The organism is Anaeromyxobacter oryzae, from assembly GCF_023169945.1.
GTDB classification, from domain to species: Bacteria; Myxococcota; Myxococcia; order Myxococcales; family Anaeromyxobacteraceae; genus Anaeromyxobacter; species Anaeromyxobacter oryzae.
In genome coordinates this window covers 4,870,530-4,928,200 of sequence record NZ_AP025591.1, presented here as the reverse complement: position 1 = coordinate 4,928,200, position 57,671 = coordinate 4,870,530, and the positions used below count along the sequence as shown (strand labels likewise).

Annotated in this window: 38 protein-coding genes (2 of these 38 cut by a window edge); 8 read left to right on the top strand and 30 right to left on the bottom strand. The window is 72.7% G+C overall.

The window, feature by feature from the left end:
- Window positions 1-208: the 5' end (the start) of a PKD domain-containing protein gene (locus AMOR_RS29690; protein WP_263009828.1), read on the bottom strand. It extends 2,891 nt beyond the left edge of the window; 208 of the gene's 3,099 nt are visible here — the first part of the coding sequence; it begins with the start codon at window positions 206-208; its stop codon lies beyond the left edge, outside the window.
- 182 nt (window positions 209-390) lie between these two features.
- A complete protein-coding gene (locus AMOR_RS21470) occupies window positions 391-825 on the bottom strand; it encodes a DoxX family membrane protein (RefSeq protein ID WP_248353919.1) in 435 nt (144 codons plus the stop codon).
- A gap of 91 nt (window positions 826-916) precedes the next feature.
- Between AMOR_RS21470 and AMOR_RS21465 the strand changes: the two genes are divergently transcribed.
- Window positions 917-1,606, top strand: coding sequence for an RNA polymerase sigma factor (locus AMOR_RS21465; protein WP_248353917.1), 690 nt, complete (start codon window positions 917-919; stop codon window positions 1,604-1,606).
- Window positions 1,607-1,719: 113 nt separating this feature from the next.
- Here the strand turns inward: AMOR_RS21465 and AMOR_RS21460 are convergent, their stop codons facing one another.
- Window positions 1,720-2,616 carry a class I SAM-dependent methyltransferase gene (locus tag AMOR_RS21460; protein WP_248353914.1) on the bottom strand — a complete coding sequence of 299 codons (897 nt, stop codon included), beginning with the start codon at window positions 2,614-2,616 and terminating at the stop codon, window positions 1,720-1,722.
- A 424-nt stretch (window positions 2,617-3,040) separates the two neighbouring features.
- On the opposite strand from AMOR_RS21460, the gene AMOR_RS21455 reads away from it, so the two are divergent.
- Entirely contained in the window at window positions 3,041-4,963 is a 1,923-nt protein-coding gene (locus tag AMOR_RS21455; RefSeq protein ID WP_248353912.1) for a DUF4091 domain-containing protein, read from the top strand.
- Between the two features lie 77 nt (window positions 4,964-5,040).
- On the opposite strand, the gene AMOR_RS21450 is transcribed toward AMOR_RS21455, so the two are convergent.
- The gene (locus AMOR_RS21450) at window positions 5,041-6,384 is read right to left on the bottom strand and encodes a ligand-binding sensor domain-containing protein (RefSeq protein ID WP_248353910.1); all 1,344 of its coding nucleotides are present in this window, start codon (window positions 6,382-6,384) and stop codon (window positions 5,041-5,043) included.
- A gap of 612 nt (window positions 6,385-6,996) precedes the next feature.
- On the opposite strand from AMOR_RS21450, the gene AMOR_RS21445 reads away from it, so the two are divergent.
- A complete protein-coding gene (locus tag AMOR_RS21445; protein WP_248353908.1) occupies window positions 6,997-8,715 on the top strand; it encodes a DUF4091 domain-containing protein in 1,719 nt (572 codons plus the stop codon).
- Here the strand turns inward: AMOR_RS21445 and AMOR_RS21440 are convergent.
- Window positions 8,712-9,098: a hypothetical protein gene (locus AMOR_RS21440; protein WP_248353906.1), complete on the bottom strand. Its 387-nt coding sequence runs from the start codon at window positions 9,096-9,098 to the stop codon at window positions 8,712-8,714. The genes AMOR_RS21445 and AMOR_RS21440 overlap by 4 nt on opposite strands.
- A gap of 267 nt (window positions 9,099-9,365) precedes the next feature.
- Here AMOR_RS21440 and pulA point away from each other — a divergent pair, with 267 nt between their 5' ends.
- Both pulA and AMOR_RS21430 read left to right on the top strand, forming a co-directional pair.
- Window positions 9,366-12,743 carry a pullulanase-type alpha-1,6-glucosidase gene (gene pulA, locus AMOR_RS21435; RefSeq protein WP_248353905.1) on the top strand — a complete coding sequence of 1,126 codons (3,378 nt, stop codon included), beginning with the start codon at window positions 9,366-9,368 and terminating at the stop codon, window positions 12,741-12,743.
- A gap of 858 nt (window positions 12,744-13,601) precedes the next feature.
- Entirely contained in the window at window positions 13,602-15,785 is a 2,184-nt protein-coding gene (locus tag AMOR_RS21430) for a PKD domain-containing protein (protein WP_248353903.1), read from the top strand.
- A 58-nt stretch (window positions 15,786-15,843) separates the two neighbouring features.
- On the opposite strand, the gene AMOR_RS21425 is transcribed toward AMOR_RS21430, so the two are convergent.
- Window positions 15,844-16,386: a hypothetical protein gene (locus tag AMOR_RS21425; RefSeq protein WP_248353901.1), complete on the bottom strand. Its 543-nt coding sequence runs from the start codon at window positions 16,384-16,386 to the stop codon at window positions 15,844-15,846.
- A gap of 93 nt (window positions 16,387-16,479) precedes the next feature.
- Between AMOR_RS21425 and AMOR_RS21420 the strand changes: the two genes are divergently transcribed.
- Window positions 16,480-17,538 carry a glycosyltransferase gene (locus AMOR_RS21420; protein ID WP_248353899.1) on the top strand — a complete coding sequence of 353 codons (1,059 nt, stop codon included), beginning with the start codon at window positions 16,480-16,482 and terminating at the stop codon, window positions 17,536-17,538.
- 37 nt (window positions 17,539-17,575) lie between these two features.
- Here the strand turns inward: AMOR_RS21420 and AMOR_RS21415 are convergent, their stop codons facing one another.
- The 12 genes from AMOR_RS21415 to AMOR_RS21360 form a co-directional block, all read right to left on the bottom strand.
- Window positions 17,576-18,619: a cytochrome c3 family protein gene (locus tag AMOR_RS21415; RefSeq protein WP_248353897.1), complete on the bottom strand. Its 1,044-nt coding sequence runs from the start codon at window positions 18,617-18,619 to the stop codon at window positions 17,576-17,578.
- 73 nt (window positions 18,620-18,692) lie between these two features.
- Entirely contained in the window at window positions 18,693-19,583 is an 891-nt protein-coding gene (locus AMOR_RS21410; protein WP_248353896.1) for an NHL repeat-containing protein, read from the bottom strand.
- A gap of 5 nt (window positions 19,584-19,588) precedes the next feature.
- Window positions 19,589-20,938 (bottom strand): cytochrome c3 family protein, encoded by a 1,350-nt coding sequence (locus AMOR_RS21405; protein ID WP_248353894.1) that lies wholly within the window; start codon window positions 20,936-20,938, stop codon window positions 19,589-19,591.
- Window positions 20,939-20,951: 13 nt separating this feature from the next.
- Window positions 20,952-22,910: a cytochrome c3 family protein gene (locus AMOR_RS21400; RefSeq protein WP_248353892.1), complete on the bottom strand. Its 1,959-nt coding sequence runs from the start codon at window positions 22,908-22,910 to the stop codon at window positions 20,952-20,954.
- Window positions 22,911-22,934: 24 nt separating this feature from the next.
- The gene (locus AMOR_RS21395) at window positions 22,935-24,644 is read right to left on the bottom strand and encodes a peptidyl-prolyl cis-trans isomerase (protein WP_248353890.1); all 1,710 of its coding nucleotides are present in this window, start codon (window positions 24,642-24,644) and stop codon (window positions 22,935-22,937) included.
- 217 nt (window positions 24,645-24,861) lie between these two features.
- Entirely contained in the window at window positions 24,862-26,322 is a 1,461-nt protein-coding gene (locus AMOR_RS21390; RefSeq protein WP_248353888.1) for a hypothetical protein, read from the bottom strand.
- A complete protein-coding gene (locus tag AMOR_RS21385; RefSeq protein ID WP_248353886.1) occupies window positions 26,294-26,872 on the bottom strand; it encodes a GNA1162 family protein in 579 nt (192 codons plus the stop codon). The genes AMOR_RS21390 and AMOR_RS21385 overlap by 29 nt, the downstream gene beginning before the upstream one ends.
- A gap of 18 nt (window positions 26,873-26,890) precedes the next feature.
- Window positions 26,891-29,083: a hypothetical protein gene (locus tag AMOR_RS21380; protein ID WP_248353884.1), complete on the bottom strand. Its 2,193-nt coding sequence runs from the start codon at window positions 29,081-29,083 to the stop codon at window positions 26,891-26,893.
- An 8-nt stretch (window positions 29,084-29,091) separates the two neighbouring features.
- A complete protein-coding gene (locus AMOR_RS21375) occupies window positions 29,092-30,531 on the bottom strand; it encodes a beta-propeller fold lactonase family protein (protein ID WP_248353883.1) in 1,440 nt (479 codons plus the stop codon).
- An 80-nt stretch (window positions 30,532-30,611) separates the two neighbouring features.
- Complete coding sequence (locus AMOR_RS21370; RefSeq protein ID WP_318653821.1) at window positions 30,612-32,006, bottom strand: cytochrome C; 1,395 nt, start codon at window positions 32,004-32,006, stop codon at window positions 30,612-30,614.
- Between the two features lie 92 nt (window positions 32,007-32,098).
- Window positions 32,099-33,151: an NHL repeat-containing protein gene (locus AMOR_RS21365; RefSeq protein ID WP_248353881.1), complete on the bottom strand. Its 1,053-nt coding sequence runs from the start codon at window positions 33,149-33,151 to the stop codon at window positions 32,099-32,101.
- A 540-nt stretch (window positions 33,152-33,691) separates the two neighbouring features.
- Window positions 33,692-35,422, bottom strand: a complete 1,731-nt coding sequence (locus AMOR_RS21360; protein WP_248353879.1) for a fibronectin type III domain-containing protein — start codon at window positions 35,420-35,422, stop codon at window positions 33,692-33,694.
- 352 nt (window positions 35,423-35,774) lie between these two features.
- On the opposite strand from AMOR_RS21360, the gene AMOR_RS29685 reads away from it, so the two are divergent.
- Window positions 35,775-39,485, top strand: coding sequence for a hypothetical protein (locus tag AMOR_RS29685; RefSeq protein ID WP_263009827.1), 3,711 nt, complete (start codon window positions 35,775-35,777; stop codon window positions 39,483-39,485).
- A gap of 98 nt (window positions 39,486-39,583) precedes the next feature.
- Window positions 39,584-41,446 (top strand): hypothetical protein, encoded by a 1,863-nt coding sequence (locus AMOR_RS21350; RefSeq protein ID WP_248353877.1) that lies wholly within the window; start codon window positions 39,584-39,586, stop codon window positions 41,444-41,446.
- A 28-nt stretch (window positions 41,447-41,474) separates the two neighbouring features.
- On the opposite strand, the gene AMOR_RS21345 is transcribed toward AMOR_RS21350, so the two are convergent.
- The 12 genes from AMOR_RS21345 to AMOR_RS21290 form a co-directional block, all read right to left on the bottom strand.
- Window positions 41,475-43,205 carry a hypothetical protein gene (locus AMOR_RS21345; protein WP_248353875.1) on the bottom strand — a complete coding sequence of 577 codons (1,731 nt, stop codon included), beginning with the start codon at window positions 43,203-43,205 and terminating at the stop codon, window positions 41,475-41,477.
- A 103-nt stretch (window positions 43,206-43,308) separates the two neighbouring features.
- Window positions 43,309-43,770, bottom strand: a complete 462-nt coding sequence (locus AMOR_RS21340; RefSeq protein WP_248353874.1) for a hypothetical protein — start codon at window positions 43,768-43,770, stop codon at window positions 43,309-43,311.
- Window positions 43,771-44,059: 289 nt separating this feature from the next.
- On the bottom strand, window positions 44,060-46,384 hold the full coding sequence (locus tag AMOR_RS21335) for a hypothetical protein (protein WP_248353872.1): 2,325 nt from the start codon (window positions 46,382-46,384) through the stop codon (window positions 44,060-44,062).
- A 25-nt stretch (window positions 46,385-46,409) separates the two neighbouring features.
- The gene (locus tag AMOR_RS21330) at window positions 46,410-47,444 is read right to left on the bottom strand and encodes an NHL repeat-containing protein (RefSeq protein ID WP_248353870.1); all 1,035 of its coding nucleotides are present in this window, start codon (window positions 47,442-47,444) and stop codon (window positions 46,410-46,412) included.
- A 9-nt stretch (window positions 47,445-47,453) separates the two neighbouring features.
- On the bottom strand, window positions 47,454-48,359 hold the full coding sequence (locus AMOR_RS21325; RefSeq protein ID WP_248353868.1) for an NHL repeat-containing protein: 906 nt from the start codon (window positions 48,357-48,359) through the stop codon (window positions 47,454-47,456).
- Between the two features lie 5 nt (window positions 48,360-48,364).
- Complete coding sequence (locus AMOR_RS21320) at window positions 48,365-49,723, bottom strand: cytochrome c3 family protein (protein WP_248353866.1); 1,359 nt, start codon at window positions 49,721-49,723, stop codon at window positions 48,365-48,367.
- Entirely contained in the window at window positions 49,723-51,705 is a 1,983-nt protein-coding gene (locus AMOR_RS21315) for a cytochrome c3 family protein (protein ID WP_248353864.1), read from the bottom strand. The genes AMOR_RS21320 and AMOR_RS21315 overlap by 1 nt, the downstream gene beginning before the upstream one ends.
- A gap of 14 nt (window positions 51,706-51,719) precedes the next feature.
- Window positions 51,720-53,459, bottom strand: a complete 1,740-nt coding sequence (locus AMOR_RS21310; RefSeq protein ID WP_248353862.1) for a peptidyl-prolyl cis-trans isomerase — start codon at window positions 53,457-53,459, stop codon at window positions 51,720-51,722.
- A gap of 194 nt (window positions 53,460-53,653) precedes the next feature.
- On the bottom strand, window positions 53,654-54,778 hold the full coding sequence (locus AMOR_RS21305) for a penicillin-binding protein activator LpoB (RefSeq protein WP_248353860.1): 1,125 nt from the start codon (window positions 54,776-54,778) through the stop codon (window positions 53,654-53,656).
- Window positions 54,750-55,316 (bottom strand): GNA1162 family protein, encoded by a 567-nt coding sequence (locus tag AMOR_RS21300; protein WP_248353858.1) that lies wholly within the window; start codon window positions 55,314-55,316, stop codon window positions 54,750-54,752. Before AMOR_RS21300 ends, AMOR_RS21305 begins: the two co-directional genes overlap by 29 nt.
- Before the next feature lie 37 nt (window positions 55,317-55,353).
- Window positions 55,354-57,555 carry a hypothetical protein gene (locus tag AMOR_RS21295; protein WP_248353856.1) on the bottom strand — a complete coding sequence of 734 codons (2,202 nt, stop codon included), beginning with the start codon at window positions 57,553-57,555 and terminating at the stop codon, window positions 55,354-55,356.
- A gap of 59 nt (window positions 57,556-57,614) precedes the next feature.
- Window positions 57,615-57,671: the 3' portion of a YVTN family beta-propeller repeat protein gene (locus tag AMOR_RS21290; RefSeq protein ID WP_248353854.1), read on the bottom strand. It continues 1,350 nt past the right edge of the window; the window shows 57 of its 1,407 coding nt (coding positions 1,351-1,407); the start codon falls outside the window, past its right edge; it ends in the stop codon at window positions 57,615-57,617.

Genomic DNA, 57,671 nt, shown 5'->3' with positions numbered 1-57,671 from the left:
GGAACTGCCGCACGTGTCCCGAGTCGGTCTCGTGCGCCGCGCACCGGATGGACGTGACGGCCGTGGCGGGCACCGGATCCGTTCCGAACGAGACGGAGTCGACCACCGGGGCGCTGTTGCCGCCGAGCCCCATGCCGGCCTTCGCCGGCATCGCGAGCGCGCCAGCGAACACGGCCAGCGCGACGCGGAGGTGGCGTTGGAGGTCCACGCCACCTGCGGCTGCAAGCTGCGGGCCCCGCCCGCCGTTGCGACCGCCGTTCAAGGCCTCGTTTCGTCAGCGTTATCTCGTAGCCGACGGCGGTCCCCGCCCTGGCGAGTGGGCCAATTCTCGCATCCTCGACGGCGGGTCCGTGTCCCACGACCACGCAGACCCACCCACACGCCTCGCGGTCACGCCCGGGCCGGCGCGGCTCCGGGCGGCGGCACCGGCGCGCGCGCCGGCGTCCTCGCCGCGACCGCGTCCCGCGCCTCGGTGAGCCTCGCGAGCGAGAAGGCGCTCACGGCCATCACCAGGTCGCGCACCGCGATGTCGAGATGCCTCCCGGTCACGAGCTCGAGCGCGATCGCGACGAGCCAGATCGCCACGATGTACGCGCCGATCCGGGTGTATCGCGACAGCACGATGATCCCGGCGACGATCTCGATCACCCCGACGACCTTCATGAACAGGCCGGGGCTCACCGGCAGCAGCGATCGGGCGAGCGGCGACAGATACGCCTGCCAGTCGGCCAGGAACCCGACGAACTTGTCGAGCCCCGCCACGATCGGGACGACCCCGAAGACGATCTTCAGCAGCAACCACGTCGACTGCACGCGACGGTCCATTTCGCTACCTCCTCCATGAGTTGGATGCCCGGGCGGCCGGACGGTGACCGTCCGTCACCCCGGCCCACCTCGCGCATCGGACGGAGGAGACATGGAGCGGATCGCCGCCACCGAGCTCGCGCTGGACCCCCGGCTTCTCGACGAGGAGGTCGTGCGCCGCGTCCGCGCCGGCGAGACCGCCCTGTACGAGGTCCTGATGCGGCGTCACAACCGGGCCGTGTATCGAGCCGTGCGGGCCATCCTCCGCGACGAGGCGGAGGTCGAGGACGTGATGCAGCAGGCCTACCTCAGGGCGTACTCACGGCTCGATCAGTTCCGGGGCGAGGCGCGGTTCTCGACCTGGATGATCTCGATCGCGCTGAACGAGGCGCGCGGCCGCCTGCGGAGGCGCGCGACGGAGGCGACCCTGGACGACGGCACCGAAGGCGACGCGACGGCCCCCGGCTTCTCCGAGACCCTGCCCTCCGACCCCGAGCAGCAGGCGTCGGCGCTGGAGCTGGCCTCCATCACGGAGCGCGCCGTCGACCGGCTGCCCTCCGATCTGCGGACGGTCTTCATGCTCCGGACGATCGAGGGGCTCGACACGGCGGACGCCGCCGAGGCCCTCGGCGTCTCCGAGGACGTCGTGAAGACGCGCCTGCACCGGGCGCGCGCGCACCTCCGCGCGGCGCTCGCCGACGCGGTGGAGCAGTCCGCGCCCGTGGCGTTCCCGTTCCCGGCGCGGCGGTGCAACCGCGTCGTCGCCGCGGTGCTCGCGGCGATCGAGGCGACGCGGCACTGATGCACGGCAGCGTCATCCGTTCGCCCTGAGCCTGCCGAAGGGCGGCTCGCCGCGCCCGTTCGTGGCTCGACAGGCTCACCGCGAACGGTACTCGCGATGAGAGGCTTCGGGCCTCAGGCCTGCCGCCGGTCCGTCCGCCCCGTTCCGGACGCCGCCACGGGACCCGCCTTCACGAGCCGCCCCATGAGGTTGCCGAGCAGCTCCTCGCGGCCGACGACGGAGACGACCCGCTCGTACAGCCACGGGAACGCCTTGAGCGGACCCGGGAAGTAGGCGGCGAACTCGCCGAACCGCTCGCTGTACCGGAACTCGGCGTCCGCGAAGCCGACTTCGCGCGCGAGCGCCGAGATCTCGCTGGGGTGGTTCAGGAGGTAGACCGCCGGGTAGTGGTAGGCCTGCGCACCGGCGGGCGTCATCACGAGCCGGAGCACCCGCTCCTGCAGGTGCAGGTGCCCGAGGAGCCGCGAGATGGCGGCGAAGTAGTGCTGCCCGTTCGGCGTGATGAAGAAGAACGAGCCGCCCGGGCGGAGAGCGCGGTGGACCGCCTCGAGGAACGGCCGCGGCGCCTGGACGTGCTCGGCGACGTACACGCTGTAGATGCAGTCGAAGCTCTCGGGCGGGAGATCCGCCCGCTCCATCGTCGCCGGGTACCGGCGCGAGACGAACGGGTTGCGGATGAGCTTCCGCTCGTCGGGGTCGACGCCCGCCAGGAACCCGGCGTGCGCCGCGATGCGCCGCACCTGCGGGCAGAAGCTGCCGTCGTTCGCGCCGACGTCGAGGAACGCCCCGCCGCCCGGCGCGGTCTCGAGGATCCAGTCCACCAGGAGATCCGTCCGGTCTGCGTAGTCGTTGAGGCGCATCCCGGCGGGCCGGGAGGACGGGGCCGGCGCCGCGGCACCGAGCGAGGCGGCGGACGTTCGCGGCGGCACCGCGGTGTTGCGCGACGCCACGACGTTGCGGCGCGCCTCCGCGGGAGCGTGCGCGCCGGGCATCCCGAGTTCATCGAGCATGCCGCGAACGCTGCGCCGCGGACGCGGGAGCGGCCAGCCTCTCCGTGAGGCGGCGCTCCGCTCGGTCGAGGCGTGGGGCCTCGCGGGTCGACCGCCTTCTCGGGCGCGAGCCGTGGACGCGAGCCGATGCCGCGATCACGCCTGCGCTTCGTGATTTTTTCGATCGCCTCGTCGTCCGCTTGGCTGGCGTCCTCCAGGGCGCCTTGCGCGTCGTCGGGGATCCGTCCGGGCGGGCGAGGGCTCGCACGATGACGCCCCGCGCTAACAGTGAAAATTCGACCGGTTGCACTTCGTGTGGTCGGACGCGCCCCGGTGTGGGCCGCACGTCCACTGTGTAGACGAGCCGCTCCGCGCATGAGCGCGCGTCGGGTGGACGCGCATGCCGGCGTCCACCTACCCACCAGCCCTGGAGGAATTCGGTCGCTTGGCGCTCCGTTCCCCGAACGCGACCCTGGAGGGGGAGCACAGGAGCGACCTGGTGAAGAGCCTTCTTGCCGTGCTTGCGGCAATCGCCGCATTCCAGCCCATGGCCGCATCGGCGGTGGACGTCTGGGTGACCCACTCGACCGAGAAGATCAAGGCGAGCGCGACCGCGCGCACGACCGCGGCGGCGAAGATCTCCGCCGCTCGGAACGAGTTCGAGGCGTTCCAGGTGGTCGTCACCGGGAGTGCGTCGAACGTGAGCGCGACGGTGTCGGACCTGACCGGGCCGGGGAAGATCACCGGCGTGCGCCTCTACCGGGAGGCGCTCATGAACGTCACGACCCCCTCCGGCCTCGACGGGACCACCGGCCAGATCCCCGACGGCCTCGTCCCGGACGTGGACGAGATCTTCGGCGAGCACCGGAACGCGTTCCCGTTCACGGTCCCCGCCGGGGAGAGCCGCGCGGTCTGGGTCGAGGTGCTCGTCCCGCCGGACGCGACCCCGGGTGACTACAGCGGCACGGTCAACGTGACCTGGGACGGCGGCTCGAAGGCCGTCCCGGTGACGCTCACCGTGTGGCCGTTCACCCTCCCCTCCACCGCGTCGCTCAAGACCGCGTTCGGCTTCACCTGGGGCGCGCTCAACGTCGCGGACGGCGTCTCGTCCTCCGACGACGTCGCGGCGCTCCGGGCGATCTACGACCGCTTCGCCCTCGACCACCGCCTCACGCTCTCGCACATCGACGACGGCGCCGGGGACGACATGACGCACTTCGCGTCCTACTACGGCCCGTCCATCGACGGGACGGCGGCGACGCGCCTCCCGGGCGCGAAGATGACGGCCGTCGAGGCGATGGGGAACCTCGGGACGTGGTCGCCGTTCTTCGCGCAGAAGGGCTGGTCCGACCGCCTCTTCCAGTACACCTGTGACGAGCCGCCGCTCACCTGCGCGTGGTCCGACATCCCGACCCGTGCAGCGACCGCGCGCGCCGCGAGCCCCGCCGTCCGCACGCTCGTGACGACGACGATCGCGGAGGCGCAGAGCCAGGGCGTCCTCTCGTCCATCGACATCCTCGTCCCGGTGATCAACTACCTCGACGACAAGGCGGGCAGCGAGTTCACCGGCGAGCAGCGCGGCAACTACGACGCGTGGCTCGCGGGCTCGAGCAAGCGCGAGGTCTGGACGTACCAGAGCTGCATGAGCCACGGCTGCGGCGGAAGCGTGAACTTCGGCAACCCGAGCGCGTCGGACTACTACTACACGGGCTGGCCGAGCTACGCGATCGACGCGTCCGCCATCCGGAACCGCGCGATGGAGTGGCTGTCCTTCCGGTACCGCGTCTCCGGCGAGCTGTACTACGAGACCGTCGAGGCCTACCGCGCCGATCCGTGGAGCAACCAGTGGGGGTTCGGCGGGAACGGCGACGGCACCCTCTTCTACCCGGGCACGACGGCGCGCATCGGCGGCTCGCACGACGTCCCGGTCGCGTCCATCCGCCTCAAGATGCTCCGCGAGGGCATGGAGGACTACGAGTACCTGAAGCTCCTCTCCGACCTCGGCGACGAGGCGGACGCGCGCGCCATCGCGGCGAAGCTGTTCCCGCAGGCCTACCAGACCGAGCAGTCGGCCGACGATCTCTTCGCGGCGCGCGCGCAGCTCGCGTCCCTGATCGTGCAGCGCACCGGCGGCGCGGTTCCGCCGGTCGGCACGCCCGGCGGCGGGACCGGCCCTGGCGGCACGACGGGCGGCGGCACGACGGGAGGAGGGACCACCGGCGGCACGACGGACGGCGGCGTGACCGGCGGCGGCGCCGGGCTGCAGCAGGCGGGTGCGAGCGGGTGCGGCTCCGCGGGCGGGTTCGGCATCGCCGCCGCGCTCGGGCTGACCGGCGCGCTCCGGCTTCGCCGGCGGCGCCGGGGCTAGCTCGGAGCCCCTCGACGTCGAGGCAATGGAGGCCCCGGCCGCGCTCGCGGCCGGGGCCTTCGTTCGTCTGGCGCGCTCTACGGGAGGGCCCGGATCGCGGCCGCGCCGCCGTCCGTCGCGACGTGGAGCGTCGGCGGGCTCGCCATGCGATCCAGCTCCAGCGACTCGATCTGATCGCTCGGGATGAGCCCCCCGGACGCGCGCACCGGCGTCGACGTGTTCGTCGCCGGGTCCCACAGCACCAGGCCGCCGTAGAAGCTCGCGATCGCGAGCCGGCCGTCCTGGAGGCAGACGAGATCCTTCACGGCCGGATCCGGCAGCCCGAGCGCGGTCGCGAGGTAGTAGCTGAAGCCCTTCCCGTCCTCGTAGGACGCGATCGTGTACGGCACGCCGTCCGAGACGCCGAGGCTCCCGAACCAGACCTTGCCGTCGGGGCAGACGGACACCGCGGAGAGGAAGACGTCGTGCCCCTCCAGCGCGACCTCGAACACCGGCGGGTTGTTCGAGCCTGGGCCGCCGTAGGGATCGCCGAACGCGTGCTTGTACGCCTTGCCGGCGCGCTGCCACCAGGTCGTCGGATCCGCGGCCCACGTGATGAGGCCCGCGCTCCACTTCCCGGCGTGCCACATGTCGCCGTTCGCGTCGATGGCGAGTCCGCGCCACTCGCCCATGCGCTGGTTCGCGTCGGTGTTGTCGCATGGCTTCTCGAAGCAGACGCGCGCGTGCAGGTGATCGCCCATCCACTCGGAGTACGCCGTGTCCCACCACTCGCCGGGGTTCGGCATCCGGAACTTGTCCGGGAAGAGGATCGTCACGCCGTGCTCGTTCGCGGCGTAGAGCGTCTTCCCGTGCACGAGGTGGTCGTAGGCGAGCCGGTAGACGTACCGGTCGTGCCAGTACTGCCCGCCGTGCAGGTTCGCGACGAGGTCCATCCGGTCGACCTGGATGGTGCCGTCGGGGTTCAGCTTCACGCGGTCGATCTTGCCGGTGTGCTTGAGCGGGTCGCACCAGTCGGCGCCGTTGCCGTCGTTGTTGCAGTCGATGGGATCGGTGCGCGCGCCTGCGTAGCCGACGAAGACCTCGTCCTTCTCGCCCCCCGCGAGGGCGGTGATGCCGGGATCGACCGCGCCGCCCCACATCTCGTTCGCCGCGCACCGCTTGTCGACCGGGATCTGCCGGTCGTTGCAGTAGTGGGCCGGGTTGCCGACGACGTGGAGGCCGTCCTTCGCGTCGAACCGCTTGAACGTCGTGTCCCCCGGGCGGAGCAGGTACAGCGCGTCCGGGGTCGCGACCCAGCGGTTCTGCCCCTCGTCCGTGCTCATCGCGACGACGGGGGACTCGAGGATGCCGTCCTTCTGGCCGTAGATCACGTTGGCGACCGGCCAGGGTCCCTGCGTCCCGAACTTGAAGCCGGGGTCCACCGGAGGAGGTGGTGGTGGTGGCTGCGGCTGAGGTTGCGGCTGCGGCTGCGGTTGCGGTTGAGGCTGCGGCTGCGGCTGCGTCACCGGCGCCTTGCTCGAGCCGCTGCCGCACGCCGCGATCCCCGCCAGCCCGAGGACCGCCAGTAGCGCGACCCCCCAACAGCGTCGTCCGACCATCTCCCCTCCGCGCGCCCGCACGGATGGCGGGCGCAATCATCCGGGCTCCGCCGGATGCGAGCGCTGCGCCAGCGCACGCCGGCGCGACTTCCGGCGCGAACCGTGGAAGTGGAGCGGGACGGAGGTGGAAGTTCGTTCCGAAGGTGTGGCGCGCGGGCGAGCGCGGGGAGGCGGCCGAGCGGGCGGTGGCGCGTGCGCTCCGGCGGCTCGACGAGCCCCCTCACCCCGGCCCTTCCCCCGGTGGGGGAGAAGGAGGGAGATCCTTGCGGGGCCGAGCGCCGTATCGCGGGTCGCGGGATCGGCGCGGCGGCACGACCGTGGTTGCCGATGCGCGTTCGAGCTCTGGCCTGCGCCGCTGGGATCGCAGTCGCGTGCGTGGCCGCCGCGATCCCTGGACCTCCCTCCCCCCCCGCGGAGCGCGGGGAGACGGCCGGGGTGAGGGGGGCCGCCGACGCCCCCCGGCCGTCCCCGGTGGATCGCGAGGACCGCAGGCCCGGCGCGAGAGCCGCGTCGGTCGGCGTCACCCACGGCACCATCAAGATCCGCCCGGGCGCGCTGCCGCCCGCGGCGCGCACCATCGCCCTCGACGCCGCGCGGAACGAGTTCGAGCCGTTCCAGATCGTCGTCGCGGGGCGCCGCGGTCCCGTGCCCCGCGTGACCGCCCGCGTCCACGAGCTCGCCGGCCCCGGCCACGCGCGCATCGCCGCCTCGAACCTGCGGCTCTACGCCGAGCGGCTCTACGAGGTGAACTACCGGTCGAACGTCGAGGGCGCGCGCGGCCCGTGGCCCGACGCGCTCGTCCCGGAGGTGGACGCGTACGCGGGCGAGCGGCGCGCGGCGTTCCCCATCGACGTCCCCTCCGGCGAGGCGCGCGCGATCTGGGTGGACGTCTTCGTGCCGCCCGACACGCGCCCGGGCCCCTACCGCGGCACGGTCGACGTCCTGTCGGACGGCGAGCGCATCGCCGAGCTCGAGGTCCGGCTGAACGTCCGCCGCTTCGCGCTCCCGTCCACGGCGAGCCTCAAGACGTCGTTCGGCTTCTCCGTGGACGTCGCGTGCCGCGCGCACCTCGGCAAGCGCTTCTGCGACGACGAGGCCGACGCCGCGCCGCTCGTGCGGCTCTACACGCGGGCCGCCCTGCTCCACCGCGTGACGCTCATGAGCCCGTACTACACGATGCCCCAGGACGGCGGGTGGACGCGGTTCGACGAGACCGCCGGGCCGTTCCTCGCGGGCGACGGCGCCGGGCCGCTCGCCGGCGCGCGGCTCACCACCTTCCGGAGCGGCTACCGCCGGGACGGCGATCCGGGCTGGACGCGCACGCGGGCCATCGAGGCGCGGGCGCACTTCGAGGCGCGGCGCTGGCCGCAGACGGTGTTCGACTACGTCTTCGACGAGCCGCACGCCTGCGTCCCGCAGGTGAAGGGCCGCGCCGCCGCGGCTCACGCCGCCGGGCTCCGCACGCTCGTGACGACCGACCTCGATCGCGTCGAGGCCTGCGGGTGGAAGGACGACGTGGACATCCTCTGCCCCGTCGTGAACCAGCTCGAGCGGCGCGATCGCGGCGGCCTCGCGCGCGAGCGGGCGCGCTACGACGCGTTCCTCGCGCGACCGGGCAAGGAGCTCTGGTGGTACCAGTCGTGCATGTCGCACGGCTGCCGCCCCGAGGACGAGTGCAGCGCGGCGCAGGAGGCGGATACGGCGGCGGGCTGGCCGTCGTACGTGATCGACGCCTCGGCCGTGCAGAACCGCGCCATGGAGTGGCTCTCCTTCGCGTACGGCTTCCAGGGCGAGCTGTACTTCGAGTCGATCATGCACCTCGACCGCGCGTGGAGGCCGAGCGGCCTCTGCGCCTTCGGGGGCCAGGGCGACGGCGGTCTCTTCTACCCGGGGGACCCGGCGGTGATCGGCGGGCGGACCTGGGTGCCCGTCGAGTCGATCCGGCTGAAGCTCATCCGCGAGGGCATGGAGGACTACGAGTACCTGCACCTCCTCGCGGCGCTCGGTGACGCGCGAGGTGCGCGCGAGGAGGCGCGCCGCCTGTTCCCCGCCGCCGACCGGACGACCGAGACGTCGCCGGAGGCCCTCTATGCGGCGCGCCGGCGGATCGCGGATCGGATCGAGGCGCTGATGGCGAGGAAGGTGGAGCGCTAGCGGAACCGCGCAGCGGCCGCGTCCAGCCCCTCGCGTGCGCAGAGCTCCGCGAACCGCCGCGGCAGGTCCTCCGCCGACGCCCCGAGCTGGACCGCCTGCGCGACGACGTGCTCCGCCTCCTCGAGCGAGCCGGACAGGCAGTGCAGGAGCGCGAGCCGGATCGCCTCGCGCTCGGAGAACGGCACGGCGAGCCCGGCCTCGGCGAGCGCGGACACGCGGCCCCAGTCGCCCGCGAGCGCGGCCGCGTGCGCGTCCCACCAGCGGACCTCGCGGAGGAGCGCCTCCGGCGCGCCCGGCTCCCCGGCGCGCGCCCGCCACGCCGCCGCCGCTCCGGGGTCGGGGCGCCAGGCGGGGTCCCGCGAGAGCAGCAGGTCCGGGTTCACGTCGGGAAGGTAGCACGCCCCCGCCGACGTGCAGGATGGTCGCGCGGCAGCCGCGCACGGTGGCGGTTCCGCGCGAGATCAGGGCGTCCCGCCGCGCGCGCCCGACCGGCCCCCGGAAAGGCGGGTTCGCTCCTGGGTTCGACCCCGAGTGACCCTCCTCCCCGTTCCGGCGCCGGGCGTAAGAGGGGCCACCTGTCGTGCAGCCGAGTCCCTGCCTGCCCGGGCGATCCCGCCCGCGGACCTGGCGCACCGCGCCGAGGTGCCACCATGATCGAGCCGCTCCGTCCGAACCTCCGCATCCGCCGCGCCGTGCCGCTCGCCGCCGCGGCGCTCGTCGCGCTCGCCGCCTCGAGCGCGCGCGCACAGCCCGCGTCCGTCAACGTCCCCGGCAACTACCAGCACACGCAGACCGCAGGGGGGCAGACGTGCGGCGACTGGGACCCGGCCTGCCCGCTGACGTTCCTCGCGAACGTCGCCGGCAACGTCTGGAAGGCCACGTTCACGATCCCGGCGGGGAGCTACGAGTACAAGGCCGCCCTGGACGGCTCGTGGAACGTGAACTACGGGGCGAACGCGACCCAGAACGGCGCGAACATCCCCTTCACGCTCGCGGCCGACACCGCCGTCCGCTTCTACTACTCCGACGACACGCACTGGGTGACCTCGAGCGCGAACTCCACGATCGCGACGGTGCCCGGAGACTACCAGTCGGAGCTCGGCTGCCCCGGCGACTGGCAGCCGGATTGCCTCCTGTCGTGGCTCCAGGATCCCGACGGCGACGGCACGTACACGTTCTCCACCACGGCGCTCCCCGCCGGCAGCTACCAGGCGAAGGTCGCGATCGACGAGAGCTGGACCCTCAACTACGGCGCGGGGGGCGTCCAGAACGGCGACAACATCGCCTTCTCCGTGCCGGCGAACGGGGTCGAGGTGCTCTTCGGCTGGAACGCGTCGTCTCACGTCCTCACGATCACCGTCGGCGGGATCCGGGGGAACCTCGGCCTCGCCCGCGCCCACTGGGTGGCGCCCGACCTCATCGCGTGGGACCTCGTGCCGTCGTCCGGCGACGTCACCACCCTCCACGCCGATCCCGCCGCCGGCCTCACGCTGGCACAGGACGGCGTGCACGGCGGCGAGTCCTTCCCGCTCACCTGGGACCCCGACGGCCTGCCGCCGGAGGTGAAGGCGCGCTTCCCGCACCTCGCGGCCTACCAGGCGTACCGCCTGCCGGCGGAGGCGGTCGCCCGCGCGCCCGAGCTGCTGAAGGATCAGCTCGCCATCGCCTCCGTCCGGAGCGGGTTCGTGCAGGACGCGACGTCGCTGCAGCTGCCCGGCGTCCTCGACGCGCTGTTCGCCAACGACGCGCGCCTCGGCGTGACCTTCGACTCGAGCGGCCGTCCGACGCTCCGCGTCTGGGCGCCCACGGCGCGCCGGGTCGGCGTCCGCCTCTTCGCCGACTCGAGCGCCTCCACGACGGGCACGCTCGTCCCGATGACGGTCGACCCGGCCACCGGGAACTGGAGCCTCACCGGCGAGCGGTCCTGGTACGGGAAGTACTATCTGTACGAGGTCGAGGTCTACGCGCGCACGGTGAACCAGGTCGTGACGAACCTCGTGACCGACCCGTACTCGGTGAGCCTCGCCACGAACTCGACGCGGAGCCAGATCGTCTCGCTCGCGGATCCGGCGTTCGCGCCCGACGGCTGGCGCAACCTCGAGAAGCCGCCCCTCGCCGCGCCCACCGACATCGTGCTCTACGAGCTGCACGTCCGGGACTTCAGCGCGACGGATCCGACCGTCGCGGCGCCGCTCCGCGGAACGTACCTCGCCTTCGCGGCGGACGGGACGAACGGGACCGAGCACCTCGCGCAGCTCGCGCGCGCCGGCGTGACGCACGTCCATCTCCTCCCCGCCTTCGACTTCGCCACCGTGAACGAGGACCGGTCCACCTGGCAGCAGCCGGCGGGCGACCTCGCGAGCTTCGGCCCCGCCTCGCAGGAGCAGCAGGCCCGCACCACGGCGGTCGCCGGCCAGGACGGCTTCAACTGGGGCTATGACCCGCTCCACTACACGGTCCCGGAGGGCAGCTACGCCCTTCACCCGGACGGCGCCGCGCGCACGCGCGAGTTCCGGACCATGGTCCAGGCGCTCAACCGCCGCGGCCTCCGGGTCGTGATGGACGTCGTCTACAACCACACCAACGCGTCGGGACAGGCGGACCGCTCCGTGCTCGACCGGATCGTCCCCGGGTACTACCACCGCCTGAGCCTCGACGGGGCCGTCGAGACCTCCACCTGCTGCCAGAACACCGCCTCCGAGCACGCGATGATGGAGAAGCTCATGGTGGACTCGGTGGTCACCTGGGCGCGCGACTACAAGGTGGACGGCTTCCGCTTCGACCTCATGGGCCACCACATGAAGCGGAACATGCTGAAGGTGCGCGCCGCGCTCGACGCGCTCACGCCCGAGAAGGACGGCGTGGACGGGAAGCGCGTCTACGTCTACGGCGAGGGCTGGAATTTCGGCGAGGTCGCGAACGACGCGCGCGGCACGAACGCGACGCAGCTCAACATGGCCGGCACCGGGATCGGCACCTTCACCGACCGGCTCCGCGACGCGGTGCGCGGCGGCAGCCCGTTCAGCGCCCGCCGCGAGCAGGGGTTCGGGAGCGGCCTCTACCTCACGCCCAACGAGGTCTCCGCCGCCGGCCCCGGCGAGCGCGACCACCTCCTCGCCGACGCCGACATGATCCGCGTCGGCATGGCGGCGAACCTCGCCGGCATCGAGCTCGTGGACCGGAACGGCGCCTCCGTCACCGGGAGCCAGCTCGACTACAACGGCCAGCCGGCCGGTTACGCGAAGCGGCCGGACGACACGATCACGTACATCTCGGCCCACGACAACGAGACGTGGTTCGACGCGCTCAACGTGAAGCTGCCGGTGCCGGCGACCCTCGCGGAGCGCGAGCGCGCCCACGCGGTCGGCCTCGGCGTCGTCGCGTTGTCCCAGGGCGTGCCGTTCTTCCACGCGGGCGACGAGCTCATGCGGTCCAAGTCCTGCGACAAGAACAGCTACGACTCCGGCGACTGGTGGAACCGGATCGACTGGACCGGCGCCGAGAGCACCTGGGGCTCGGGGCTGCCGCCCGCGGGCTCGAACCAGGCCGACTGGCCCGTCCTCGAACCGCTCCTCGCGGACCCGAGCCTGAAGCCGACCGCGGTCGAGCTCGGCCGCGCGGAGCGGCACCTCGAGGAGTTCCTGCGGATCCGCCGCTCGAGCGCGTTGTTCCGGCTCCGGAGCGCCGACCAGATCCTCGCCTGGACCACGTACCCGCTGGCAGGGCCCGCCCAGCCGCCCGGCGTGGTGATGATGCGGGTCGCGGCACCGCAAGCCCTCGCGGGCGGGTGGGCGCAGGCGACGGTCGTCGTGAACGCGTCGCCGGACGATCAGACCCTCGCGCCGGAAGGGTTCGCCGGCCAGCGGTTCGAGCTGCACCCGCTGCAGCAGGCCTCGTTCGACCCCGTCGTCCGGAGCGCCAGCTACGACTGCGTCACGGGGACGTTCACGGTCCCGGCGCGCACGGTGGCGGTGTTCATGGCGAGGCTCGCGGCGAGCAACCCGGCGCAGGGATGCGGGAGGCGGTGAGCGGCTGGTCGAAGCGGTGAGGTCTGCATCGGGCGGTGACCGGCCCGTCGAAGCGGGTGAGGTCGAGACGGTCGCGCCATCGGTGCTCATGATGTTCTCCCTCTCCCCCCGCGCCAGCGGGGGGAGAGCAACCGTGTTGAACGTCAAGCCGCGACGGTGACCGGCGCGCCCTTCACCTCGGGTCAGGTTCGCATTCGCTTTCCCGTCAGCGATCTCGGTCCCATTCACTTTCGCGTCCGCCCGGCGACGGGTGCTGGGCGCTCCGGGGTACGGCGCCGCGCCCGCGTGGAGGCCCCCTCGTCCGTGCTCGCCGCGGACTCGCGACCCGGCGCTGTAGGTCGATCGGGCGCCGAAGCGCGCGGGGCCGCGGCACGCCCGGACGCGCCACGCTCGCGCCCGGGCGTGGCGTGCGTCGCGCGAGGCGAACGGTTCGGTGGGGCGCTCGCGTGTCACGTCGCGTGCACCGCGGCTGAAGTACTGTCGATCGGGTCCGTACGCAGCGACGCGGCTGCGCGCGGGCGAGGGGGCCTCCCCGACTGTATGGCGCGGCGCCTGTTGGCTTTCGCGATCCCGGCCTCGCTTTCGCCGCTCGCCGCTCGCCCTCGCCCTCGCCCGAGCTCCGACTCCGACTCCGACCTCGGCACACCAGATCCCCCCTCTCCCCCCGCGCAGCGCAGCGGAGCGGGGGGAGAGGGCCGGGGTGAGGGGGGCCGCACGCGTCACCCTCGGTGATGCACGTCGCACTCGCCCGCACTCCACGCAGGCTGTACGAGCAGAAACGACATCGAAGACTCTCCCCCGGGCGCGGTAGCCTCCGCGCGGGAACGCGCGACCCCTCGTCGCGCGCGGGAGATCCGGATGCGTCTTCTCTGCTCGGCAGCGGTGCTCGGCCTCCTCCTCTCAGGATGCGCGGGTGGCGGCACCTCCTCCACGCCGCCGGCCTGCAAGGGCGTCCTCTCGAAGTGCAGCACGAACGGGGACTGCTGCACGAACACCTGCTTCCAGGGCTACTGCATGGGCAGCGACGCGGGCGGCGCCTGCGCGACGACCCCCGACTGCGCCCCCGGACTCCTCTGCAAGTCGCGCGTCTGCAAGGCTGCCACCTGCCGCGACGACGGCGACGTGTGCAGCCTCGATGCCGAGTGCTGCGTCGGGAACTGCAGCCTCTCGCACCGGTGCGCCGCCAACGCCGCCCCGGTCGCCCGCGTCGGCGGAGATCGCAGCGCCACGAAGCGCGTGGCCATCGTCCTCGATGCCTCCGGCTCGACGGATCCCGACGGCGATCCGCTGACGTACGAGTGGTCGCTCGCGGCGCCGGCCGGGAGCGCCGCCGCGCTCTCGTCCACGGCGACGGCCACGACCGGCTTCACGACCGACGTCGTCGGCACCTACACCGCCACGGTGACCGTCCGCGACCCCACGCACGCCTCCACGGCGACCGTCCACGTCTCCGTCGCGAACACGCCGCCGGTCGCCGACGCGGGCGCGGCGCGGACGGTGTCGCGCAATCGCCCCGTCACCCTCGACGCGAGCGCGTCCTCGGACGTGGATCACGACCCGCTCACGTTCTCCTGGACGCTCGCGGGCCCGGCCGGCAGCTCCGCGACGCTGTCCGGCGCGAGCACGGCGAGCCCCACCTTCACGCCCGACCGCGAGGGTCCCTACACGGCGACGGTCACGGTCGGCGACGGGACCGCGACGACGCAGGCCTTCGTCGTCATCACCTCCGTGAACGCGGCGCCGGTCCCGGTGCTCGCTGCGCCGTACCAGGTGAACGCGGCCGATGCCGTCGGGCTCGACGCGTCCGGCTCCACGGACGACAACCTCGATCCGCTCACCTACGCGTGGACCCTCGAGCCGCCGGCCGGGAGCGGCGCGGCCCTCTCCGCCGCGACCGGCCCGGCGAGCGGGTTCACGACCGACGTCGAGGGGTCGTACCTCGTCCACCTGGACGTCTCGGACGGGATCGCCACGACGCGGCGCGACTGGACGGTGCACGCGCTGCGGCACGTCTGGAAGCTCCCGCACGACGTCGTGCATGCTGAGTACGACCGCGCGCACGATCGGATCGTGGCAGTGTCGGCGTCGCCGCGGTCCTCGCTCTGGATCCTCGATCCCGCGACCGAGACCGAGGTCGAGGTGGCGCTCCCCGGCAGCCCGCCGCGCGGCCTCGGTGTCGCGCCGGACGGCAACGCGGCGGTGGTGCCGCGGATGGGCGCGGCGACGCTCGTCGACCTCGCGACGCACGCGGTGACGACCGACTGCGCGACGACCTGGCTCGACGCCGGCGCGACCACCCGGGTCCCGTACGGCGGGGCCGGCGCGGCGCTCGGCGATCTCATCAACGTCGGCAAGGGCCAGGGCACGCCGACGCGCCTCGCCTGGCTGGCCCCGGGCTCCGGCTCGCCGGGGGACGCGATGTCGATCGACATGACCTCCTGCGCCCTCTCGCAGCTCACCTACCCCGGGCTGATGTCGCCCGGCGAGGTGCGCCTGCGCCCGAGCGGCAGCTCGGTCTACTTCGCGGACGCGTCCTACGGGAACGAGTTCGTCCTGTACTCCTCGACGAGCGCGACGCAGTGGCAGGCGACCTGCTCGGCGGACACCGTCTGGGAGTCGTTCTGGTTCTACGACGACGGGAGCCGGCTGCTCGAGGCGTCCGGCATCGTGTACGACGCGAACCCGGACACTACGTACGGCGCCGCGTTCGCGACGCTCAGCGCCGTCGGCTACGTCGGCTCGAGCTCCCGGCCGGACCGCGTGAACCTCGTCCACGCGGACGCGTCGACGGTGGCCGGCGTCATCGCCGCGATCCCGAAGACGCCGTGGGGCGAGGCGACGATCGACGACCAGCTCCGGACGTACGGGCTCGGGGACTTCCTCGAGCAGACGGCGAGCCGCATCACCCTGCCTGCCCTCACGGTGGGCGGCAGCGGCCAGCTCTCGCACGGTCGGTTCGTGTGGCACCGGAGCGACGCGGCGAAGCGGTTCGTGCTCCTGTACACCGACGGCGGCCGGTGGGGGCTCGCGACGTATCCGTAGCGGACACGACTGGATCCGGTCGCCCCGAGCGCGTCGAAGGGCGCCACGATGCCCGCGTTCAGTCGAACGCGTGGCACGCGAGGCAGAGCGGCGTCGGCGTGACCTCCGCGCCCGCCGCCGTCGCCGCAAACGTCGAGCTCGGGCGCGTGTACGTCTCCAGCCGCCGCGGGTCGACGGCGGGCCGCGCCACGGCGCCCGGCGGGATCGCCAGGTGGTTCTTCCAGGGGGAGCGCGGGTCGTGGCACGTCACGCACTCGATCCGGCCCTCCGGCAGGAACACGCCGCGCGAGACGACCTCGGCTGCCGCGCGGAGCATGCCGCGACGAGCGGTTGCGCCGGCAGGCGCGGCGGCGGCTTCGTAGGGGATCCCGACCGGATGCGAGCCACCGGCGGCGTGGGCGTCGCGCGCGTGGCAGGCGATGCAGTCCGCGGTCCGCGCCGCGGTCCGCGCTGCGTCGGCGCCGTGCGCGGGCGCTTGCGCGGTGAGCGCGCACCGGCCCTGCGCGCGGACGGCTGGAGCCTCGCTGGCCGGAGGCTCGCTCGCCCGGGCGGCGCTCCCGAGCACGGCGAAGGTAGGCAGCGCGAGCAGGAGGAGCCGCATGGAGGAAGTGTCGGCACGCGGCACGGAGCCGGGCCGCTCCCCGTCCGTGTGCGCTCTCGCGAGGGGACGCTGCCGTGCCAGAATGCGCGCCCGATGCTCGCCGCCTACGTCTCGGGCCACGGCTACGGCCACCTCACCCGCCTCTGCGAGGTCCTCCGCGCCGTCCGCACCCGGGCCCCCCGGCTGCCGATCACGATCGTCGGAACCGTCCCGGAGCCGCTCGTCCGCCGCGCCGTGCCCGGTGACCTGACGCTCCGGCGGGTCGCCTGCGACGTCGGCCTCGTCCAGCGCGACGCGCTCGTCATCGACGAGCCCGCGACGGCCGCGCGGTGCGCCGCGTTCGACGCGACATGGGACGCGCGCCTCGCGGACGAGGTGGCGTTCCTCCGCGAGAGCGGCACGCGGGCCGTGCTCGGCGATCTCCCTCCCCTCGCGTTCGCGGCGGCGCGCGCGGCCGGCGTCCCGGGCCTCGCCCTCGGGAACTTCTCCTGGGACTGGATCTACCGCCACCTCTCGGTGCGCGAGCCGTCGCTCGCCGCGCACGCGGACCGGGCCGCCCGTGCCTACGCCGGGACGGACCTGCTGCTCGAGCTCCCCTTCACCGGTGACGTCTCGGTCTTCCCGCGCCGCGAGCGCATCGGCCTCGTGGCGCGCCGGCCACGGGTCGAGCGCGCCGAGGCCCGGCGCCGGCTCGGCCTGGACGCGCGCCCGGCGGTGCTGGTCTCGTTCGGCGGCGTCGGGCTACCCGGCCTCGACCGGGCGCGGCTCGCGGAGGAGCGGGGGCTCTCCTGGATCCTGCCGGAGGACGTCCGGACCGGGCGGCTCGACGCGCTCGGGCTCGACTACCCCGACGTCATCGGCGCGGCGGACGCGGTCGTCACGAAGCCGGGTTACGGCATCGTCTCGGACTGCGTCGCGGCCGGGACGCCGCTCGTCTACACCGACCGCGGCGACTTCCCGGAGTACCCGGTGCTCGTGCGCGAGATGGTGCGCCTCCTGCCGTGCGTGCACGTGCCCGGCGACGACGTCCGGGCAGGCCGGATCGGGGACGCGGTGCGGCGGGTGCTCGCGGCGGGGCGGCCGGGGGCCGGGGCGATGGACCTCGGCGGAGCAGAGCGCGGCGCCGCGCGCGTGCTCGAGGCGGTGCGCTGACGCGGTGCCGCCGTCCGCTCCGCGATGGAGCCGCCCCTCACCGCAGGTTCAGGACGTCCAGGCCCACCGTCACGGCGCCCGACACGGTGAAGCTCCCGGCCTGCCGCGCCGTCGCGTCGTGCGGCTGCGACAGGTCCGCGAGCCCCGTCACGGACAGCCGGACCGACCGCCGGCCGCCGACCCACTCGACGCCGGCGCGCGCGCCGAGCGCCGGCACCATGTCCGCGAACGACGCCTCGCGCGCGTCGAAGCCGCCGACGAGCTCGAGGCTCGCGTCCGAGCTCCGGTTGACGGGGAGGAGGACGCCCCCCCCGAGGAGGCCGATCGTACGGCCGTGCCCGACGGTCGGGCCGGCCCACTCGATCGTCTGCGACGCGACGAACCCCTCGCCCCGGAGCGTGACGCCGACGAGCAAGCCGGGCGCGGGCTTGCTCACGCCCGGCGCCGACAGCACCGTCGTGCCCGCGTGCACCGAGCTGCGGATCGCGGCGAACGCGTCCGAGGCGCTCTCGTCCGGCGGAGCCGTCCGCCCGGGCTCGGGCAGCGGCGCCTTGATGGCGAGCGCGGCGGGCGACGCCGCGGCGTCGGCGCCCTCCGCGACGGTGGTCTCCACCGGCGCCGGCTTCGGCACGTGACAGCCCCGGCAGTCGGTCGGCCCCTTCGCGAGCTTCTCATGGCAACCGCGGCACGACTCGTGCGCGCGGGCCGGGGTCATCCGGCCGATCTTGTGGACCTGCCCCGGACCGTGACAGAGCACGCACGACGCGCGGCGCGCCAGGTGCGCGCGGTGATCCACCGTGACCGCGCCGTAGTAGCCCGGATCGAGCACGACCTTGTCCGGCGGCGGCGGGAGCGCCGCGAACATGGCGTCGCCGGGGGGCGTCGGGAGCGCGCCGAACGCGGCGTCGCCGGGCGGCGTCGGCAGCGCTCCGAGGAGCGTCTCCTGGACTCCGTCGCGCGGCGACGCGAACGCGAGCTGCTCGGGGCGCCGGTCCGCGACGGCCGGCTCGGACGGCCGCGCCGCGGACGCGAGCAGCAGCCCGGTCGCGGCCGTCACGGCGAAGATCAGGGGCGCTCGCACCCGCACACCTTACCGCATCGGTACGTGGTCATAACATCCCCCCCGGCCGCGGAGGACCGGGGGGAGCACCGCGTCACCGCGCGGTCGTGTAGCGATCCACCCGGTTGTTGTTGCGGTCCGCCACGAACGCGTCGCCGCGCTCGGTGAGGCAGATCTGGCCCGGGTACTGGAGGAGACCCTCCGCGGCGCCGTACGAGAGCTGCCGCCCCTGGAACGAGCCGTCCGTCCCGAGGACGACGACGCCGTGGCCCACCTGATCGACGAGGAGGAGCTTGCCCTTCGCCGCCAGGAGGAAGCCCGGGAAGCTCATCTCGTCCTTGAGGCTCTTCGAGAGGGGCTTGAGCGCGGTCGCGGCCTTGTCCGCCGACCAGACCATCCCCTGCACCGCGTCCACCGCGTACAACATCCCGCCGCCGTCGACGGCGAGATCGGTGAACATGCCGCCCTTCGGCAGGTCGAGGGTGCGGGTCACCTTGCCCGCGGGATCGAGGACCACGATCCGGCCGGCCCCGTCGAGCACCCACACGTTCTGATCCGCGTCGAGCTTGAACGACACCGGCGCGAACGTCCCGGGGAGATCGCCCTTCGGCTCGATGACGCCGGCGTACGCGCCCTTCGCATCGAGGCGGACGAGGCGGCTGCCCTTCCGATCCAGCACGACCATCCCGCCCTTCGGATCGAGCTGGACGCGGACCGGAGCGACGACCTGCGAGAGCTTGATCTCGGCGCCCGCCGTGACCCCGTCGTCCTTGACTGTGTACGGGACGAGCCGGGAGTTCCCGGTGTCGGCCACGATGAGCGTGCCGCCGTCGTTGCAGGCGACGCCCTCGGGCGAACGGAGCGGGGCCTCCTTGGAGTCGATGTAGACGGCGTCCGTGTACGTGAACACCACGGACTCGGCGCGGGCCAGGACGGGCCCGAGCACGGCCGCCGCGAGCGCGAGGAGCTTCGTCGAGCTGGACACGGTGATCACCTCCGGAACTTCTCGTGGCACTTCGTGCACAGGTTCGTCGTCGTCGCGTACGGGATGAGGTGCTTGAACTCGGTCCCGTGCGCGCGGTGACAGGAGACGCAGTTCAGCGTCAGGTTCCGGTTGCGCGGATCCTTGAACTTCTCGCCGACCGGGTGCGTCGAGTGCTTCTGCCAGTCGTGGCACTTCCCGCAGAGCTCGATGGTGTCCTTCGCGTTGAACATCAGCGCCGAGTTGGACGAGTGCGGGTCGTGGCACTTGCCGCAGTCCCCGTCCTTGATCGGCTTGTGCGGCGTCTCGGAGCGCGCCTGCCGGGCGATCGTCGCCCCGTGGCACGTGCCGCAGACGTTCACCATGTTGCCCTTGATGAGCTTCGGCTGGGCGGACGCGTGCGGCGTGTGGCAGTTCAGGCAGGAGTCGCCCTCGGTCACGGCGCGGTGCACGCGGCTCTTGTCGAGCATCGCGTTGACCACGTTGTTGTGGCACCCGCGGCAGAGGGCCATGCCGGCCTGGCGCGGCTTGAACTTGTTGGGCGAGCCGGGCGGCTCGTGGCACTTCGAGCACTGGCCGCCGGCAACCGGCGGGTGGACGTTGTTCCGCAGCATCGAGCGGACGTTCGAGCCGTGCGGATCGTGGCAGGTCGTGCACCGCGCGGTGCCGACCGGGTAGCCCTGGTGCTGCTGCGCGAAGATGGGCCGGTCGACCTTGTGGCAGTTGGTGCACAGGCCCGGGACGTCGGCCTTGAGCAGGGTCGGGCCGTTCGCGGAGCCGTGGACCTCGTGGCACGTCGTGCAGCCGCTGGAGATGACGGGCCGGTGCTTGGACTTCGCGTCGTTGGCCGCCTTGACGAGATCCGCGTGGCAGTTCGCGCAGAGGTCGTTCCCGGCCTTGACCAGGTTGAACTGCGCGTCGGAGGCGTGCGGATCGTGGCAATCGCGGCAGCGGCTCTCGGCGACCGGCTTGTGCGTGCTCTTGGCCTTGTCCGGAACCACGGAGTGGCAGTTCAGGCACACCGCCCCGCCCTCCGCCGCGAGGAGCTTCCCGTGCTCCGCCGCGTGCGGGCTGTGGCAGCCGGTGCAGTCCTTCGACCGGACCGGGGTGTGGACGAACTTCTTCTGGAACAGCTTCTGGAAGTCCGCGTGGCAGTCGAGGCAGACCTGCCCCGACGCGCCGGGCTTGAGCTTCAGCTTGGTCGCCGTCGGCACGGCCGGTGCGGCCGTGGCCTTGGCGGCCGCGGGCGCGGCTGCCGGAGCGGTGGTGGCGGGCTTCGCGGGGGCCGCCGCCTTCGGAGCGGCGGCGGGCTTCGCCGCGAGGGACAGCGCGAGGAGGATGCCGATTGCGGGGGTCATCGTGCGCGCCTCTCTACTTCGGTTCCACGATGTGGCAGCTGTCGCACTGCCGGGCCGCGAACGGCGCGTGCATCGTGCTCTTGAACATCTTCGGATCGGCCGACGAGTGCGGGTCGTGGCAGCTCGTGCAGTTGATGTCCGCCGGCTGGATGCCGATGTGGGCCTTCGTGAACGCGGCGGCCTTCAGGTCGTGGCACTGGCCGCAGAGCTCCTGCAGCGGCTGCGCGGTGAGCTTCGCCTGCGCCGACGAGTGGGGCTGGTGGCAGTTGAAGCAGTCGTCCACCGGCGGGTGCGCCTTCTGCTTCGCGATCTTCTCCTTCATCCCCTTGTGGCACGCGTAGCAGACGTCCGGCGTCGGGGCGACCATCAGGCGCCGCATCTTGGACTGGTGCGGGTTGTGGCAGCCGGTGCAGTCGCCCGCGGCGAACGCGCCGTGGACCGTCTTGGCCGACTTCGCCTTCTTGTCCTCGTCGCCGTGGCAGTTCAGGCACGTCGTCTTCGTGTCCGCCGAGAGCATCCCCTTCGAGTTGGAGCCGTGGGGATCGTGGCAGTCGAGGCAGCTCCCGTCCGCGAACGGCGGGTGCGCCGTCATCCCCGGCGACGCCTTCATGAGCTCCGCGTGGCAGGTCTGGCAGAGCTTCGCGCCGGCGGCGCGGAGGAGCTTCGGGTTGTCCGAGCCGTGCCCCTGGTGGCACGCGGTGCAGTTCCCCTGCAGCACGGGCTTGTGCGTGTAGGTCTTGACGAACTTCGCCTCGAGGTCGGCGTGGCAGCGGTAGCAGACCTTGTCGGCGCGGTCCCGCAGCATGCCGTTCACGCCCGAGCCGTGCGGATCGTGGCACGACGCGCACTCCTTCTTCGCGAAGGGCGCGTGCACCACCTTCGGCTTCGCCTCCGCCACCTTCGCGTGGCAGGTGCCGCACAGGGCCGCGGGGTCGGACTTGAGGAGCTTCTTCTGGGCCGACGCGTGCGGCTTGTGGCAGGCCACGCAGCCGCCGCTCATCGCCTTGTGGACGATGGCCGGCTTCTCCGCCATGCGCGTGTGGCACGACTTGCAGAGCGCCTCGCCGGCGAGCTTCGTCATCGACTTGTTGGGCGACGCGTGCGGGTCGTGGCAGGAGAGGCACTCGCCCTTCTTCACCGGCGCGTGGACGGTCGCGCCGCCGCCGTCGAGCTTGGCCGCGTCGTGGCAGTTCGCGCAGAGCGCCCCGCCCGCGTCGCTGACGCCGAACGGCTTCGGCGAGTTCGCGGCCGAGTGACAGTCGCTGCAGGACGACTCGGCCACCGGCGGGTGGACGGAGGCCTTGAGGAGCTTCTTCCCGTCCGACGAGTGCGGGTCGTGGCACGCCGTGCAGTTGCGCGTCTCGACGGGATAGCTCGCGTGCGCCTTCTTGAAGCCCGGCGTCGTCGCGGAGTGGCAGCCGGCGCAGAGCTTCCCCTGCTCCTTCACGAGCAGCTGCGGCACGTCGGACGCGTGCGCGGCGTGGCACGCGCGGCAGCCGTCCTTCGCGAGGACCGCGTGGACGGTCTTCCGCTGGAACGGGGCCTTGTCGTGGCACTGGTAGCAGGCGTCGTTGCCCGCCGCCTTCAGCATGTGCGGCGCGTTCGAGCCGTGCGGATCGTGGCACTTCGCGCAGGACCCGTTCTTCAGGACCTTGTGGACGTTCGGCTTGTTCATGCCGATCGCCTCGCGCTTGTGGCACGTGTAGCAGAGCTGGTTACCGGGCTCCTTCAGGATCAGCTTGCCGACGATGCCGTGGCGCAGGTGGCACTGATCGCAGGCCTTCGCCTTGACCTGCGGGTGCACGACCTTGAGGCCGGCGAACTTGTCGACCTCCTTCTTGTGGCAGTCGACGCACTCCTTCTTCTTGAACTCGCGTTCGGCGGCATGGGCCTGGATGGGCGCGGCGAGCAGGGCGACGGCGAACAGCGCCGCGAACCCGGCAAGACCTCGGCGTGCGGAGTGGCTGGTCACTTCGATCCTCGCGCGGCGCGGGTTCTACGCGCCGATCCGGGTGATGAACACTTCGACGTGGTGGGTCTTCCGCAGCTTGGCCGCGTACTCCTTGATGGCCTTCCCCAGGTTCTCGTTGAAGAGCCGCTTCACGATCGCCTCGCGGACGGCGGTGTAGGGCTCTTCCTTCGGCGGGGTCTGCTCGAGGACGTGGACCACGTAGTACTGCGGGCCTGAGACCTCGAAGAGGCGGTAGTCGCCCCGGCCGACGCCCGCGAGCGCCGCGACCAGCTCGGGCGGCAGCGCCTTCGCGCTGAACGTCGTGCCCTCGAGCTGGATCTGCTGCTTGTCCTGCGGGATGAGGCCGTCGCTGTTGGCGCGGAGCCACTTGAAGTCGGTCCCGGACTGGAGCCGCTTCAGCGCGGCCTGGGCGGCCTTGGAGCTCGAGAACGCGAGCCCCTCGAGGCGGTAGAACGCGGGATAGCCGAACTCCGCCTTGTGCTTCTCGTAGTACGCCTTCGAGTCCGCCTCCATCACCTTCACGTCCGGGATGATCGCCTTCTCGGCGACCTGCCCGAACAGCTGGCCGCGCTCGAACTCGGCGACCGCCTCGCGGTACTCCACGGAGTTCGCGATCCCGAGCCGCTTCGCCTCCTTCAGGAACAGGCGCCGCGTCACCATCACCCGGAGCGCCTCGTCCTTGTGGGAGTTGACCCGCTTCTCCTTGATGGGCCCCTCCATCCCGTGGAAGAAGCCGGCCTCGAGCTCGACGGTCAGGTCGCCGACGGTGATCGGCTTCTCGCCCTCGATCGCCGCGACGGCCCGCCCATCCTTCTTCATCGCCTCGAACCCGGGCTTCGCGGCCTCGAAGTCGAGGGCGTGGAGGAGGTCCAGGTCGACCTTCACGTACCTCTTCTCGAGGTCGGCCCGGTACTTCTGGAGCTCCACCGCCTGCCTCCGGTCGAGGGAGTCGTACTCGGCCTTGGCGCGCGCCGCGGGATCGTCGTGGTACTGGAACCCGTCCACGTGGACGACGGCGAACCCGCCGTCGACCTGGATCGGCTCCGTCGTCTCGCCGGCCTGGAGTGTCCTCACCGACGCGAACACCTTCGGCAGCATGTCCTTCGGGCTGACCGGCTGCGCGCCGTCCTGGCCCGACGCCTTCTTGCTCGCGAGCGCCGCCTTGGCCAGCTGCGCGAACGGCTTGCCCGCCTTCACGTCGCCGTAGAAGGCGTGGGCGTCCGCCTGCGACACGAACAGGACCGACCGGATCTTCCACTGCCGCGTGGCGTCCCGGTACGCCTGCTCCACCTCCATCGCGTCGGGCTTCAGCGGCGCCGTCACCCGGCGCTCCACCAGCGAGCGCAGCTGGCTGTCCTTGTACGCGGCGATGGCGGACCGGACCTGCGGGATCTTGTCGAGCTCCATGTCGCGCGCCTCGAGCACGAGGAGCCGCATGTCGATGAGCCGGTCGAGCATGGGGCGGAAGTCGGTGCTCTTCGCACCACCCGCGCCCTTCTGCTGCTCGTGGAACGTGGCGATCGTCTCGCCGAGCTGACGCAGCGAGATCACCTCGCGATCCACGGTGGCGACCGGCACCGACGCGTACCGCTCGGAGAAGAGCGGCAGCTTGCGATCGGGCTTGGTGAGATAGGCGCTCATCTCACCCGACGCGGGCTTCTTCGCGGCGCTGGACTCCGCGCCGGCGGTGAAGGGCACCGTGAGCAGGGCCAGGAGGATGATCCGGTTCTTCACGTGTCTCCTTTCGAGCCGCGATCGTCGCGGCTCGCGCGCTTGGCGAACGAGGGTGCCGTGCGACCCCGGGTGTGCAACGCATGTGCCTCGTCCACGGGACGGATCGGGCCGCAATTCGCGGGATCCGCGGCGGTAAACAACCGCTTCCGATCATTGGTGCCGCAAGGGCTGCGCGGAGCCGCCCGTGGGCCGGACGTTGTTGCGTGCGCGGGCTTCCTCACTTCACCGTCTCCTCGCTCGCGGGCGCGGCCGCGCCGGCGGGTGCCCCCGCGTCGGCAGGCCGTTCCGCGGGCGCGGGCGCCTCGGACGGAGCAGCGGGCGCGACCGGCGCCGCGGATTCGGGCGCCGGCGGCGCCGCCGAGGCGTCCTGGGCGGCGGGCGCGGCGGCGTCGGGCGCAGACACTGCGGGTGTGGACGTGGAGGCGGCGGGCGCACCTGCAGCCGCGCCGGGCGCACCGTCGGTGGCGGGCGCGGCGGCGTCCGGCGCCCCCGCCGCCGGGGCCGTGTCGGGCGCGGACGCTGCGGGCGCGGACTGGTCCGGCGTGGTGGGCGCACCGAGCGGGCGGCGGCCACCGCCGGCGGACAGCTCGTCGATCGCCCGCCTGGCCATCCGGCAGGTGAGCTCGCCCACCGTGCCGATCGCGCCGGCGTCGTAGAAGAAGACCCCGTCCGTGCCGGTGCTGCTCGAGGACGCCTGCCACGCGATGCTGCCGTTCTCGCGGTTCAGGGCGAAGGCCGTGAAGCTCACCCGCGGGGTGTCGCCGTCGAGGTACTCGCGGACCGTGCCCGCGACGACGAGATCGGCGCGGAGCACCCGCAGCAGGGTCATCGCGTAGTCCAGCGAGAGGCCGCCCTCCATGATGAGGCGGTACCGGAGCAGCTGATCCCGCACCTCGCCCGGATCGATCACGGTGAAGCGGTCGCGCGCGCGGAGCTGGCGCACGAACTCGAGGGCGACGAGGTCGCCCGCGTGGCGCCGGTCGGAACCGTTCACGAACGGGAGGACGGCCACGGTGTAGTGGCGGCCCGGCACCAGCTGGGGGGCGCGGTAGCTGATGCGCGGGTCGAAGCGGCCGTCCCCGGCGCAGAGGGGCGCGGGGGCGCCGTGGCCGCCCAGGTACGCCGCGAGCGAGCCGGCGAGCCGGTCGAGGACGCGCGCCTCGAGCTTGTCCATCGAGTGGATGAGCCCGAGCCCCAGCAGCCCGGGCGACTCGTTCCCGGACATCGAGACCTGGTCCACCCAGCGGACCTCGGGCTCGTCCCCCGTCGCGACCAGCCGCATCGCGAGGCCGAGCCGCGGCACCGGCCGCACGGAGTAGACCTGGACGGCCGTGATCAGGATCGCGTCGACGTGCAGCTCCTCGCGGGCCGCGCGCGCGGTCTCGAGGTCGACGCCGGCGAGGTTCCGGATCCGGTGCGCCGCCAGGAACGCCTCGACGGCGCCCCTCGGCGCGATCGCGATGCCGCGCCGGGCGAGGGCGGCCTCGATCGAGGCCGAGATCTTCGCGACCGGCGTCGACGTCGCGGCGAGGTTCTCGATCGGGAACAGCGCGATCCGCGCCGGGGCAGACGGGCCGACGGGGGCCCGATGCGCGCAGCCGCCGAGCGCCGCCGCGACGAGCGCGACGGCGAGCCCGAGGGCGCGGCGGTCACCGGAAGAGCTTGTTGAGAAGCTCATCCGCGACCTGCTCGGTGACGATTTCCATCGGCTGCCCGCCGCCCCCGAGGAGGCGATCGCCGAAGCCGATGCCGCCCTTGGTCGCGGTCGCCGACCAGATGATCTTGCCGGTGGAGGTCTCGTACATCTCGAGGGCCACCGAGATGACGTTGCCGGTCGAGCTCCCGGAGCGGACCTCGCCGTACTCCTTCACGACGCCGCGGATGACCGCGTCGGCCTTGAGGACGCCGCCCAGCTTCGTCACGTCCTCGATGCTGGGCGCCCGCGGGTCGGTGATGTTGAGCCGTGTGTAGCCGCGGACGACCTCGCCGGGCGGGAGCACGTACACCGACCCGCTGGCGAGCAGCATGCTCGAGAAGATCTCCCTCACCCGGTCTGCCGCGGCGGCGTCGCGGGACAGGTTGGAGAACGGGAGGACCGCCACCGTCTTGATGGCGCCGAAGTCCATGTTCCCGTCCTGGTATCCCCGCCTGGCGCGGCCTCCGGCGCAGCCGATCGACAGCGCGACGAGGCCCAGAAAGGCGGCGGCGAACGCTTTGCGAGGGGTCATGGTCGGATCCGCGTCGGCTCAGAACGTGAGGGTGAGGAGGGTCAGCACGGAGTCGGTGCGCGTCCGGCCGGTAGGTGCCCGGTTGTCGATGGACGAGTAGCTGGTGTCGATGAGCACGCCCGGCCGGAGCATCCAGTGGACCCCGGAGACGAAGGTCTTGACGACCGCGTCCGCGGCGGTGTCGAGCGACTCGCCGTACGAGACCCGCAGCTGGAGATTCCCGCCCTCGAACGGGGAGAACGCGACGGACGTGTTCAGCAGCGTCGTCGGCACGGCGCCCCGCAGGATCCGGCTCACGACCGCGCTCAGGTAGAGGACGCTGAACGGGGTGGCCGAGGCGCTGCCGTCGATGCGCTCGGTCTGCTGCCGCGACCAGCCCTGCCCCAGCGGCGCGGTCCACGTCGAGCCGTAGAGGTAGGACGCGCCGAGCGTGAGCTTCGGGTGCGGCGTGGCCGCGGCCACCGCGGTCGCGGTGACCGCCCGCGTCTCGACGCCGAGATCGCTCGTCCCCTCGTTGACGCCGCCGCTCGCGAGCAGGCTGAGGCCCCGGTACAGCTCCGCCCGGTTGAAGAGGTTCAGCGAGTTGCTCGTGGCGATCCCGATGGGCGTGCTGGCCCACTGGCCGCTGTAGGTGAGCGCGTGGGTCAGCGTCGGGAGCGGCTGGGCGGATGCCGAGGCGGCCCACAGGTACGAGCCGGTATGCCCGGACCCCGCGTCGGCGTCCTGCCGCTGGACGCGGCCGGAGACGCTCCAGACGGAGCTGAGCCGCTGCGCGAGCGAGAGGCCGTTCACGACGGTGTACGACGTGCGGTTGCCCTGGCCGGAGTGGTTCGCGCTCACCGACGCGTCCCACGACACGTTCGGCACGGAGAAGATCCGGGTCTGCTGGGTGGCGACGACGGACTCGCTGTGCGTCGAGGTGCGGCCGCGCACCTCCGCCGCCGGCTGGACCAGGAAGAACTGGAGCTTCGTGACGAGGATCTCGGAGTAGTCGGGGAGCGTCGTGACGCCCTTCGCGAGCGGCCGCACGACGACCTTGAGGTACTGCGCCTCCGTGGGGACCAGCGGGATCTCGAACCGGTTGTCGAAGTCCCCGAACACCACGGCGCCCGCGAGCGGCACGGGCGTCCACGTGGCGTTGTCCTTGCTCGTGTACGCCGTCCACGTGAACGCGCTGGCGATGTCCTTGGGCAAGCGCTTGTTGACCCACACGTAGACGAGGCTGGTCTTCGTGAGGACGTCCGGGAACTGGGCGCCGAGATCGCGGTACGCCACGTCCCCGAGCGGCACGCCGTAGCCGATGTTGATGTTCGCGCTCACCGTCGACGACGGATCGACGAGGGCCGGGTTCGCGACGAGCTTGTCGAAGGTGGGCGTGTCCAGCGCGCCCTCGACGAGCGACAGGCCCGTGAGCGGCAGCACCTGCGTCGACACCGTCCCCCCCGTGCCCAGGATGGACGTGCTCGAGACGGTGGTGGAGACGGTGCCGGACATGTAAACGTTGGTGCGCCCCCGGAAGAGCTTGTCGTCGTACGCGACCTGGGCCGACTGGATGATCGAGGTCGTGTCGGTGCCGCTGATCCGGTCCTCCGGGTTCGAGTACCGCAACGAATACCGAAGCTGGAGCCGCGGAATTCCCCGGTAGTCGGCGGCGACGAGCACGTCGTCGACGGTGAGGTCGCGATCGCGACGCGCCGTGTCGTAGGTGTTGGCCCGCGAGACGGCGACGCTGAGCTGCGGGAGATCCGCGGGTTTCCACAGTCCGCGCGCGGTCCAGGTCTCGTAGACGAGCCGGGGCCCGCTCCCGACGGCCCCGCTCGACGCCTCCTCCGTCCGGTCGTAGCCGCCGCTGCCGGCGAGGGCGCCGAGGTTCAAGTTCAGGTGGGCGTAGCCGCTGCCGCGCCAGGTCTCGCCGTGCAGCTCGGCGCCGTCCGTGCGCTGCCAGGTCAGCTGGTCGTCGAACGTCCCGCCGGCGTCCAGGCCGATGTTCGGGAACAGGAGCTTCGAGAGCCCGAGGACGTACCGCTGGCCGAACGTCATGTCCTCCGTGGTGCGCTCCGCGCCACCCGGGTCGTCCCTCCGCTCGCGGGTGAGCTCGAACCGCGGCTCGACGAGCGCCGAGAAGGTGTCGGCGCGAGCCCGCGCGCCCGCCGCGACGACGAGCGCCGCGGCCACGACCCCCGCCGCCCGCACCGTCCGGATCGCGAGCACGCCGGCCCTCATCGGCGCTGACCCGCCAGGACGAGCTGGTAGGGCCGGTCGCCGACGTCGAGCGTCGCGCGGAGCTCCCGGCTGGTGAGGTCGATGACGGCGATCTGCCTCCGCTCCGGCAGGAGGGCGTGCAGCGCGTTCTCCTGGTCGGCGATGGCGAGCCAGCCGACGTCGCCCGGGACCTCCAGCGCGTCGACCCGGACCAGCGAGAACGGATCGAGCACGGAGATGGAGCCGCCGAGGTCGCCGCCGACGTAGACGAGGTCGGTGCGCGTGTCCACGAGGACGGCCCGGGCGCCGAGCCCCACGAACACCCGGGACACGACGGTGAGATCGGGCACCGACAGCACGGTCAGGTAGACCGAGCCGGCGGACACGACGAACAGTCGTGACCCGTCGCGGCTCAGGGCAGCCTGCAGCGGCTCGGGATCGGTCGGGACCGTGCCGACGACGGCGCGGTTCACGACGTCGACGATCGTGATCGCGTTCGAGGTCCGGTCGAGCACGTACGCGCGCAGCCCCGCGCGATCGAGGAGGAGTCCCCGGGGCGCGTCGCCCACCGGCACGCGCGCGACCTCCGAGCGCGAGACCAGATCGAGGAAGCTCAGGGCGTTCGCCCCCTCGTCCACGACGAGGAGGGTGTGTCCGTCGCGCGCCAGGGCCAGCTCCGCGGGGCGGTCGCCCGGCCGGAGCACGATGCTGGGCAGCGCCGCCCCGGAGCCGACGTCCACGACGTCGATGGCGTCCTCGAAGGACGCGGCGACATAGGCGCGCCCGGTGGCGGTGTCGAGCACCATGCCGCGGGGGCCGCCGCCCGTAGGGAACACGTCGCCGGCCTCGAGCCGCTGCCGGTCGTAGACCGTCACGCTCGCGCCCTCCTCGTTGGTGCACAGGGCCATGAGCTGCGGCACGGGCCGGGTCGGCGTGACGACGCCGAACGCGGGGGTGAAGGCGTAGCCCTTCTGGACGGCGTCGCCGAACCGCAGCGTGAGGGAGAGGACGGCCGTGTGGCCCCGCTGCACGACGACGTTCGCGGGGACGGTGGTCGGCTCCTTGGAGACGAGGAGCGCCGAGGCGCCTTCGTCCGTGGCGAGCGTGGCGCCGGAGACGGCGATCTGGAAGCCCTCGTAGCGGCCCGCCGGCAAGCGCCCGCGGGCGAGGAGGTGCTGGCTCGCGGCGGTCGGCCCGGAGAGATGGGGGAGCCGCAGCTCGAGCGGCACCGCCACTCCGTCGGCCCCCACCACCGACACCGACGCGAGCGCGACGTCGAGCCGCTCCGCCCCGGGCGGCAGCGGCTCGAGGTAGAGCCAGAGCTCACCCTGGTCCGCGAGCCGCGCGAGACCCTCGCTGCCGCGGGCGGGGAGATGACAGCCGGCGACGAGCATCGCGGCGGCGAGGACGCCGGAGGCACGGAGGGAGCGAACCTGCGTGTGCGAGACCGGTGCCATGTGTCTCCGTGAATAAAAAAGCAGGGGGCCGCAGTGCGGCCCCCTGCTGCACTATCCGATCAACAGCGGAGCGCGCCGCGCTAGTCCTTCGCGTGGCACTTGTTGCAGAGCGACCGCTGCGCGAAGGCGAACTTCGCCGCCGGGCGGTCGTAGTACGCAGCGGACTGCTGCGCCTGCGTCATGCCCATCGAGTACTGGCCGTAGGCGCCCTCGCCCGTCGCGTCGGTGCCAGGGTAGGCGCCGCCGAGGGTGAGGAACTCGGCCCGGTTGTTCCACCGGGAGAGGTTGTCGAAGCCGCCGGCGTGGGCGCGGTGGCAGGAGAGGCACATCACCTGCTCCGTGCCGGCCTTCGGGCCCTCGAGGAACGCGCCGGTGTTGCTGGCGTGCGAGGCGAGGGTCGCGATGGTCGTGGTGCCCTCCTCGTACGGAACGAGGGAGGTGTAGGAGGTCGTCTGCACGCCGGTGAGGTCACCCGACATCTTGTACTGGTTGTAGATGGCGGCGATCGTCGTGCCGTTGGCGTTGCCGGCGAGGTCGTTCGCCGTCGCGGTCAGGAGCGCGCCGTTGCCAGCCGGGTGGATGAGGGCCGTGTTGGCGGTGTTGGTGTTCGAGTTGTGGATCGACCGGTGGCAGTTCGCGCACCACTCGGACATGCCGGCGCCGTAGGCGACGCGGACCTCGTTCGTGGCCTCGCTCTGGTTGTAGGTGGCCGGAGCGACCGCGACGGGCGGGTTGGCGTTGAAGGGCAGCGGGTTCGTCACCGACATCTGGGAGTAGTTGGACCCGGCGAGGAGGCGGTACACGCCGACGGCCTCGTCAACGGTCGCAGCCGCGCCGTAGGAGCCGGGGCCGCCGATCGGGAGCACCTTCGAGCCGAGGCTCGACATGGCGATCGTGCCGGCCGCGTCGATGACGCGCGCGCGGCTGTGCGGATCGTGGCAGCTGGCGCAGCTCAGGTTCGCGGCGGGGTAGCTGCCGCCCGGAGCGGTGGTGAGGGTCGTGTCGGCGAGGAGGCCGTAGTCCTGCGCCACGATGTTGTGGCCGTGACGCTCACCCTTCGACGTCACCGTGCCGCCGTAGCTGGCCGTGCCCGTGAAGGTCATCGTCAGCCAGGCGAAGTCGCCGCCCGGGGTCCGCTCCATCGGCGCCGCGGTGCCGGTCGGCGCGGGGAACGTCATGACGTGGTAGCTGCTCGGCTTCGTGTCCGCCGCCGCGTGACAGTTGAGGCACGTGGAGGAGTTGTCCGAGCCCTGCAGGAGGTACGCGTTGCCCTGGAACTGCGTGAGCGACGCCTTTCCCGCGGCGTTCCAGCCCGTGAGCGCCGTGTTGCGCCCGCCGGACATGGTCTTGTTGCCCGACGAGTTGTGCATCGAGTGGCACCCGTCGCAGTACGCGACGCCGCCATCGTGGAACGCGTACGCGCTGGAGAAGCTGAGCGCGGCCGCGGCCGTGACTGCGAGTCTGATGAACTTCATCTGTTTCTCCACCTCGGTGTGGTCCGCGCCCTTTTCGCGGGACCGGCTGCACTGCCCTTGCTGCGCGATACGACTCCCCGAACTGCGACTGCTCACATCGTCCGACGACTGCCCCGACTGCGGACATCAGCGGGCGCGGCCTGCTCCGTCGCACCCGAAGCCTCTTCCCCCGCGGCGACCGGCTCGACGATCTCGACCCGGAACACCGAAACCCCGCGCATCGCCCCCTGCGCGACGAACACCTGCCCCTTCCCCACCGACACGTCGATCGGGGCGATCAGGTTCTCCGGCGCGTAGCCGCGGTACCCGAACTCACCGACGAACTCGAAGGAGGGGTCGAACACCATCACGACCGCGCGGAGCATGTCGGTGAGGTACAGGTACCCACGCTCGTCGGCGGTGATGCCGCTCACCACGTTGAACTTGCCGGGCGTGCTCCCGCGATCGCCGAACCCGCGCACCTCGCCGGCCGGCGAGACCACGAACGCGCGGAACATCGGGCCGACGGTGAACAGGAGGTCGCCGGAGGGCGACACGCCGAACCCGCTCATCCGCACGTCGTCCCGGTTCTTCGCCCCCTTGGTGACGCGCGCGCGGAGGTCGTGAGCGGCCTGGGTGACGCCGTCGCCGTCCGTCACGAGGACCTTCACGGCGCTCCGGTCCGCGAGGTAGAGCTTCCCGCCCGCGTACCGGATGGCGTCGGGGGCGAAGCCCTTCGCGAACGCCTCCGGGACGCCCTGCAGCGCGACGGGCCCGAGCGGCTCCCCGCGGTAGTTGCAGCGGACGAGCACCCCCCGGCCCTCCTTAAGGGCCAGGACGAGGAGCTGGCCGTCCTCGCGGACCGCGACGTCGAGCACCGTCCCGAGCTCCTCGTTGTCGCCGAAGGACTGGACCTCGATGCCGCTCTGCCGGAAGACGCGCACCTCGCCGGCGCCGCGATCGGTGACGTACAGCTCGCCGGCCGCCGCGTCGTACGTGAGGCCCGCCCAGCTCATCGAGAGCGCGCCGTTCACGTCGGAGAGGTTGAAGAGGTACGACGCCCGGAGCTCCCTCGCCGCCGCGCTCGCCGGCGCCGCGATCGCGATCAGCGTCGCGAGCGCCGAGCCGAGGAGCCGAAGGGTGCGGGGGAGTCGCGAACGCTGCACGCCGCACCCGTTGTGCAAGCGCAGGGCCGAGCCCGATCCCGGCCGATTCCTACGTGTTCCAATAATCGGTCACGGCGGACCTGGGGGTCTTCCCCCAGGTCCGAGGGCCCTCGGGTTATTTGACGCACCCAGGTTCTCACCCAACCCGGACAATCGGTTTGGTGTCGGACAACAAAAACAATTGTTCACGCCATTTGCGTCTGAGCGCGGTCTCGCCTGTGCGCCAGCCGCTCCGCACTCCCCCATTGGACGACTCACGGGTGCGCGCAATTCGTGCCGCGAGACCGCGCCGCCGGGCGCCCTTTGCGCGCCCGGGCAGGCGAGCGCTCGTTTGTAAACGAACGTTCACCGGATCCCGGTCTTGCCCGGTAATCCTTGGTAAACCAACGCTTCCGCGGGAGGCCCCGGGGCGACGTCGGAGGGTGACCCGAGCGGGGGGGGGGGTCCAGCCTTCGCCCTCGACCGAGGGCAGCGGCGAGCCGGCAGCGGCCGTGGGCGGGCGGCGCGACGCGCTCGGCCCGCCCACGGCGACGACTCACGTCAGTACGGCATGTACCAGTACACCTGGAACCCGTCGGCCTGCGTCCAGGGCCCGGCGTAGCCGGTGTCGACCGCGTCCCGGGCCTGCACGCGCCAGTAGTAGGTCGCGCCGGGGAACTCGTTCACCGGGAACGCCTGCTGGACCGTCGTCGGGCTGATCCAGGCGTCGACCATCGGCGCGGAGAACGACGCGTCCGTCGCGAGCTGGAACCGGTACTGCACCGGATGCCCGTCGGGCGCCCTGACGGCGCTCCACTGGAAGGTGGCGGTGTACGACGCCGGCGGCGGGGTCGCTCCATACTCGTAGATGAAGTCGGGCTGGGGCGTGAGCGCCGGAGCCGGGGGCGCATACGCGGACGGCGTCGTGAACGAGGCGAGGGAGGAGAACGCCACGTTCCGGAAGGCATCCGACGAGCGCACGCGGAACGCGTACGTCGTGAGCTGGGTCAGGCCGGGCAGCGTGACCTGATGCGTGGTGGTCAGCGTCCCGTTCCCGACGGTGGTGCCGAGCGCGGCGCTCGAGGTCCCCATCTCGACGTAGGAGGTCGCGGGCTCGTCGGTGGTCCAGGTGACCGTGGCGCTCGTCGCGGCGGCCACCACCGTCGGCCCGGTCGAGAACCGGGGCGCCGTGTACTCGACGACGGGGAACCAGCCCGCGGTGTGGCAGTGGTTGCAGTAGTTCCCGTTGCCGTTGGGGTGGTTGTCCCACGTCGGCAGCGTGAAGTTCACGATGCCCTCGTGGCCGTGGCAGAAGAAGCACGGCTTGCCGGCGGGCACCGGATCCGACCCGTGGCAGTTCGAGATCATGCAGCCCGCGTGGCGGTTGCCGAGGTGGCAGTTGGCGCACAGCATCTCGGCGCCGACGCCGGCGCGATCGATGGCCGCGGGGACGACCGGGACGCCGCCGGCCGTCGAGGCGAAGAGGAACGCGTTCTGGCTCGCGTGCGGGTCGTGGCACTCGGTGCACGCGAGCGGCCCCTGCCCCACCTTATATGGCGCCGCGAGCGTGCCTCCGAAGCCGGTCCCGGCGCGCGCGCCGTGGAAGTCGCCGGTCGAGCTCGTCCAGCCCGGGAGGACCGGCGGCGTCTGGCCGGAGATGGTCCGGCCCGTGCCCCCGTGGCACCCCTGGCAGATCCCGTTCAGCTGCACCGGATCCGTGACCGACGCATCGACGATCCCGGAGCCGACGTCGATGCGGACGTGCCCCGAGGTGTGCAGGGATGTTTCGTGGCAGCTCTGGCAGGCGGATCGGTTCGCCGTCGGATCGACCTGCGCGACGGCGTGTGCGGACCGGTAGGTCTGGTTCGCCGGGGCGACGTTCGAATGGCACGCCGAGCACGCCAGCGGGCCGGGCGTGCTCCAGGTCACGGTCTGCTGCGAGGCGCCGAGCGGGTAATGGCACGCGACGGTGCAGCTCGTCGTGCCGCCCCCGCGGACCACGGTCCCGGTGCTCGGGTCGGTCCCGCCCGGAAAAGTCTGCGCGTTCGCAAAACCGTAGGTGCCTCCGCAGGGATGGCACGACGCGCAGACGATGCTCGTCGCCGCGTGGCGGTCATGGGCTCCGGTCCCGCCGCACGCGGGCGCCGTCGCCGCGGCCTCCACCTGGCGCACGGGGCCGTCCGCCGCCGCGAAGGCGTTCGGGTCGACCGCCGAATCGGTCGTTCCCTGCCGGCCGCACGCCGACAGGGCGACCACCGCGCACACCACCGCCACTGCTCCGATCGATCTCATGCTTCCCCTCCAGCGCGTCGACACGCGGCGCCCCCTCGCGCGCGGGGACCGTCTCGACGGAAGAATCAGCGGCGACCCTGCGTTCCCGCCTCGTGACGCCGGGAACCGGACGTGTGCGCCGCGTCAGCGACCGCTTGCTCTCAGAGTGGAAAGCACTATTCCTCAACGCCGAGGGGGCTGCCAAGTCCCACGTGGCCGGTTCCCGTTTGACCTCAAAGCGCGAGCGCGGGGGACGAGGGCGCTTCGCGCTCCAACCCCAGGAAACGACTCCGCCGAGGCGCAGCGCGAAGCTCCGCGACGGTGCGGAGCCGGCGCACACGGCGCAGTCCATGCAAGAGCCTCGGAGGCTCGGGTGTCCCTCGACATGATCGTCGCTCGTCGCCGCGCCGTGCCGTTCCTCGTGCCGTGCGCGCTCGCGGCGGCGCTCGCCGCCTGCGGCGGTGGCCCGCGCGCCTCGTCGTCGTCGGGGACCACCCCGACGACCCGCCCGACGCCGACGCCGGTCGGTGCCCCCATCGGCGTCCCGGTGAGCGCCCACATCGACGCCGCGGGCGGCGAGCTCGCCACGCCGGACGGCCTCCTCGAGATCACGATCCCGCCCGGCGCGATCTCCGCCCCGCAGGACTTCACGATCCAGGAGATCGTGAACTACGCGCCCGGCTCGATCGGCGGCGCCTACCGCCTCGGGCCGGACGGCACCAAGTTCGCGAAGCCGGTGTCGATCACCTTCAAGGCGGACGTCAGCGCCCACGACCTGGACGACCTCGCCATCGCGTACCAGGACGCCGGGTCCGGCTACTGGGTCCGCCCCGCCGGCGCCGTCCGAGACCGTGCCGCGGGCACGGTGACCGTGACGACGCCGCACTTCAGCGACTGGACCCTCGTCACGAGCCCCTCGGACCGCGATCTCGTCGGCACGTTCACGCTCACGCAGAGCCTCGCCCTGCCCTTCACGGCGTCCGGGTCCGCGACGCTCAACTACGCGGGCGAGAACGGGTACGAGTCCTTCTACCTCGTGCCCGGCACCATCACGGCTCCGTCGCAGATCCCCTTCGGCACGTCGACCTGCGCGCCGTCGGGCTCGGCCGCCTTCACGCTGCCGGTCCAGCTCGCGGAGATGATCAAGAGCCCCGGCGAGCTCGAGTGGGGCATCAACGCGTACTGGGATCTCACCTGCACCGCCGTCGGCGGCCAGACGTCCCCCAACATCATCTCCACCCAGTTCGACACGGCGGGCATCAACCTGATCGGCTGCTCGCGGCAGTACGACGGGACGCCCATCGTCGGGCCGCAGCGCGCGCAGGGGAGCTACACGATCGACTGCGGCACCAAGGGGACCGTCAGGGCGACGTGGGACTTCCAGTCTTCCGTCTGCGGGACGCCCTGCACGCCGGCGAACGTGTGCGACACGGGCGTCTACTCGTGCACGACCGGCAGCGCCGTCTGCGTCGACACCGGCACGCCCGTCGCGAGCGGCACCACGTGCGGCACCGACATGGTGTGCAACGCGGGCACCTGCACCGCCTGCACCGCCAACGTGGCGTGCACCCCCGCGAACGCCTGCGACACCGGCCTCACCTCCTGCTCGACTGGCACCTCGACCTGCGTCGACACGGGCACTCCCGTCGCGAACGGGACGTCGTGCGGCACCGACATGGTCTGCAACACGGGCGTCTGCAACGCCTGCACCGCCAACGCCGCCTGCACGCCCGCGAACGCCTGCGACGCCGGCGTCACCTCCTGCTCCACCGGCACGCAGGTCTGCCTCGACACCGGAACGCCGCTGGCGAACGGCACCACCTGCGGCACGAACGAGGTCTGCAACGCCGGCGTCTGCAGCGCCTGCACCGCGGGCGTGGCCTGCACGCCGGCGAACGCCTGCGACACCGGCGTCACCTCCTGCTCCACCGGCACGCAGGTCTGCCTCGACACCGGGACGCCGGTCGCGAACGGGACGTCGTGCGGCACCAACCAGGTCTGCAACGCCGGCGCGTGCAGCGCCTGCACGGCGAACGTCGCCTGCACCCCCGCGAATCCTTGCGACGCCGGCGTGACGTCGTGCTCCACCGGCGCGCAGACCTGCGTCGACACGGGGACGCCGCTCGCGAACGGGACCTCCTGCGGCACGAACCAGGTCTGCAACGCCGGCGCCTGCAACGCCTGCACCGCGAACGTCGCCTGCACGCCCGCGAACAAGTGCGACGCCGGCCTCACCTCCTGCTCCACCGGTACGCAGACCTGCGCCGACACCGGGACGCCCGTCGCGAACGGCACGTCGTGCGGGACGAACCAGGTCTGCAACGCGGGCGCCTGCACCGCCTGCACGGCCAACGTCGCCTGCACGCCGACGAACCCGTGCGACACCGGCCTCACCTCCTGCTCCACCGGCACTCAGACCTGCACCGACACGGGAACGGCCGTCGCGAACGGCACGTCGTGCGGGACGAACCAGGTCTGCAACGCCGGCGCCTGCACCGCCTGCACCGCGAACGTTGCCTGCACGCCGACGAACGCGTGCCACGACGGCGTGACCTCCTGCAGCACCGGCACCCAGACCTGCACCGACACCGGCACGGCGCTCGCGAACGGCGCGTCCTGCGGCGCCGGCGAGTCCTGCAACGCGGGCACCTGCGTCGCGAGCAGCACGGTCACGGGCACGCGCGACGTGACCTTCTGGCCCGACGCGGGCGCCGGCGTCCCCGCCCCCGCCCCCGACGTCGCGACCGCCTCCGTCCAGGCGCTCGCCCCCGACGGCACGGGCGGGTGGATCGCCTATCCCGGCACCTTCGCCGCCGACGGCTCCTTCTCCATCCCGAACGTCCCGGCGGGCAGCTACCTCCTCGCGCTCCACGGCGCGGACGGCGTCTCGCGCGTGGTGGCGACCAGCTCGACGACGGTCGACCTCGGCTACGACGTGCTCGGCCGGTCCGACGCCGCAGATCCGACGGCGTCGACGCCGGTGACCGTCGACATGACGGGGCTCGAGCCCTGGACCGCCGGCGACGAGGTGCAGCTCGTCTCGTCCAACGCCGACGTGTGGGACTCGGTGCCCGTGGCGACCGTGGGCGACGGCGCGGTCGCGGCGGCGCCGGTCGAGGACTGGCTCACGAGCGCGGCGGGTGGTCCGCTGCACCTCCTCGCGGCCGGCGACACGCTGGCGATCTTCCAGCTCCACACCACGCCCGCGAGCGGGTCCCTCCCCTCCTACCTCTCCGCCGCCGCGGTCGCGACGGCGCAGGGGCTGACGCTGGCCAGCGGGACCCCGGCGACCATCCCGGCGGCCCTCGCGCCCCCGGCGTCCACGGGCACCCTGGACGTCGACTGGAACGTCGGCGCCTTCGAGGCGCTCCTCCCGGCCATGGGGCCGCCCGCGGCGACCGCGACCGGCCACACCCTCGCAGTCGGCGCGAGCGCGCACCCGCTCACGTTCCCCGCGCCGGCGTCGCGCGCCGGCCGCTTCCCCACCCTGCTCCGGATGGAGGTCCCGGGCGGATCGGGCCAGACGAGCGTCACGTTCCCGGCGCCGCCGGCCTACGGCCACGTCCTGGACGCGACCTGGAACGAGTGGCGCGAGGTCGGCTTCACGGCGACGACGAGCTACGTCGCCCCCGGCGCGACCACCCCCGTCGACGCCGTCGCGTCCGTCGGCCGCCGCGAGGCGATGGCGACGCTCGCCGCCGGCCCCATCGCGCCGACGCTCACCCCGGTCCAGTCGCCGCTCGTCGGCAGCTCCGCCCTGTCCTCCGTCTCCACGCCCACGCCGGTCGGGTCCGCGCCCGTCGTGGCGTGGACGGCTCCGGCCACCGGGACCCCGACGCACTACCTCCTCGAGATCTTCCAGCTCTCGGCCTCCGGCAGCGCGTCCTCGAGCAGCCTCGTCGCGAGCTTCGTGACGGGCGCGACCCAGGTCCAGCTCCCGCCGGGCGTCCTCTCCTCCGGCAGCGTGTACTACGCGCGGATCACCGCCTCCGCGAGCGCCTCGGATCCGTTCGCCACGCAGCCGATCCGGTCCGGCGGCGCGAGCGCCTGGGCGAGCACGCTCACCGGGACGTTCACGCCGTGACGTCGTCGCTCGCGCGCTCACGTCCGCGGCGGGCGCTCGTCGTCTCGAGCCGCTCGGACTGATCACGTCGCTCGCCGATCGCGACGAAGGGGAACGCCTTGACGGTCATCTCGACGGGTCCCGCGTGGTTGGCGCTCGCGCTGCTGTGCGTCTCCGGCGCCTACGGGCTCGCGTTCCTGATCATCCGGGGCGCGCGGAGGTTCCCGGCGGCGATCGCGGCGGCGCTGGCCGTCGCGGCCCTGGTCTGCTTCGAGGCCGTGGTGATGAACGCGCTGTCGCTCGCGGAGGCGGTGACGCGCCCGGGCGTGCTCGTTGCGCACCTCCTCGGGATCGGCGTGGCGGGGACTGTGGCGGCGCGGCAGCGCGGGGGACGACCCAGGACGCCGCGACGGCCCGCTGCGCTCGCGACGCTCCTCGTGCTGCCGCTCCTCGCCCTCGCGATCGCGAGCGCGGTCCGGTACGCGCCGAACAACGGCGACAGCATGACGTACCACCTCGCGCGCGTCGCCCACTGGCTCCAGGACCGCGACGTCGCCGCGTATCCGTCGGGGTCCCTCCGGCAGAACGTGATGATGCCCGGGGCGGAGTACGTCCTCCTCGCGCTGCAGGTGCTCTCCGGATCCGACCGGCTCGCGGCGCTCCTCCAGACGCTCGCGTACGTGGTCGTGGTCGCGTCCGCGCCGGTCCTGGCCCGGCTCGCGGGAGCGCCCCGGCGCGTCGCTCCCTGGGCGGCTCCCGCCGTCGCCGCCCTCCCCGCCGCCGTGCTGCAGGCGAGCTCGACCCAGAACGACCTGGTCGCCGCCGCCCTCTGCATCGGGATCGTGGGCGCGGCCGCGAAGCCGATCCGGCGCCGGCACGCGACGGGCGACGTCGTGCTCCTCGCGCTCGCGTGCTCGGCGGCGCTCCTCGTGAAGGCGAGCGCGCTGGTCGTCGCGGCGCCGCTCCTGGTCCTCGCCGCCGTCCGGCAGTGGCGCCGGGCCGCCGGCGCCTTGCGCTCGCTGCTTCCGGGGCTGGCCGTCGGCGCGCTCGCCGCGCTCGTCCTCGTCGCCCCGGAGCTGGCGAGGCGCGAGACGGCGGGCCGCCTTGCGCTGGTGGTCCCGCAGTACCCGGTCGCCGGCGAGTGGAGCGACCGCGCCGTGAACGTCCTCCGTGGCCTGGCGCACCACCTGCCGGTTCCGGGCGTCGCCGCGAGCGACGGCGGGGTGGGTCATGGGGAGCCGCTCGTCGCCGGGTGGGGGCCGTCCGCGCCGCACGAGGACTACGCCGGCAACCCCGTGCAGGCCGCCGCGCTCCTCGTCGCGGCGCTCGCGCTGCTCGCGCGCTGGTCCCGGGTCCCTCGCCGCGGGCAGTGGGCCGTCGTCGCGGTCGCCGCGGCGTGGATCGCGTTCCACGTGACGCTGCGGGACAACGCATACCTCGCGCGGCTCCAGCTCCCGCTCTTCGCGCTCGCGCCGGTCTTCCTCGCCGCCGCGGCGCCGCGGGCGGCGCGCGGCGGCGTCGCCCTCGGGCTCGTGGGCGCGCTCGTCGGGCTGGCGCTGCCGTACGCCGTCGTGGTCGCGATGCGGAACCCGCTCCGGCCGCCGCTCGAGGGGCGCAGCGAGCCGGCGTTCGCGGACTACTACCGGAACAGCACGATCGCACGCGACGCGCAGCTCACCGTCCTCGACGTCGCGACCGCGACGCGGTGCGACCGGGTGGGGCTGTTCATGGGCGAGTCGGGGTTCGACTACCCGCTCACCTGGCAGGCGATGCAGCGCGGCATCGCGGTCCGCCACGTCTTCGGGGCGGACGCCTGGCCCTGCCTCGTGTACTTCGAGCCGTTCTCGTTCGAGGGATGGGACCTCCCGCGCGAGCCGGTGGCGCTCGACCGCGCGTCGTGGACCCCCGTGGCCGCGAACGCCGGCGGCGTCTACCTGTACCGCCGCATCGCTCCGGCCCGGGAGGCCGCGGGGCCGCGGTGACATCCGCGGGGCCGGTGGGCTCGGTGGCCTACCGCGCTCGCCGCAGGAGCACGAACGGGTCGGACGGGGAGTTCAGCGGGACGTAGCGCGACTCGAGCCACTCGCGCAGGTGCGTCGCGTAGTCGACGCCGAAGCCGCGGAAGCCGAACAGCTCGCGCGTGTCCCGGTTCTGCCAGACGACGACGTCCGGCGGGTCGCGGTCCCAGGCCGCGAGGGTGCGTCCCTCCGCCGCCGCGTCTGGGAGCGCCATCGGAGCGTAGGTCAGGATCGGATCCCCGGAATCGGCGACACCGCTCGCGAACACGAGCCCGGCGCCGTCGGGGAGCGCCATGACCCGCGTGCTCGGCGGGAGCCGCATCAGCGCCTGGAGCACGCTCGCCTCCGAGTTCCAGGTGTCGCGGAGCAGCATGCGCCCCCGCGGCGTGTCGACCGGGATGCGAGGCTCCCGGTAGAGCGGCCACGAGGCGAGCAAGGACGCGACGCCGAGGCCGAGCACCATGCCCGCGAACGCGCCGCCGAGGACGTCGCGCGCCATCGGCGTGTCGCCGGCCGCGCGCGCGAGGCCCTGGACGACCAGGCCGAGCCCGACCAGCGCCACCGGAAGCAGGTAGAACCCGTAGCCCGTCGGCCCGACGCGCAGCGCGATCCGGGGCAGGCAGGCGAGGCCGAACAGCAGCACCAGGATCGCGCCGAGCGCCTCGGGCGAAGGCCTCGAGCGTGCCCGCAGGGCGCGCCGGATCGCCACCACCACGCCTGCGCCGAGGACGACCGGCAAAGCGCGCATCGAGAGCTCGGGGCGCGCGCGCGCGAAGACGGCGAGCGTGACCGCGCCGACGGCGAGCGGCGCGCCCTTGCGGATCCCCCTCCACTCTGACCCGCGCGCGAGCGCGCGAGAAGCGGCGATCGCCAGCGCGACGGCCCCGCCGAGGACCAGCGCTGCGGCTGCGACGTCCAGGAGCGACGCTCCGAGACCATCGAGCCCCATCGTGAGGCGGATGTAGTAGGTCGACTTCGGGTTCGCGAGCAGCGCCAGGTTCTCGTACCAGAGCTCCGGCCCGACGATCGCGTACAGGGCGGCGTACCCGCCGGCCACGACCCCGGCGCCCGCGCCGTAGACGAGCCACCGCGCCCGGCCGAGCGGCCGCACCGCGACGACGAAGGCGAGGTGGACGAGCGCGACGGGGAGGATCACCTCGGACTTGGAGAACGACGCGAGGACGGCGAGCGAGACGGACGCCGCGAGCGTCGCGAGCCGGCCGGAGCGCAGGTGGCGGTCGAGCAGGAGCAGGCTCCACGCCGCCGCCGTGATCCCGTAGGTCGCGGAGCAGTTGAACGGCAGGACGAAGTTGAAGACGCCGACCGCCTCCACGTTCGGGAACGCGGACGCGAAGACGAACGCGATCGCGATCGCCGCCGCCGCCCACCGCCCGAGGTACGGGCGCGCCAGCAGGAAGAGGCAGGCCGTCATCGCGGCCGCGACGGCGAGGCCCGTCCACATGAGCGTGTCGACGGAGACGCCGAAGACCCGGTACAGCGCGGCGTTCACCAGCGGCGCGAGCGGCCCCCAGAAGTACCGGACGTCCCGGTACAGGACGTCGCCGTCGAGGAGGCGCCGCGGGAGCTCGAGCTCCCGGCCGGTGTCGGTGACGAGGCTCCCGAGGCGGCGCCAGCTGAGCGCCGCGCCGGTGGCGAAGGACGCGGCGACCAGGGCCGCCGGGACGAGCGACGCCCAGCGCTCGCGCACCAACCGCGGTTGCATGCGACGCATCTTCGCACACGCCCAGGGTCCGTGCACGGCCGCACGGTTGGTGGTCGAACGATGCCCCTCGACGCCCGGAGCCCGTCGCGGGCGCCGCCGCGGATCATTCGCCGATGGCGTGACAGGCCATGCAGAGCGGCGTCGGCGTCACGGCCGTGCCGGCCGGCAGCGGCGGGGGCAGCTTCCCCTTCCGCCAGTCGGAGAGATCCTCGTACGTGCTGGGCTGCGCCAGGTCCACGGCGGCCCGGGCCATCTCTCCGGGCGGGATGGCGATGTGGTACTTCCACCGCGACGACGGATCGTGGCACGTGACGCACTCGACGCGGCCGTCGACCAGGTAGACCCCGCGCTCGACGACGTCCGCGAGCAGCCGGAACCGTCCGTCGCCGCGCGCCGCCGCGGACCCGTAGTCGACGCCGACCGGATGCGACCCGTGACCGCCGTGGCACGCGCCGCAGCCCGCCTTCCGCGCGTCGTCCGGCGGGAGCGCGGTGAGCGCACACTCCGTCTGGTCCGACGACTGCCCGGTTATCACCGTGAGTACGACCAGAACGAACCCCCTCATGCCTCGTGATACCGCGCCATCGCGGCGGCCTGCAGTTCCCTGTCCGCGTGACGTGGAGGCGTGCGACGTCACGAATCCGCGCGCGCTCGCTCGCTGGGCACCGCGACGTACGGTGCGTCCGAACGGGACGGACCGACGGTCCGATGCACACGCTTTCACCCTGCGGAGATCCCTCGGTCGGCGCGGACCCGGTAGGTCCGTGGCGCGGAGGCGCAGCCGGGATCCGAAGCGCGCGCCCGACGCTGCGAGCAGGCGCGGCGAACGCGTCACGCCGCCCCGGGTCCGCCGGCTAGAGCTGGCAGACCCCGCTGAGACAGACGCCCTGCCCGCCTCCGTCGACGGTGCACAGGGTGCCGTCCGGGAGCTGAGTGGAGGCGCAGAGCGGATCGCCGCTCGAGCACTCCGTCTTGCCCTCGTGGCAGGGGTCCGGCATCGCGAGGGCGCAGAGCGCGTTCGCCTGGCACGTGCAGGAGCCCGTCGGGTCGCAGAACAGGTCCAGCGCCGCGTCGCACGACGTGCCGGGCGGGAGCGCGGTCGGGGTCGCCGCGCAGGTGGACACGCCGCCCGGACATACCGTCCGGGCCTCGTGGCACCGGTCCGTCGCGAGCGGGCCGCAGAGCACGTCCGCCTGGCACGTGCACGCGCCGGACGGATCGCAGTAGAAGGCGCCGCCACACGACGCCCCAGCGACGACCTCCGGCGTGCACACCGCCGCCCCGGTCGCGCAGCTCGTGACGCCCACGTGGCAGGCGTCCGGCGTCTCGAGCGCGCAGGCCTGGCCGCCGGCGCAGGTGCACCCGCCGCTCGCGTCGCAGAAGAGGCCCTGGGCCGCGTCGCAGGAGGCGCCCGGCTTCGGCTTCGCGACGCAGACGGCGACGCCGCTCGAGCAGTCGGTGCGCCCCTCGTGGCACGCGTCCGGCGGCGTCGGGAGATCGCAGGCCACGTCCGCCTCGCACGTGCACGCACCGGCGGGATCGCAGAAGAGGTTCCGCGCCGCGTCGCACGACGCGCCCGGCGTGATCTCGGCGACGCAGGCCGCGACCCCGGTCGTGCACTCGGTCTTGCCGACGTGGCAGGCGTCCGGCGCGGCGAGCGTGCACGGCTGCTCCGCCTGGCAGGCACACGCGCCGGTGACGTCGCAGAAGAGCTTCTGGCCCGGGTCGCACGAGGCGCCGGGGTTCGGCGTGGCGATCGCGGCGCAGGTCTCGATCCCGCCCGGGCAGGTCGTCTCCGCGAGGTGGCACGGGTCGGACGCGAGCGGGCCGCACGCGACGCCGGCCTGGCAGGTGCACGCGCCGGACGGAGCGCAGTACAGGCTTCGCGCGGCGTCGCATGACGCTCCGGCGCCGAGGAAGGGCCCGTCGAGGCAGACCGCGCCGAGGGCGCAGGCGATCGCGCCGGTGGCGTTGCACGGGTTCGCGGGCGGGCACGCGGTGCCGTCCGTGCACGCGACGCACGCGCCGGCCGCCGTGCACACCTCCCCCGTCCCGCACTCGGTCCCGGCCGCGACGAACGTGCCCGCGTCCACGCACGACTGCACGCCGGTCGCGGCATCGCACGCGGTGACCCCGGCCCGGCAGTCCGGCAGCGCGCACGGCAGGCCCGTCGCGCAGGTGCGGAGGTCCCACGTCGCCGAGACCCTGCCCTCGACGCCGCAGTCCTTCGTGTACGTGCCTGCGAGGCGGTCCGCCTCGACCACCTGCCCGGCCGCGTAGTCGCCGCCGCACCGGGTCAGGTTGATCGACATCGTGTCGAAGAGCGCCGGCAAGAGCTCCGTCGTGGCGGCTCCGCCGGGTGCCGTGCAGGCCAGCTCCCAGGTCGCGCCGATGCCCCAGCGGAACACCGGCGGCGCGCTCTTGTGCACCTCGGCGACGCTGAACGGGAGCGTGAGGGTCGCCTGGACCGGGGCACACTGCGCGTCGTTCACCGTGTAGGACGGCTCCGCGAGCGTCAGGCTCCCGGTCATCACGTACACGGTGTCGGAGGCGTCGTCGCCCTGCAGGAAGAGCGTCGCCCGGCCGGTCGCGGTCATCGGCGTGCCCACCGTCTGGACGAGCGTGATCGGGCCCTCTGCGGCCGGGGTCCCGGTCTGCCACGTCACCGCCCAGTCGCTGAAGTGTCGCGCCTGGACCGTGAGCGTGTTCGCCGCGGCGTTCCGGGTCACCGGCTCGACCCGGTGCCAGTAGCCGGTGGCGTCCTGGTACTCGACGCCGACGTCCGCGATGCTCGCGCCGTTCGGATAGCTGGTCGGCGCCGCGAGCGTGAGCGTGACGGGCGTCGTGAACGTCGTCCCCTCCGGCCCGAGCCGGAACGCGGAGCCGACCGCACCGCGGGCGGTGTTGCCGATCGCCGCGATGGTGAAGTCAGTGGGCACCGCCACCGCGCCGGCGGGCACGGTCAAGGTCAGCGCGCCGTCCGCCGAGGAGAGCGTGCCGCCCGCCGCGGGGATCGTCGCCGTCGCCACCGGCAGGGCGAGCGGCGCCCCGGGCGGCGTCGGCGTGGGCACGAGCGCGCCCGCCCCCGGACCGGCGAGCCCCGTCCCGTCGTTCGACGGCGAGACGCAGGCGATCCCCGCGAGGAGGAGCACGCATCCGAGCTGTCCGCGATGGCTCATCGTCCCTCCCCCGACGCGCTTGCCCTCACGGCGCCGCCCGCGCGCCGAGCGGCTGCGGTCCCGGCGGCGGCGGCTTCGGAGGCTCGGGAACCACGAGCCGCACGCGGAACACCTTCACGCCGCGCTTGCCGGCCTGCGCGACGAACACGTGACCGTTCCCGACCGCGATCTCGTACGGCGTGAGCAGGTTCGACGGGTCGTCGCCGCGGTAGCCGAAGTCGCCCAGGTGACGGAGCTGGCCATCCCACACCGACACGACGCTCCGGAGGCGATCGGTGACGAAGACGTACCCGCGCTCGTCCGCGTCGATGCCGCCGATGATGTTGAACTTGCCGGGCCGGCTCCCGCGCGAGCCGAAGAGGCGAACCTCGCCCGCCGGCGAGACGACGCCGGCGGCGAACATCGTGGACATCGTGAACAGCAGGTTCCCCGACCCGTCCACGTTGAACGCGTCCATGCCGGCGGGGGGCTTCCGATCCGTGTCCCCCACGATCGCGGTCGCCACGAGATCGCGCAGCGCGACCGACCGGCGGAACGCGCCGGAGAGGTCCGTCACGACGACGCGCATCGTGCCCCGCTCGGCGAAGTACAGGGCGCCGTCGCGGTACACCATCTGGTCCGGGTTGAAGTCCGCGAGCTCCTGCGGCAGCCCCGTGAGGCCGAACTGCTCGGTCGGCTCGCCCCTGAAGTCGCACCGGAAGTAGGCGCGCCTCCCGTTCAGCGTGGTGAGGACGACGATGGCGCCGTCCTCCAGGACCACGGCGCGCGACACGTTCCCCAGCGAGCCGTCGTCGCCGAACCGGTGAACCTCCATGCCGGAGGCATCGAAGATGCGGACGAAGCCCTCGGCCGCGACGAAGATCTCCCCGTTCTCCCGGTCGTACGAGATGCTCGGCCACGTCAGGCGCACGAGGCCGGTCGGCGTCACGAGGTCGTGCTCGAACGTGGCCTCGACGGTGGGCTGCGCGGGAGGCTGCGCCGCCGCGGCGCTCGCCGGGGCCACCGCGGGGGGCGGGACCGCGGCGAGCGCGAGCGCGAGGGCGGGGCCGAGCGCGAGCATCGCGGCCCGTCACCGCGGCAGCTGGAAGATCTGGACCCGGTTGTTGTTCCGGTCGGCGAGGAACGCGTCGCCCCCTGCGTCGATGCAGAGCTGCGCCGGGTAGTACACCGCGCCGTCGTCCCATCCCATGGCGAGCTCCCGCCCGAGGAAGGTGCCGTCGACGCCGAGCTTCACGACCGCGTTCCCGTTCTGATCGACGAGGTACAGCTTCCCGCGGTTGTCGGGCGTCAGGTAGGCGGGGAAGTTGATCAGCTCCTTCAGGCTGGTCGACAGCGGCTGGAACGCGGTCGCCTTCGGATCCGCCGCGAACACCACCGCCGTCACCGCGTCCACGAGGTAGATGCGCCCGCTCGCGTCCACCGCCACGTCGGTGAGGCCGGACGCCTTCGGGAGCGGCAGCTCCCGCGTGACCTTCCCCTCGGCCGAGACGACGAGCACCTTCCCGGCCACCACGTCGAGGACGTACGCGTTGTCCGCCGCGTCGAGCCTGAACGCCGCGGGGGTGACCGGGTTCGAGGACGCCCCCTGCGGCTCGAGATAGCCCGCGAACGCGCCCTTCGCATCCACGCGCACGATGCGCCTCGCGCGGCGGTCCAGCGCGAGGACGAACCCCTTGCTGTCGATCTGGACGCGGACGGGGTACGGCAGCTGCGCGAGCTTCACCTGCGTGCCGGCGTCGAGCGCGCCGTCCTTCCACGTGAAGACGAGGAGGCGGGCGTTGCCGGTGTCGGCGACGACCACCGCGCCCCGGTCGTCGCACGCGACGCCCTCGGGGCGCCGGAGCGCCACGTCGGCGGCGTCGGAGTAGATCGTCCGCTGGTACTTCAACCCCGCCGCGGGCGCCGCGCCGTGCGCGGTCCCGGGGAGCGTCGCGGCGAGCGCGACGAGGACGGCTGTCTTCGAGAGGGAGCGCACCGCCATCACCTCCGGTACTGCTGGTGGCACTTCGTGCAGAGGTCGGTCGTCTTCGCGTACGGGAGCAGGTGCTTGGCGCCCGTCCCGTGCGCGCGGTGACAGCTCGAGCACTCGAGCGTGAGGTTCCGGTTCCGCGGATCCTTCTTCGTGTCGCCGATCGGGTGCGTCGAGTGCTTCTGCCAGTCGTGGCACTTGCCGCAGAGCTCGATGCCGTCGGGGTTCACGAAGTTGAGCGGCGCATCGGACGAGTGCGGGTCGTGGCACTGCGTGCACTCGCCCTGGGCGATGGGCTTGTGCTTCGTCGGCGAGAGCTGCTGGCGCCGGATCGTGTCCGCGTGGCAGGCGCCGCAGGCGACCACCATGTTCGCGCGCACCAGGCCCTTCTGCTTCGAGGCGTGGGGGCCGTGGCAGGCGAGGCACGCGCCCTGGGCGACCGGCAGGTGCACCCGGTTCTTGTCGAGCATCTGCCCCATCCGCTGCGCGTGGCACCCGCGGCAGAGCGCGGCGCCCTGCTGGCGGGTCTTGAGCGGGGTGGCCGAGGTCGCGGGCTCGTGGCACATCGAGCACATGCCCTTCGCGACGGGCGGGTGGACGTTCGCGTAGAGCAGCCCGGAGTTGCTCGACCCGTGCGGATCGTGGCAGGTCGTGCAGCGCGCCAGCTTCACCGGGTAGCCCATGTGCTTCTTCGCGATCGGCGCGGATTCGACGTTGTGGCAGCCCAGGCAGAGGGCGGGCACGTCGGACTTGAGCAGCGACGCCGCCGTCGCGGAGCCGTGCGGCTCGTGGCAGACGGTGCAGCCCTGCTCCACCGGGCGGTGCTTCACCTTCGCGCTCGCGGCGGGGTCGGTGATCGCGGCGTGGCAGCCGGCGCAGAGCTCGGTCCCGCCCCGCACGAGGTTGAACTTGAAGCCGGAGGCGTGGGGATCGTGGCAGTCGGTGCAGCGCCCCTCCGCCACGGGCTTGTGGGAGCTCTTCGGGGTCTTCGGGACCACGTCGTGGCAGGTCGCGCACACGGCCGCGGGCTCGGCCGCGAGCAGCTTCGGGTGCGAGGACGCGTGCGGGTTGTGGCACCCCACGCAGTCGCGCGCCTTCACGGGCGTGTGCACCGACGGCTGCGCGAGCCGCTGCGCGAAGTCGGAGTGGCACTCGAGGCAGACCGTGCCGTTCGCGCCGTTCTTCAGCTTGAACGCGGACTGCGGCGCCGCCGGCGGGGCCGGCTTCGCGGGCGTCGCCGCCGCCGCCGGCGCGGCGGGCTTCGGGGTCGCGGCGGCCGGGGCCGGCTTCTTCGTGGGCGGCGGCGCCGCGGCGGCCGGCGCGACGAGGGCGACGGCCGCGAGGGCGAGGAGGGCAGCTCTCGGGCTCATCACTTCACCTCGTCCTTGACGGTGGCGACGTGGCAGCTGTCGCACTGCCGGGCGACGAACGGCATGTGCACCATGCCCTTGAACAGCTTCTTGTCCTTCGACGTGTGTGGGTCGTGGCAGCTCGCGCACGCGATCTTCCGGGCGTCGATCCCGAGGTGCGCGTTCGCGAACGCGGCGTCCGCCGTCTGGTGGCACTGATCGCACACCTCCGAGATGCCCTGGTCGAGCAGCCTCGGCTTCTTCCCGCCGTGCGGCTGGTGGCAGGAGAGGCAGTCCTCGACCGGCGGGTGCTTCGTCTCGCCCGCGGCCGCGAGCCGCTGCTGGAGCGCCGTGTGGCACGAGACGCAGAGATCCGGCGCCTTCCCGACGAGCAGGCTCTTCATCCCCGCCTTGTGCGGGTTGTGGCACCTGGTGCACTCACCCGCGGCGAACGGCGCGTGCACGCTCGCCGACTGGAGCGCCTCCTTCGTCTTCGCGTGACACTTGAGGCAGAGCGTCTTCTGGTCGGTGACGAGCAGCCCGGGCGAGCTCGAGCCGTGCGGGTCGTGGCAGTCGAGGCAGGCGCCGTCGTTGAACGGCTTGTGGTTCGTCGCGCCCGCCTCCTTGAACAGCGGCTCGTGACACCCCTGGCACAGGCGCCAGCCCTTCTCCCTGAGGAGCTTCGGCTGATCGCCGCCGTGCGGGTCGTGACACGCGGTGCAGTTCCCGTCCAGCACCGGCCGGTGCACGTGGGCCTTCATGAACTTCTGCTCGGCGTCCGAGTGACACTCGAAGCAGAGCTTGTCCTGGCGGGCGACGATCATGCCCTTCTGGTCGGAGCCGTGCGGATCGTGGCACGTCGTGCAGTCCCCGTCCGTGAACGGCGGGTGGCTCACCTTGTGCGCGGTTCCCGCCTGGATCGTCTTCGCGTGACAGGACGCGCAGAGCACCCCCGGCTTCTTCGCGAGCAGGTTCTTCTCGTTCGCGCCGTGGGGCGCGTGGCAGGTCCGGCAACCCTGCGCGCTGCTCACCGGCTTGTGCGGGATCACGAACTTGCGTGCCAGGTTCGCGTGACACCGGGCGCAGAGATCCGTGCCGGCGGCGCGAGCGAGCTTCGGAGCGTCGGAGGCGTGCGGGTCGTGGCAGGCCAGGCACTCGAGCTTCTTCACCGGCGCGTGCTGCAGCTTCGCGCCGCGGTCGAGGCCCGCGGCGTCGTGGCAGTTGGCGCAGAGCTTCCCGCCCTCGTCGGACACCGCGAAGGGCTTCGCCGCCGTGGGAGCCGCGTGGCAGGAGTCACACTCGGACCCGGCGACCGGCGGGTGGATCGACTCCTTCAGGAGCTTGGGCCTCGTCGCCGAGTGCGGGTCGTGGCATCCCGTGCAGGTGGCGACCGGGTACTTCGCGTGCGCCTTCTGGAAGCCGGGCGAGGTCGCCGCGTGGCAGCGTCCGCACAGCGCCGCCTGGGGCGCGGACAGCAGCTTCTTCTCCGCGGACGCATGCGCCAGGTGGCACGCACGGCAGCCGTCCTTCGCGACGACGGCGTGGACCACCTTCTTCTGGAAGGGCTTCCTGTCGTGGCAGGAGAAGCACGCGTTCTCCGCGTCGCCCTTCAGCATGTGGGGCACGTTCGAGCCGTGCGCGTCGTGGCAGGCCGTGCACGAGCCCTTGCGGAGCACGGAGTGGACGTTCGCCTTGTCCATCCCGATGGTCTCGCGCTTGTGGCACCGGTAACAGAACCCGTTCCCCGACTCCTTCAGCAGCAGCTTGGGGACGAGGCCGTGCCGCAGGTGGCACTCCTCGCACTTCCGCTCGCGGACCGCCGGGTGGGCGTACTTGTACCCGGCGTACTGGTCCGCCTGCTTCGTGTGGCAGTCGAGGCACTCCTTCTGCTTGAACTTCTTGTCGGCGACCGCCACCGAGGGCAGCGCCGCGACCGCCAGCGCGAGCGCGACGATCCGGACCGCACCGCCGGCTCGACGCGCGTCCCCGGAGACATCCGGCATGACTCGGCCCCTCGTCACAGCGACACCCTCGTGATGAGCACCTCGACCGGCTGCGCCTTGCGGAGCTTGTCCGCGTAGTCGCGCATCGCGACCGCGAGCCGCTCGTTCCAGAGCTTCTTCGCGATGGTCTCGCGCGCGTCGACGTACGGCTGCGCCGCGGGCGGCGTCTGCTCGATGACGCGGATCACGTAGGCCTCCGCGTCGGACGCCGCGAAGAGCCGGTACTCACCGGACCGCGAGCCGGCGAGCGCCTGCGCGAGCTCGCGCGGCATCATCGACGCGCTGAGGGTCCGGCCGTCGAGCTGCAGCTTCCGCTTCTCCGGCTCGATCTGACCGGGGGCGGAGGACTGCATCCACACGAAGTCGGTGCCCGCCTTGAGCTTGTCCAGGGCGGCCTGCGCCTCGGGCATCGTCCGGAACGCGAGGCCGTCGAGCTTGTACATCTGCGGCGCGGTGAACTCGCCCTTGTGCTGCTCGTAGTAGCGCTGGGCGTCCTGCTCCGTCACCTTCACGTCCGGGGCGATCACCTTCTCGACGAAGGTGTCGAACGTGAGCCCGCGCTCGTACTCCTCGACCGGGCGGAGGAACTCGGGGCGCGCGTCGAGCTTCCGCGCGGAGGCCTCCTTCGCGAAGAGCCGGGCCCCGAGGAGCATCTCGAAGGTGTCGTTCTTCTCGCGGTTCACGCGGCGCTGCTGGATCGGGGTCTCCAGGCCGTGGAAGAACTTCATCGAGACCTCGCGGGTGAGGTCGCCGACCGTGATCGGCTTCTCGCCGCGGATGGTCGCGAGCGGCCGCTTGTCCTCGAGGAGCGCCTTGAAGCCCTTCTCGCCGTTCGCCTCGAAGTCGAGCTGCTTCAGGAGCGGCGCGTCCACGTTCGCGTAGCGCGCGACGAGGGACTGGTAGAAGCTGCGGACCGCCTCGCGCTCCTTGCGCGCGATCGACTGCGCGCGCGCCTGCTCGCGGGCGGCGGCGTCGCCGGGGGGATACCGGGTCCCGTCGATGCGCAGCATGACCCAGCCGCTCGCGATCTTGACCGGCCCGACGGGGACGCCCGGCTTCGCGCCCTGCAGCGCGTCCTTGATCTCCGGGAGGATCTGCTTCGGGGGCACGAACTCGGCGGGCCCGCCTCCCTTGGCCTTCTTGTCGGCCACGTACTTCTTCGCGAGCGCGTCGAAGCTCCCGCCGGCCTTCAGCGCCGCCTGGAACGCCTTCGCGGCGTCCTCCTTCTCGAGGAGGATCGACTTGATCTTCCACTCCCGGACGGCGTCGCGGTAGAGCCGCTCGACCTCGGCCGGATCCGGCTTCACCCCGCGGGTCGCCTCGCGCTGGAGCATCGTGCGGAGCCGCGACGCCTTGAAGTCGTCGACGGCCGACCGGAACTTCGGGTCGGCGTCGATCCGCATCTCGCGCGCCTCCTGGATCAGGAGCCGGGTCGCGATGATCCGGTCGAGCGCCGGGGTGAAGTCCATGTCCGGACGACGCGCGGGCGCCGCCGCGTGCGCCGGCCGCTGGAGGTGACCGAGCTCCAGCGCCTGCGCGAGGTCGCGGAGCACGATCACCTCGTCGGCGACCTTCGCGACCGGGCACTCCTCGGACTCCGGCGAGAACAGGGCCACGCGGACGAGCCTGTCGTCGACGCGGGTGGCGCGGCAGCTCGGGGCGGCGGCCGCGGCCGCCTTCAGGAACACGCGCGCGGAGGGGGGCTCGGCGGGCGCGGCGGTGGCGAGGAGCGCGAGGAGCGTCGCAGGGATCATTTTTGACCTATCTCAGTTGCGGCGGGAGATTCGGGAGAGTTCGCAGCAGCCATTCATTGGACGTGCCCGTCGGTCTTCATGGAATTCCCGCAATTTCGGGACGTTGGATTGCCAAACCCGCGCGGGAAGTGCGCCACCACCGGTGCGACCTGCAAGGTTTGCGGTCGGGGGAACATTTCCACGGATCTCTGGCGCTAGTCGGCCGGTCCGAGCGGTCCCCGCCGGCCGACGATGTGGTCCACGACTCCCCTGACCATGCGACAGGAGAGCGCACTCGCCGTGTGGACGCGTCCGGCGCCGAAGAAGAACACGCCGTCGTTCCCTTCCCCGAGCGACGAGGACGACCAGACCAGCTCCTGCGTCCGCCGGTCGAGCACGTAGGCCGTGAACTCGACCCTCGGGGCCCCCTGGCCGCCGACGTACTGCCGGACGTACCCCGAGAGCACCAGATCGGCGTTGAGCAGCGAGAGGAGCGCCATCGCGTTGTCCACCGAGACGCCACCCTCGAGGACGATGCGGTGCCCGAGCAGCTCCTCGCGGACGAAGCCGGGGTCGAGCACCTCGAAGGATCCCGACCGCGCGAGCTGCGCCACGAACTGGCCGAGGATCACGTCGCTCGCGGACCGCCGGGGCGTGTCGTTTATGAAGGGCAGCACCGCGATGCTTCGCCGGCCGACGTCGTCGAGCACCGGCGCGCGGAAGACGCGGCGCGGCTGGAACCGGCCCGCGTCGCCGCAGGAGTCGCCCGCCGCACCCTTCGAGACGTACGCCTCGACCCGGCGCGCCACCTCCGCGACGACCGTCCGGTCCAGCTCGCCGCTGCTCGTCACGAGGCCGCGCGCGAGCAGCCCGGGCGCGTCGTTGCCGGACCGCGCGACGGCATCCGCCCAGAGCACGACGGGGCGCTCCCCGGTCCCGACGAGCCGCACGCCCATCGCGATCTTCGGGGGCGCGTCCGCGACGTGCTGCTCCAGCGTGGGCACGAGCATGGCGTCGACGCCCAGCTCCTCCCGCAGCACCTTCGCCATGGGGCGATCCACGCCCCCCGTGAAGCGCATCCGGTGCTGCGCCAGCACCGCGTCGAGGTTGCCGCGGGGGACGACCTCGAGCCCGCGCGCGCCGAGCGCCGCGTCCAGCGCCTCGGTGAGCGGCCGGATCGGCGCGGTGCCGCCGGAGGCGTTCTGGACCGGGAACACCGCGAGCTTGAACGGAGCAGGCATCGGCCGCTGCCCGTGGCGGCACGCGACGAGCGCCGCGACGACCACGACCGCGCCGCGCCACCCGAGCCGGCTACTTGAAGAGCTGCTCGAGCAGATCATCGACCGCCTGCTCCGTCACGTCGTTCACCGGCTCTCCGCCGGTGGAGCCGAGCAGACGCGCACTCCAGCCGACGCCACCCTTGGACGAGGCGCCCGCCCAGATGACCTTCCCGGTGCCTCCGTCCTGCATCTGGAGGCTGAGCGCGACGACGTTCGCCGTCGCCGAGGACGTCCGGACCTCTCCGTACTCCTTGAGCACGCCGACGACGACCGCGTCCGCCTTCAGCATGGAGCAGAGCTTCATGACCTCGTCCGACGACGGGGTCGGCGTCGAGATGTTGAGCCGCTGCACCGCGCGCGCGACCTCGCCGGTGGGCACGACGTACACGGAGTTCGTGGAGAGGAGCGCGTTGACGAAGACGTCGCGGACGCGATCGGCGCCCTGCGGGTCCTTGCTGAGGTTCCAGAACGGCAGGACCGCGATCGTCTTGACCGCGCCGAAGTCCATGTCGGGGTTGTGGTACGTGCGGTGGCGCGGGCACCCCGCGAGCGCCAGGGCGGCGAGGAAGATCGCAAAGCGCTTGAAGGCAGGTCTCATTCGATCTTCGCCACGGCGGGGTTCGAATTATCCGTGTTCACAGCGTCACGAGCAAGGTGGCGGACAGCGCCCGCGACACGAGCGTCTGGACGGGCACGACGTTCCTGAGCCAGGTGTACGACGAGGTCAACGACACGTTACGCCTCAAATTCCAGCGGAGCGACGGCGTGAAGATCTGCGTCCGGGTGCCCGCCGCCGTGTCGAGCGTGCTGGAATACGCGACCCCGAGCTGGACGTCACCGCGCAGGGGCGAATAGTTGAGCTGCAACGTCCCGAGCGTCGTCAGCTTTGCCCCGAGGAGGACGCGAGAGACGGTCCCCGCACCCGAGAGCGCCGGAGCGGGTGTGACCGAAAGGCTCGCATCCACGCGCGCGAACTGCGTCAAGACGTCCCCCGTCTCGGGCGAACTGGTCAGCGACCGACTGTACAGTCCGCCGATCGACCCGGTCACGACGGTATTCGGGGTCAGCGACGTCGTGCCGCTAGCCTGGAACGACTGCGCGGTGCGGTCGCCCTGCGTCGCGATCGAGCCGGTGGCGTTGGCCTGCGTGCTGATCCCGTCGTACCAGTCCGCCCGGCCGAGCGCGCTCAGCGAGTGCGAGATCGTCGTCAGGCGGACCGTCGTGGCCGGCGCGCCGGGAGCGCTCACCTGCGACGTGAGCTGCTCGGCGGCCTTCCCGCTGTACGTCAACGTCCAGTAGGCGGTGGGGAGCGGGTTCCCGATGAGCGCCGCGCTCCACTCCCAGCTCCCCTCGTGCCCTCGCCCCGCGTCCTGATCCTGCCGCTGCGCGCGCGCCCTCCCGACCAGCCACGCGGTCAGCTTCTGCCCGAGCGTGAGCCCGTTCACGAGGGAGTAGCGGGTCCGCGGGTTGTCCGAGTCGTGGGAGACGTCCACCGAGAGATCGTGGGCGAAGTCCGGCGAGCGCAGGATGGAGGTGCGCGCGAAGGCGGTCGCGGCGACGACGAGCGCGCTCTGGTGGCGGGGCACGAGCGCGGCCGGCAGCACGAGGAGCGTCTGGAGCTCGGTGATGAAGACGTCGCGAAACGCGACGTCGGTCGTCACGCCCACGGCGAGCGGCCGGAGGACCACCTTCAGGAACCGGGCCTGCGTCTCCGGGATCGTGATCTCGAGCCGGTTCTCGAAGGGCGATGGCTCCGCGGGCTTCGCGAGCGCGACGGCCGTCCAGCGCTCGTTGTCGATGCTCTGGTAGACCTGGACCCCAGCCGCGAGCGTGCGGCCGACGTCCGCCGCCAGCTGACGATCGAACCAGACGTAGAGCGTGTTCACGCTCGTCGTCTCGTCGCCGAAGCGGGCGCCCACGTCGCGCAGGTCGCGATCCCCGGCCAGCGCTGGAGCGTAGCCCACGTTGACGCCCGCGGTCGCGGTGGTGTTCCCGTCGATGAGCAGCGGGTTCGCAGCCAGGACGATGTTCTCGGTGGTCGCCGGGAACGTCTCGATCCCGGAGAGCCCGGCGACCGGGAGCTGCTGGCGCGCGACGGTCGCCCCCGCGCCTCCGCTCTCGGTGAGCGTGTTCCGGCTCTGGACCCTCGCGCTCACATACGTGGACGTGTGGCCGGCGAACAGCGTGTCCGTGCGGCTGCCGAGCGCCGCCTGCTCGACGGCGGTGGTGCGAGAGTCGCGCAGGTGATCGGTCGTCCGGACCCAGCTCAGGAGGTACCGCAGGTCGGACCTCGGCGTGTTGTAGCGCGCGCTGAAGAAGGCGCCGTCGGTCGTCGTGTCCTGCGCGAGGTGGGACTTGTCGAACGTGTTCATGTGCGACGCGCGCAGATCCAGCTCGGGGAGCTCCAGCGGACGCCAGGTCGCATATCCCGTGTAGCTCTCCGTCACGAAGTCGCCCGTCGTCGTGCCCGTCGTGCTCTGCTCGCGGCGGTCCGCTCCCACGCCGGCGTTCAGCACCTGGGTGCCCAGCGTGAGGCGCCCGAAGTACGTGCTGGTGCGGCTGTGCGTGTCCGACGAGATCCCGTCGGTGCGCGTCCAGCCCCGGTCGTCGAGGAGCGTCAGGCCAGCGGACGCGTCGAGATGATCCGTGATCGCGGCGTCGTACGATAGCCGGTACTTCTGGGACAGCACGTCGGAGCTCTCGTGGGTGGACGGACCGCGCTCGCCGGTCACGTCCGTCTCGACGTGCGTGTACCCCGGCTCGAGCGTGGCCCCGAACGCCTCCGCCGCGCGCGCGGCACCACCAAGGAGTGCGATCGCGGCGACGATCGCCGCCATCACCATCCGCCCCGCGGTTAGCGGCGCGCCATCGCCGCGGAGTCGAGGGGCGTGAGGAATCAGAGCCGCTCCCCGACGAACGCGAGGCCGAACGGATCGTTGCCGACGGGGATCTC

Coding starts and splice junctions, on each gene's coding strand:
- AMOR_RS21470 (WP_248353919.1), bottom strand. CDS start 825: ATGGACCGTCGCGTGCAGTCGACGTGGTTGCTGCTGAAGATCGTCTTC.
- AMOR_RS21465 (WP_248353917.1), top strand. CDS start 917: ATGGAGCGGATCGCCGCCACCGAGCTCGCGCTGGACCCCCGGCTTCTC.
- AMOR_RS21460 (WP_248353914.1), bottom strand. CDS start 2,616: ATGCTCGATGAACTCGGGATGCCCGGCGCGCACGCTCCCGCGGAGGCG.
- pulA (WP_248353905.1), top strand. CDS start 9,366: ATGATCGAGCCGCTCCGTCCGAACCTCCGCATCCGCCGCGCCGTGCCG.
- AMOR_RS21430 (WP_248353903.1), top strand. CDS start 13,602: ATGCGTCTTCTCTGCTCGGCAGCGGTGCTCGGCCTCCTCCTCTCAGGA.
- AMOR_RS21425 (WP_248353901.1), bottom strand. CDS start 16,386: ATGCGGCTCCTCCTGCTCGCGCTGCCTACCTTCGCCGTGCTCGGGAGC.
- AMOR_RS21420 (WP_248353899.1), top strand. CDS start 16,480: ATGCTCGCCGCCTACGTCTCGGGCCACGGCTACGGCCACCTCACCCGC.
- AMOR_RS21405 (WP_248353894.1), bottom strand. CDS start 20,938: ATGACCCCCGCAATCGGCATCCTCCTCGCGCTGTCCCTCGCGGCGAAG.
- AMOR_RS21390 (WP_248353888.1), bottom strand. CDS start 26,322: ATGAGCTTCTCAACAAGCTCTTCCGGTGACCGCCGCGCCCTCGGGCTC.
- AMOR_RS21385 (WP_248353886.1), bottom strand. CDS start 26,872: ATGACCCCTCGCAAAGCGTTCGCCGCCGCCTTTCTGGGCCTCGTCGCG.
- AMOR_RS21375 (WP_248353883.1), bottom strand. CDS start 30,531: ATGGCACCGGTCTCGCACACGCAGGTTCGCTCCCTCCGTGCCTCCGGC.
- AMOR_RS21370 (WP_318653821.1), bottom strand. CDS start 32,006: ATGAAGTTCATCAGACTCGCAGTCACGGCCGCGGCCGCGCTCAGCTTC.
- AMOR_RS21360 (WP_248353879.1), bottom strand. CDS start 35,422: ATGAGATCGATCGGAGCAGTGGCGGTGGTGTGCGCGGTGGTCGCCCTG.
- AMOR_RS21345 (WP_248353875.1), bottom strand. CDS start 43,205: ATGCAACCGCGGTTGGTGCGCGAGCGCTGGGCGTCGCTCGTCCCGGCG.
- AMOR_RS21340 (WP_248353874.1), bottom strand. CDS start 43,770: ATGAGGGGGTTCGTTCTGGTCGTACTCACGGTGATAACCGGGCAGTCG.
- AMOR_RS21335 (WP_248353872.1), bottom strand. CDS start 46,384: ATGAGCCATCGCGGACAGCTCGGATGCGTGCTCCTCCTCGCGGGGATC.
- AMOR_RS21330 (WP_248353870.1), bottom strand. CDS start 47,444: ATGCTCGCGCTCGGCCCCGCCCTCGCGCTCGCGCTCGCCGCGGTCCCG.
- AMOR_RS21320 (WP_248353866.1), bottom strand. CDS start 49,723: ATGAGCCCGAGAGCTGCCCTCCTCGCCCTCGCGGCCGTCGCCCTCGTC.
- AMOR_RS21315 (WP_248353864.1), bottom strand. CDS start 51,705: ATGCCGGATGTCTCCGGGGACGCGCGTCGAGCCGGCGGTGCGGTCCGG.
- AMOR_RS21310 (WP_248353862.1), bottom strand. CDS start 53,459: ATGATCCCTGCGACGCTCCTCGCGCTCCTCGCCACCGCCGCGCCCGCC.
- AMOR_RS21305 (WP_248353860.1), bottom strand. CDS start 54,778: ATGATCTGCTCGAGCAGCTCTTCAAGTAGCCGGCTCGGGTGGCGCGGC.
- AMOR_RS21300 (WP_248353858.1), bottom strand. CDS start 55,316: ATGAGACCTGCCTTCAAGCGCTTTGCGATCTTCCTCGCCGCCCTGGCG.
- AMOR_RS21295 (WP_248353856.1), bottom strand. CDS start 57,555: ATGGCGGCGATCGTCGCCGCGATCGCACTCCTTGGTGGTGCCGCGCGC.